At 70.8% G+C, this 55865-nt stretch carries 56 protein-coding genes (2 of these 56 cut by a window edge); 18 read left to right on the forward strand and 38 right to left on the reverse strand.

Features of this window, described 5'->3' with window-relative positions; translation table 11 throughout:
- The 3 genes in view from BLS43_RS17255 to BLS43_RS17265 are tightly spaced (at most 29 nt apart) and all read right to left on the reverse strand, a layout consistent with a single transcriptional unit that may run on beyond the window.
- Positions 1-195: the beginning of a nuclear transport factor 2 family protein gene (locus BLS43_RS17255; RefSeq protein WP_093085871.1), read on the reverse strand. Its footprint begins 249 nt before the window's first position; only the first 195 of its 444 coding nucleotides appear in the window; its start codon is at positions 193-195; the stop codon falls past the left edge of the window.
- A 29-nt stretch (positions 196-224) separates the two neighbouring features.
- On the reverse strand, positions 225-512 hold the full coding sequence (locus BLS43_RS17260; protein ID WP_093085874.1) for a hypothetical protein: 288 nt from the start codon (positions 510-512) through the stop codon (positions 225-227).
- The gene (locus tag BLS43_RS17265) at positions 509-1444 is read right to left on the reverse strand and encodes a TIGR03619 family F420-dependent LLM class oxidoreductase (protein WP_093085877.1); all 936 of its coding nucleotides are present in this window, start codon (positions 1442-1444) and stop codon (positions 509-511) included. Before BLS43_RS17265 ends, BLS43_RS17260 begins: the two co-directional genes overlap by 4 nt.
- 295 nt (positions 1445-1739) lie before the next feature.
- Here BLS43_RS17265 and BLS43_RS17270 point away from each other — a divergent pair, with 295 nt between their 5' ends.
- Complete coding sequence (locus tag BLS43_RS17270; RefSeq protein ID WP_176921385.1) at positions 1740-2396, forward strand: response regulator transcription factor; 657 nt, start codon at positions 1740-1742, stop codon at positions 2394-2396.
- Between the two features lie 37 nt (positions 2397-2433).
- Here BLS43_RS17270 and BLS43_RS17275 read toward each other — a convergent pair whose 3' ends face one another.
- Positions 2434-3273, reverse strand: a complete 840-nt coding sequence (locus BLS43_RS17275) for an enoyl-CoA hydratase/isomerase family protein (RefSeq protein WP_176921386.1) — start codon at positions 3271-3273, stop codon at positions 2434-2436.
- Positions 3274-3547: 274 nt separating this feature from the next.
- On the opposite strand from BLS43_RS17275, the gene BLS43_RS17280 reads away from it, so the two are divergent.
- The 3 genes from BLS43_RS17280 to BLS43_RS17290 all read left to right on the forward strand — a co-directional run bounded on the left by BLS43_RS17280 (position 3548) and on the right by BLS43_RS17290 (position 7742).
- Complete coding sequence (locus BLS43_RS17280; RefSeq protein WP_093085886.1) at positions 3548-4387, forward strand: mycofactocin-coupled SDR family oxidoreductase; 840 nt, start codon at positions 3548-3550, stop codon at positions 4385-4387.
- A gap of 103 nt (positions 4388-4490) precedes the next feature.
- Positions 4491-6086 (forward strand): class I adenylate-forming enzyme family protein, encoded by a 1596-nt coding sequence (locus BLS43_RS17285; RefSeq protein WP_093085890.1) that lies wholly within the window; start codon positions 4491-4493, stop codon positions 6084-6086.
- A 96-nt stretch (positions 6087-6182) separates the two neighbouring features.
- Positions 6183-7742 (forward strand): AMP-binding protein, encoded by a 1560-nt coding sequence (locus BLS43_RS17290; RefSeq protein WP_093085893.1) that lies wholly within the window; start codon positions 6183-6185, stop codon positions 7740-7742.
- On the opposite strand, the gene BLS43_RS17295 is transcribed toward BLS43_RS17290, so the two are convergent.
- On the reverse strand, positions 7721-8410 hold the full coding sequence (locus tag BLS43_RS17295; RefSeq protein WP_176921387.1) for a crotonase/enoyl-CoA hydratase family protein: 690 nt from the start codon (positions 8408-8410) through the stop codon (positions 7721-7723). The genes BLS43_RS17290 and BLS43_RS17295 overlap by 22 nt on opposite strands.
- A 65-nt stretch (positions 8411-8475) precedes the next feature.
- Between BLS43_RS17295 and BLS43_RS17300 the strand changes: the two genes are divergently transcribed.
- Complete coding sequence (locus tag BLS43_RS17300) at positions 8476-9147, forward strand: alpha/beta fold hydrolase (protein WP_093085899.1); 672 nt, start codon at positions 8476-8478, stop codon at positions 9145-9147.
- A gap of 16 nt (positions 9148-9163) precedes the next feature.
- Here the strand turns inward: BLS43_RS17300 and BLS43_RS17305 are convergent, their stop codons facing one another.
- On the reverse strand, positions 9164-9724 hold the full coding sequence (locus BLS43_RS17305) for a nuclear transport factor 2 family protein (protein WP_176921388.1): 561 nt from the start codon (positions 9722-9724) through the stop codon (positions 9164-9166).
- 159 nt (positions 9725-9883) lie between these two features.
- Between BLS43_RS17305 and BLS43_RS17310 the strand changes: the two genes are divergently transcribed.
- Positions 9884-10705 carry an SDR family NAD(P)-dependent oxidoreductase gene (locus BLS43_RS17310; protein ID WP_093085905.1) on the forward strand — a complete coding sequence of 274 codons (822 nt, stop codon included), beginning with the start codon at positions 9884-9886 and terminating at the stop codon, positions 10703-10705.
- 32 nt (positions 10706-10737) lie between these two features.
- Entirely contained in the window at positions 10738-11190 is a 453-nt protein-coding gene (locus BLS43_RS17315; protein WP_093085908.1) for a nuclear transport factor 2 family protein, read from the forward strand.
- A 22-nt stretch (positions 11191-11212) separates the two neighbouring features.
- On the opposite strand, the gene BLS43_RS17320 is transcribed toward BLS43_RS17315, so the two are convergent.
- The 11 genes from BLS43_RS17320 to BLS43_RS17370 form a co-directional block, all read right to left on the reverse strand.
- A complete protein-coding gene (locus tag BLS43_RS17320; protein ID WP_143030089.1) occupies positions 11213-12586 on the reverse strand; it encodes an FAD-dependent oxidoreductase in 1374 nt (457 codons plus the stop codon).
- Positions 12576-13757: an epoxide hydrolase family protein gene (locus tag BLS43_RS17325; protein WP_093085915.1), complete on the reverse strand. Its 1182-nt coding sequence runs from the start codon at positions 13755-13757 to the stop codon at positions 12576-12578. The genes BLS43_RS17320 and BLS43_RS17325 overlap by 11 nt, the downstream gene beginning before the upstream one ends.
- A gap of 10 nt (positions 13758-13767) precedes the next feature.
- Complete coding sequence (locus BLS43_RS17330) at positions 13768-14796, reverse strand: VOC family protein (RefSeq protein ID WP_143030090.1); 1029 nt, start codon at positions 14794-14796, stop codon at positions 13768-13770.
- Positions 14797-15241: 445 nt separating this feature from the next.
- The gene (locus BLS43_RS17335) at positions 15242-16261 is read right to left on the reverse strand and encodes an acyl-CoA dehydrogenase family protein (RefSeq protein ID WP_093085921.1); all 1020 of its coding nucleotides are present in this window, start codon (positions 16259-16261) and stop codon (positions 15242-15244) included.
- The gene (locus BLS43_RS17340) at positions 16258-17406 is read right to left on the reverse strand and encodes an acyl-CoA dehydrogenase family protein (RefSeq protein ID WP_093086282.1); all 1149 of its coding nucleotides are present in this window, start codon (positions 17404-17406) and stop codon (positions 16258-16260) included. The genes BLS43_RS17335 and BLS43_RS17340 overlap by 4 nt, the downstream gene beginning before the upstream one ends.
- Positions 17407-17478: 72 nt before the next feature.
- Positions 17479-18387 (reverse strand): TIGR03619 family F420-dependent LLM class oxidoreductase, encoded by a 909-nt coding sequence (locus BLS43_RS17345; RefSeq protein ID WP_143030091.1) that lies wholly within the window; start codon positions 18385-18387, stop codon positions 17479-17481.
- Between the two features lie 4 nt (positions 18388-18391).
- Positions 18392-19228, reverse strand: coding sequence for a mycofactocin-coupled SDR family oxidoreductase (locus BLS43_RS17350; protein WP_093085926.1), 837 nt, complete (start codon positions 19226-19228; stop codon positions 18392-18394).
- A 53-nt stretch (positions 19229-19281) separates the two neighbouring features.
- Positions 19282-19749 (reverse strand): hypothetical protein, encoded by a 468-nt coding sequence (locus BLS43_RS17355; protein ID WP_093085928.1) that lies wholly within the window; start codon positions 19747-19749, stop codon positions 19282-19284.
- Positions 19750-19898: 149 nt separating this feature from the next.
- Entirely contained in the window at positions 19899-20414 is a 516-nt protein-coding gene (locus BLS43_RS17360) for a nuclear transport factor 2 family protein (RefSeq protein ID WP_143030092.1), read from the reverse strand.
- A gap of 125 nt (positions 20415-20539) precedes the next feature.
- Positions 20540-21391, reverse strand: coding sequence for a MaoC family dehydratase (locus BLS43_RS17365; protein WP_093085935.1), 852 nt, complete (start codon positions 21389-21391; stop codon positions 20540-20542).
- Positions 21392-21402: 11 nt separating this feature from the next.
- Positions 21403-22299, reverse strand: coding sequence for an SDR family oxidoreductase (locus tag BLS43_RS17370; RefSeq protein WP_093085939.1), 897 nt, complete (start codon positions 22297-22299; stop codon positions 21403-21405).
- A gap of 159 nt (positions 22300-22458) precedes the next feature.
- On the opposite strand from BLS43_RS17370, the gene BLS43_RS17375 reads away from it, so the two are divergent.
- Together BLS43_RS17375 and BLS43_RS17380 are read left to right on the forward strand one after the other, a co-directional pair.
- Entirely contained in the window at positions 22459-23586 is a 1128-nt protein-coding gene (locus BLS43_RS17375; protein ID WP_093085943.1) for an acyl-CoA dehydrogenase family protein, read from the forward strand.
- A 19-nt stretch (positions 23587-23605) separates the two neighbouring features.
- Positions 23606-24526 carry a cyclase family protein gene (locus BLS43_RS17380; protein WP_093085946.1) on the forward strand — a complete coding sequence of 307 codons (921 nt, stop codon included), beginning with the start codon at positions 23606-23608 and terminating at the stop codon, positions 24524-24526.
- 98 nt (positions 24527-24624) lie between these two features.
- Here BLS43_RS17380 and BLS43_RS17385 read toward each other — a convergent pair whose 3' ends face one another.
- From BLS43_RS17385 to BLS43_RS17460, 16 genes are all read right to left on the reverse strand, one after another.
- Positions 24625-25050, reverse strand: a complete 426-nt coding sequence (locus tag BLS43_RS17385) for a hotdog family protein (RefSeq protein WP_093085950.1) — start codon at positions 25048-25050, stop codon at positions 24625-24627.
- A 26-nt stretch (positions 25051-25076) separates the two neighbouring features.
- Positions 25077-25601: an FAS1-like dehydratase domain-containing protein gene (locus BLS43_RS17390; protein ID WP_218129877.1), complete on the reverse strand. Its 525-nt coding sequence runs from the start codon at positions 25599-25601 to the stop codon at positions 25077-25079.
- Positions 25598-26572, reverse strand: a complete 975-nt coding sequence (locus BLS43_RS17395; protein WP_093085953.1) for an acyl-CoA dehydrogenase family protein — start codon at positions 26570-26572, stop codon at positions 25598-25600. The genes BLS43_RS17390 and BLS43_RS17395 overlap by 4 nt, the downstream gene beginning before the upstream one ends.
- A gap of 25 nt (positions 26573-26597) precedes the next feature.
- Positions 26598-27722, reverse strand: a complete 1125-nt coding sequence (locus tag BLS43_RS17400) for an acyl-CoA dehydrogenase family protein (protein ID WP_093085956.1) — start codon at positions 27720-27722, stop codon at positions 26598-26600.
- A gap of 2 nt (positions 27723-27724) precedes the next feature.
- Positions 27725-28171, reverse strand: a complete 447-nt coding sequence (locus tag BLS43_RS17405) for a Zn-ribbon domain-containing OB-fold protein (protein WP_176921389.1) — start codon at positions 28169-28171, stop codon at positions 27725-27727.
- A gap of 28 nt (positions 28172-28199) precedes the next feature.
- The gene (locus BLS43_RS17410) at positions 28200-29360 is read right to left on the reverse strand and encodes a thiolase family protein (protein WP_093085962.1); all 1161 of its coding nucleotides are present in this window, start codon (positions 29358-29360) and stop codon (positions 28200-28202) included.
- Positions 29361-29412: 52 nt separating this feature from the next.
- Positions 29413-30186, reverse strand: a complete 774-nt coding sequence (locus BLS43_RS17415) for an enoyl-CoA hydratase/isomerase family protein (protein ID WP_245707548.1) — start codon at positions 30184-30186, stop codon at positions 29413-29415.
- Positions 30183-32378, reverse strand: coding sequence for an acetate--CoA ligase family protein (locus tag BLS43_RS17420; protein ID WP_093085965.1), 2196 nt, complete (start codon positions 32376-32378; stop codon positions 30183-30185). The genes BLS43_RS17415 and BLS43_RS17420 overlap by 4 nt, the downstream gene beginning before the upstream one ends.
- The gene (locus BLS43_RS17425) at positions 32375-33577 is read right to left on the reverse strand and encodes an acyl-CoA dehydrogenase family protein (RefSeq protein ID WP_093085968.1); all 1203 of its coding nucleotides are present in this window, start codon (positions 33575-33577) and stop codon (positions 32375-32377) included. The genes BLS43_RS17420 and BLS43_RS17425 overlap by 4 nt, the downstream gene beginning before the upstream one ends.
- The gene (locus BLS43_RS17430) at positions 33574-34368 is read right to left on the reverse strand and encodes an enoyl-CoA hydratase/isomerase family protein (RefSeq protein ID WP_093085970.1); all 795 of its coding nucleotides are present in this window, start codon (positions 34366-34368) and stop codon (positions 33574-33576) included. The genes BLS43_RS17425 and BLS43_RS17430 overlap by 4 nt, the downstream gene beginning before the upstream one ends.
- A 122-nt stretch (positions 34369-34490) precedes the next feature.
- Positions 34491-36128: a flavin-containing monooxygenase gene (locus tag BLS43_RS17435; protein ID WP_093085972.1), complete on the reverse strand. Its 1638-nt coding sequence runs from the start codon at positions 36126-36128 to the stop codon at positions 34491-34493.
- A 94-nt stretch (positions 36129-36222) separates the two neighbouring features.
- Positions 36223-37308: a phosphotransferase family protein gene (locus BLS43_RS17440; protein WP_176921390.1), complete on the reverse strand. Its 1086-nt coding sequence runs from the start codon at positions 37306-37308 to the stop codon at positions 36223-36225.
- A complete protein-coding gene (locus BLS43_RS17445) occupies positions 37305-38063 on the reverse strand; it encodes an SDR family NAD(P)-dependent oxidoreductase (protein ID WP_093085975.1) in 759 nt (252 codons plus the stop codon). The genes BLS43_RS17440 and BLS43_RS17445 overlap by 4 nt, the downstream gene beginning before the upstream one ends.
- On the reverse strand, positions 38056-39357 hold the full coding sequence (locus BLS43_RS17450; RefSeq protein ID WP_093085978.1) for an acyl-CoA dehydrogenase family protein: 1302 nt from the start codon (positions 39355-39357) through the stop codon (positions 38056-38058). Before BLS43_RS17450 ends, BLS43_RS17445 begins: the two co-directional genes overlap by 8 nt.
- A 61-nt stretch (positions 39358-39418) precedes the next feature.
- Complete coding sequence (locus tag BLS43_RS17455) at positions 39419-40543, reverse strand: acyl-CoA dehydrogenase family protein (RefSeq protein WP_093085981.1); 1125 nt, start codon at positions 40541-40543, stop codon at positions 39419-39421.
- Positions 40530-41573, reverse strand: coding sequence for an acyl-CoA dehydrogenase family protein (locus BLS43_RS17460; protein WP_093085984.1), 1044 nt, complete (start codon positions 41571-41573; stop codon positions 40530-40532). The genes BLS43_RS17455 and BLS43_RS17460 overlap by 14 nt, the downstream gene beginning before the upstream one ends.
- 170 nt (positions 41574-41743) lie before the next feature.
- Here BLS43_RS17460 and BLS43_RS17465 point away from each other — a divergent pair, with 170 nt between their 5' ends.
- Both BLS43_RS17465 and BLS43_RS17470 read left to right on the forward strand, forming a co-directional pair.
- Positions 41744-42649 carry an LLM class F420-dependent oxidoreductase gene (locus BLS43_RS17465; protein WP_176921391.1) on the forward strand — a complete coding sequence of 302 codons (906 nt, stop codon included), beginning with the start codon at positions 41744-41746 and terminating at the stop codon, positions 42647-42649.
- Positions 42646-43443 (forward strand): SDR family NAD(P)-dependent oxidoreductase, encoded by a 798-nt coding sequence (locus tag BLS43_RS17470; RefSeq protein ID WP_093085987.1) that lies wholly within the window; start codon positions 42646-42648, stop codon positions 43441-43443. Before BLS43_RS17465 ends, BLS43_RS17470 begins: the two co-directional genes overlap by 4 nt.
- 81 nt (positions 43444-43524) lie before the next feature.
- Here the strand turns inward: BLS43_RS17470 and BLS43_RS17475 are convergent, their stop codons facing one another.
- The 3 genes from BLS43_RS17475 to BLS43_RS17485 are packed head-to-tail and all read right to left on the reverse strand — an operon-like array spanning position 43525 to position 46342.
- Positions 43525-44694, reverse strand: a complete 1170-nt coding sequence (locus tag BLS43_RS17475) for a thiolase family protein (protein WP_093085990.1) — start codon at positions 44692-44694, stop codon at positions 43525-43527.
- Entirely contained in the window at positions 44691-45113 is a 423-nt protein-coding gene (locus BLS43_RS17480) for a Zn-ribbon domain-containing OB-fold protein (protein ID WP_093085992.1), read from the reverse strand. Before BLS43_RS17480 ends, BLS43_RS17475 begins: the two co-directional genes overlap by 4 nt.
- A 32-nt stretch (positions 45114-45145) precedes the next feature.
- Positions 45146-46342, reverse strand: a complete 1197-nt coding sequence (locus BLS43_RS17485) for an acetyl-CoA C-acyltransferase (RefSeq protein ID WP_093085995.1) — start codon at positions 46340-46342, stop codon at positions 45146-45148.
- 153 nt (positions 46343-46495) lie between these two features.
- Here BLS43_RS17485 and BLS43_RS17490 point away from each other — a divergent pair, with 153 nt between their 5' ends.
- From BLS43_RS17490 to BLS43_RS17500, 3 genes are all read left to right on the forward strand, one after another.
- Positions 46496-47338 (forward strand): mycofactocin-coupled SDR family oxidoreductase, encoded by an 843-nt coding sequence (locus BLS43_RS17490; protein WP_093085998.1) that lies wholly within the window; start codon positions 46496-46498, stop codon positions 47336-47338.
- 70 nt (positions 47339-47408) lie between these two features.
- Entirely contained in the window at positions 47409-48563 is a 1155-nt protein-coding gene (locus tag BLS43_RS17495) for an amidohydrolase family protein (protein ID WP_093086001.1), read from the forward strand.
- Between the two features lie 18 nt (positions 48564-48581).
- On the forward strand, positions 48582-48977 hold the full coding sequence (locus BLS43_RS17500) for a carboxymuconolactone decarboxylase family protein (protein WP_218129878.1): 396 nt from the start codon (positions 48582-48584) through the stop codon (positions 48975-48977).
- 71 nt (positions 48978-49048) lie between these two features.
- On the opposite strand, the gene BLS43_RS17505 is transcribed toward BLS43_RS17500, so the two are convergent.
- On the reverse strand, positions 49049-50080 hold the full coding sequence (locus tag BLS43_RS17505; protein WP_093086003.1) for an aldo/keto reductase: 1032 nt from the start codon (positions 50078-50080) through the stop codon (positions 49049-49051).
- A 669-nt stretch (positions 50081-50749) separates the two neighbouring features.
- On the opposite strand from BLS43_RS17505, the gene BLS43_RS17510 reads away from it, so the two are divergent.
- Positions 50750-52105 carry an MFS transporter gene (locus tag BLS43_RS17510; RefSeq protein WP_093086005.1) on the forward strand — a complete coding sequence of 452 codons (1356 nt, stop codon included), beginning with the start codon at positions 50750-50752 and terminating at the stop codon, positions 52103-52105.
- A gap of 134 nt (positions 52106-52239) precedes the next feature.
- Complete coding sequence (locus BLS43_RS17515; protein WP_093086007.1) at positions 52240-53061, forward strand: metal-dependent hydrolase; 822 nt, start codon at positions 52240-52242, stop codon at positions 53059-53061.
- Positions 53062-53149: 88 nt separating this feature from the next.
- On the opposite strand, the gene BLS43_RS17520 is transcribed toward BLS43_RS17515, so the two are convergent.
- Complete coding sequence (locus BLS43_RS17520) at positions 53150-54097, reverse strand: PDR/VanB family oxidoreductase (RefSeq protein WP_245707549.1); 948 nt, start codon at positions 54095-54097, stop codon at positions 53150-53152.
- A 191-nt stretch (positions 54098-54288) separates the two neighbouring features.
- Between BLS43_RS17520 and BLS43_RS17525 the strand changes: the two genes are divergently transcribed.
- On the forward strand, positions 54289-55137 hold the full coding sequence (locus BLS43_RS17525; protein WP_218129879.1) for an alpha/beta fold hydrolase: 849 nt from the start codon (positions 54289-54291) through the stop codon (positions 55135-55137).
- A gap of 26 nt (positions 55138-55163) precedes the next feature.
- Positions 55164-55865, forward strand: the 5' portion of a protein-coding gene (locus BLS43_RS17530) for a mycofactocin-coupled SDR family oxidoreductase (RefSeq protein ID WP_093086015.1). The gene runs 156 nt beyond the window's last position; only the first 702 of its 858 coding nucleotides appear in the window; it begins with the start codon at positions 55164-55166; its stop codon lies beyond the right edge, outside the window.

A 55865-nucleotide genomic window follows, 5' to 3' on the forward strand; every position in this document is an offset into this window, starting at 1 on the left:
GGGGACCGGATCGGCCACGCCGTCGAACGCCGCGCCGACCGCGTCCCGGCCTGCCAGCACGAGGGGGACGTCCCGCCCAGGACCGAAGATCCGCACCTCGGCGTCGGGCAGGAAGCAGCTCTCCCAGCCCTCGGCCTCCGGTGCCCGGTCGGCACAGGCGCTGTAGCGGGCGAGCATCCGCTCGAGGGCGTCCATGGGAAACCTCGGGACCGCCACCGGCCCGCTCACGATGTCGCCGGCGGGTTCCGTCGCACCACGGTCCAGGAGCCGTCTGCGGCGCGGACCAGCTCGTCGACGACCCGCTCCCCCGACACGATGTGCGGATCGCGCGGGACGCCCCCGAGGACGAGGCGGATGCTGGTGACCCGGGCCGAGCCCTCGGTGATCTCGACCTCCGCGTTCGTGGTCAGCTCCAGCGCGTTCGACTCCTCGGTGTCCCCCCGCTCGCGGACCGCGCGATAGAGGGCCAGCCGAACCTCGTCGACCTCGGAGAGCGGCGGGAACGCGCTCATGCGGTCACCGGGTCCGGGCTGCCCAGTACTCCGGCGTGGTCGGCCCGCTCGCGCCAGGCGTCGAGCGACCTCTCGAACAGGTCACCGGGACCGGCCGGGATCGAGCAGACGACGCGTGCGACCCCGAGCTCGCGCAGGCTCTGCAGCTCGTCCACAGGGGGCAGTCGACGGGTGAACTTCTCCAGGTCGGCGCGCCCCCACGAGGTCCCCGAATACGCGATACCGATCTCGACGGAGCCGGGGTCCCGCCCGGCGGCCGCCACCGTGTCACGTACCCGGGCGATGTCGGCCGTACAGTCCGACGAGAGCAGGCCGCGGTGAGGGAAGAAGCCGTCTGCCGTCGCCACCAGGTCCGCGAGGTTCCGCTCGCTCGGCGAGCAGCCCAGGTGGATCTTCGGTCCCCCTGGCTGCACCGGCGCGGGGAGCGACCAGCTCTCGGTGAACCGCACCACCTCCCCGTCGAAGGCCGCCGCGTCGCCGGTCCAGAGCTTCTGCATCGCGGCGATGTTCTCTCGCAGGTGCACCCGCCTGCGCCGCGGCTCGATGCCGTTGTTGACCATCTCCAAAGGGTTCCACCCGTAGCCCACCCCGAGCTCGACCCGGCCTCCGGAGAGCCGGTCCACGGTGGCGATCGCCTTGGCCAGGGCGAGCGGCATGTGCTCGGCGACGAGCGCGATCAGGGTGCCGAGCCGGATACGGCGGGTGAGTGGCGCAGAGGCTGCCAGCACCGCCCAGGGGTCGGGAAAGCGCCGGTAGCGCTCCGGGAGGGCCTTGTCCCCCGCGTCCGGGTACCGAGTGTCGACCGGGAGGTGGGTGTGTTCACCGAGCCAGAGCGATCCGAAGCCCCGCTCCTCCACACCGGTGGCGACGCGAGGGACGAAGCGGGCGAGATCGGCGCTGTCGCCGAAGGGAACCAGGCAACCGACGTCCACGAGCGACTCCTATGTCGATGCGTCTACGCGATGCGACGAATTTACCTTATCATATTAAGACCGCGGCGGATCATCTCACGCGTCCCGCAGGCCGGTGCCGGACCGTGCCGCGCTCGCCGGGATGCGGTGCCTCCGGCCTCCAGCAGGTCGATCCGAGAAGAGACAGGGCGGCTCGTCGGCGACGTCGGCCGGCCGCGAGAGAACAGGAGACCCCGTCGTGCCGGACCTGGTGAACGCCAGCGCTCTCGATCTCGAGCCCGCGCGACGTGCCGACGAGACGCGACCGAGCAGCGGGATGACCCTCGCTCCCGCGGTCGCCTGCATCCAGGTGCTGGCGATCTCACCCCAGCCCCTGATGCGCCAGGGCCTCTCGCAGCTGGGCCGCAACTCCTACTCGATCGAGGTCGTCAGGACCGCGGCGACGGTCGACGACGCACTGCACCTCGTCGCGGCGAACCGCCCGGACGTCGTCGTGGTCGACCTCCCGCACCGAGCTGTGACCGTGACGGAGCGGGACGAGCTCGACCAACTCATCAGTCGAGCCCTGAGCGTGGTCGTGCTCGCCGTGCCGCTCCCGAAGGTGCAGATCGCACAGCTGCTCCGCCTGGGCCTGTCCGGGATCCTGTCCCGCAACGCCGAGCTCCACGACATCCAGGCTGCCATCTCGGCCGTCTCCCACGGGTCGACGGTCTGCAACATCGACCGGGTTCGCGGCGACGTGGAGATGGTCCCTCCCCTGCCCCGGCTGACCGCCCGGGAGAGCCAGGTGCTCCGGCTCGCCGTGCTCGGGCGCACCAACAAGGAGATCGCCCTCGAGCTCCACATCGGAGAGACCACGGCGAAGTTCCACGTGGCCAACCTGATCAAGAAGTGTGGCGTCACCCGACGGATCGAGCTCGCTTACTGGGCGGGCACCCGGCGCTTCCTGCTCGGCGGGCCCCCGAGCAGCTGAGTCGGCGAGACCGGGGCCGCCGCCCGGCCCGGGGGACTCAGCGTCGCGTCCAGTTCGGACGCCGCTTCTCCACGAACGCCCTGGGTCCTTCCCGGGCGTCGTCCATCGTGCTCAGCGTGTAGAGGAACATCTCGGCGAAACGCCAGTGCTGGTCCACCGTCATGTCCCGCCCCTCGCGCACCACCCGCTTGAGGAACTGCACGGCGACCGGGGAGTTCTCCCGCAGCTCGGCCACTGCCGAACCGACCGCGGCGTCCATCTCGGACCGATCGGCGAACAGGCCTTGGACGAGACCGATCGCGTGCGCCCGCTCGGCCGGCATCCGGGCCCCGGTCAGCTCCATGAACATGGCCTCGCCCAGAGGAACCATCCGGGAGAGGTGGATGAGCGCCGGCCCCGCCAGTAGGTTGCGCTTCGGCTCCGGGAGGGCGAAGACGGACTGCCGGGTGGCGAATCGGAAGTCGCAGTACAGGGCGAGTTCGAGACCGCCCCCCATGGCGTAGCCGTCGATGGCGGCGATGGTCGGCTTGGAGCAGGCGTAGATCTCGTCCATGCCCGGCAACGCACCCGGCTTGGCCACCGACTGGTGGGCCCGCATACCCGCCGATGCCGGCGCGCTCCCGACGAGCTGCCCCCCGGAGTCCAGGCGGGAGGCCATCGCCTTCAGATCACCACCGACCGAGAACGCCCGCCCTCCGGCGCCCTGTAGCACGACGGCGAGCACGTCGTCGTCGCGGTCGACGGCCGAGAACGCCTCGGCGAGCGCCCCCTGCAGGTCGCGGTTCAAGGCGTTGAGCGCCTCGGGCCGGTTCATGGTCACGTACGCGACCCCGTCACGGACGGAGTAGTCGAGGGGGCTGGACAGCGTGTCGGACATCGACGGCCTCTCGCCTCGGGGCCCCGGCACCCCGGGACTCGACTTCGCTCGGCTCGGACCTGCCCAAGAGCGCGGCGAATAGTATAACATTCAGCGGTCACCCTGGATCAGCGCAGACAAGGGAGGAGCATGGCCGAGAGACCCACTCCCCCGTTACCGCCGTCGCGATCCGAGGGGACCGCTCGGGGGATGCCGGCGGCCGACGGCCGCCCGCACACGCCACGATAGGAACCGAGCCGCGGGGGCTTCCCCCGTCAGCCGCGAAGGAGCCGGAGTGAACGAGTTGTCGGGCAAGGTCGCCCTGGTGACCGGAGGAGCTCGCGGACAGGGTCGGGCGCACGCGCTGGCCCTGGCGCAGGCCGGGGCCGATGTCGCCGTCTGCGACATCGCCACGGACATCGGCACCGTCAGGTACGCGTTGGGCACACCCGACGAGCTGGCCGAAACCGCCGCGGGGGTGGAGAAGCTCGATCGGCGGGCCCTGTCCTTCGTTGCGGACGTCCGCGACGCCGACGCGATGCAGCGCGTGGTCGAGGAGACGATCCAGGAGCTGGACCGGATCGACATCCTGGTCGCCAACGCCGGGATCTTCTCGCGCGGGCCCCTCACGGAGCTGACCCCACAGGCCTGGCAGGACATGATCGATGTGAACCTGACCGGTGTCTTCAACGCCATCAGGGCCGTCGTGCCCACCATGGTGGCGCAGGGATCGGGACGGATCGTGGCGACGGCGTCGATGGCGGCGAAGATGGGCGCCCCCATGATGGCCCACTACGCCGCCGCCAAGTGGGGTGTCATCGGCCTGGTGAAGTCCGCGGCCCTGGAGCTGGCCAAGTCCGGCGTCACCGTCAACGCGATCTGCCCGACGAACGTCCGGACCCCGATGATGACCAACGACGACATGCTGGCCCTGTTCCGGCCGGACCTGGCGAAGCCCACGCTCGACCAGAGCATGCTCGACGCGTTCGCCGGCACCATCCCGGTCGGCATCCCGTGGGTCGAGCCCGAGGACATCAGCGGGGCGATGCTCTTCCTGGTCAGCGACGCCGCGCGGTACATCACCGGGGAGACGGTGTCCGTCTCCGGCGGACAGAGCGCGATGAACGTCGGATGACACGAGTCGGACACCTCCCCGAGGGAGCGAAGCTGTGAGCGAGGCAGGCAGGGCGGTAGCGGGGCGGGTCGGTCCGTCCGCGTACTGGCCGACGGACGAGAGCATGGAGCTCCAGGAGACCACCGTCGGGGCGGTGCTGCGTGAACGCGCCGCCACGGTGCCGGACACGACTGCGGTGTTCTGGCTCGCGGGAGACACCCTCGAGTCGATGACCTATGCCCGGCTGCTGGAGCTGTCCCTGGAGTGCGCTGCTCGCATCATGGCGGTCACCCGCGCCGTGGGCGACCGGCTGGCCGTCTGGACACCGAACACGGTCGAGTGGATCATCGTGTACTACGGGTGCGCGCTGAGCGGCCGGGTGATCGTCCCGCTCAACCCCATGCTGAGCGACGGCGAGTTCGTCCACTCGCTGCAGCACTGCGGTGCGCCCGTCGTCCTCGCCGCGGCCGACTTCCGGGACCGCGACCTGCTGGGCCGGGCACAGAAGCTCGCGCCGGAACTCGGCGTCCGGGCGCACGATCTGCGGCTGTGGGCCGACCTGCCCGTCTCGTTCGATCCCCTGCCGGAGGTCAGCCCGGCTGATCCCCTGCTGATCCAGTACACCTCGGGCACCACCGGCAAGCCCAAGGGTGCCGTTCTCTCCCACTCCTGCGCCTACAACAACGCTCAGCTGCGCGGACGTCTGATGAAGCCCGGCGACGCCGAGGTCTGGTGCTCGCCCGCAGGCTTCCACCACGTCGGGGGGTCCGTCTCCCGGGTGCTGGGGGCGCTCGCGCTGTCCGGCGCGGTCGTGGTCGTCACCGATCCCAAGGGCTCCATCGTCGTCGACCTGCTCGAGCGCACGCGGGTGACCCACGCCGGCCTCATCGGCAAACTCGCCCTCGACTTCCTCGACGCAGTGGGCGCGGGCCGCGCCTTCCCGGCCCTGACCAGCGTCGCCCTCGGTGGCACGACCGTGACCCCGGACGTGGTGCAGCGGATCATCGACGCCGTCGGCGTCGCCGTGGTCAACGGCTACGGGCAGTCCGAGACCCCGCACATCACCGGCACCCGGTCGGACGACAGCCCCGAGGACCGGCTCCACACCATCGGGCGTCCGCTCCCCCAGCGCGAGCTCTGCATCATGCGGCCCGGGACCACCGAGTACGCCGACCTCGATGAGACGGGTGAGATCTGCACCCGCGGCCCGCTGATCATGGACGGGTACTTCGAGGACCCGGTGGCCACCGCGGCCACGATCGACGAGAACGGCTGGTTGCACACCGGCGACCTGGGCTCCATGGACGAGCGCGGCTTCCTCACCTTTCGCGGGCGCCTGCGGGAGGTCGTGATCCGCGGCGGCGAGAACGTGTATCCGGTCGAGGTGGAGAGCGCGCTGGCCCTCTGCGACGGGGTGGAGGAGGTCGCCGTCGTCGGCGTACCGGACGCCCGCTGGGGCGAGCAGCTGATGGCCGTCGTCCGGACCCGGCCGGGGTCCGCGCTCGATGCCGAGGCACTCCGTGCGCACGCCATGGGCCACCTGGCCCCCTTCAAGATTCCCCGGTACTGGCGGTTCACCTCCGACATGCCGAGAACCGCGTCCGGCAAGATCCGCAAGAACGTGCTGGTCGACACCTTCGCGGTGGAGCAGGCCGACTCGGCGGGCAACACGGGGGCCCGCTCGGCCGCGGACGCAGCGGTGGACGCGACCCACGCCTGAGGGCCGCCCGGCTGTGTCCGGACGACAACCGACCGCGAGTCCGGTGCTCCGACGCCGACGGGGACCGGACCCCGAGCAGACTCATCGAGGAGTTCCATGACGACGCGCCCCGACACCACCCTGTGCCTGCACGACGTGCAGGAGGAGCAGGCTCGCTCCAGCCCGGCCGTCTGGGCCGTCGTCGAGGACGATCTCCGGTTCGACTACCGGACCGCACAGCGACGGGTGCTGCAGCTGGCGTCCGTGCTCCGGTCCCGTGGCGTGGGTCCCGGTGATCGGGTCGCCTGGCTGGGTCTGAACTCGTTCCGAGTCGTCGAGCTGATGATCGCCGCCGGCCGTCTCGGGGCGATGATCTGCCCGCTGAACTGGCGCCAGACGGTCGACGAACTCGAGTTCGTCCTCGCCGACCTCGCCCCGACCGTCGTGGTCGCCTACCCCGACCCGACGCAGGGGGACGAGGGAGTCCATCCGCGGCTGCGCGCTGCTGCGGAGGAGGCGACGTGGTACATCGTCGACGGATCCGCCGAGGGCTACGAGTCCGTGCTCACGGCCGCCGATCCCGACGTGACCCCGGCCCGGAGCGACCCGACCGCACCGGTGCTGATCATGTACACCGCGGCCCACGAGGGCCGCCCCAACGGTGCGATGATGACCCACCAGGGCCTGATCGCCGCCGGCGTGGTGCACGCCGTCATGCACGGGGCCTTCGACGGCGGCCAGCCGGTCTTCCTCGCCGCCCTGCCGCTCTACCACATCGCGACGTTCATGGGGTGTCTGTCGACGCTGCTGCTCGGCGGGACCGTGGTGTACCTCCCGCGCGCCTCCCCCGAGGGCATCAGCGGCCTGCTGGCCTCGGAGAGGTGCACCTGGGCCTACCTGACCGGGCCGATCATCGGGCAGGTCGCCGAGGCGGTCGAGGCGGCGGGTAGCAGCCTCCCGGACTTCCGGACCCCGGAGGCGTACGTCTCCGCCGACCCGCGCTGGGCCTCGCTGGGGACCCCCTCACCGGCCCCGTGGTCGCGGTACCCCGGTGCCTTCGGGCAGACCGAGCTGACCGGCATCGTCACCTACACCGCGCTCGCCGTCGGGGCCGAGGGGGCCGCCGGTCGTCCTTCGCCGTGGTGCCTGGTCCGGGTCGTCGACGGCGAGGACGAGGACGTCCCGCAGGGCGAGCCGGGCGAGATCGTCGTCCGGGGCCTGACCGCGGGTGCGGGCTACTGGAACCGCGACGAGGTCAACGCCCAGCGCAGCCGGGGCGGCTGGTGGCACACCGGGGACCTGGGCCGGCGTGAGTCCGACGGCTCGCTGAGCTTCGTCGGCCCGAAGACGCGGATGGTCAAGTCCGGCAAGGAGAACATCTACCCGGTCGAGGTCGAGCGCTGTCTGCGCGAGCACCCCGCCATCGCCGACGTCGCGGTGCTCGGTGTGCCCGACCCGGTGTGGGAGCAGTCCGTGAAGGCGGTCGTCGTCCCGGTCGCGGGCGAGACACTCACCGAGGACGAGGTCGTGGCGCACTGCCGGGAGCGCATCGCGTCCTACAAGAAGCCGCGCCACGTCGTGTTCGCGGCCGACCTCCCCCGCAAGGCCGGGCGGGTCGACCGCGACGAGCTCGACCGTCTCTACGACGGCGGCGGCTACCCCGGCGTCGGGGCCTGATCGCGGCGGCGGCTCGTCGCCCGCTCCACCTCGTCGAGGATCGGGGCGACGACGAGCCGCCGGGTCCGCAGGTAGGACCTGCGGTCCAGGCCGCCCAGGACGGCCGCACGTTCGGTCGCCACCTCGAGGAGTGCGTCGGGCTCCACCACCTCGTCGAGGTAGCCTGCCTCGAGTGCACCGGCGCTGTCGTAGAGGGTGGCCCCGGTGGTCGCCGGGAAGAGGACCCGCGGCGTGAGCCGGGCCCGGGCTGCGGCGACGGCGAGGGGGAACAGGGGGAGGCCGATCTGGACCTCGTTGAGCCCGATGCGGCTCGGCACCCGGGCTCCGATACGGGCGTCGGCGACCAGGAGCAGCAGGGCTCCCGCGGCCACCGCGTGCCCCGGACTCGCGACGACGAGCGGGACGGGCAGGGTCAGCATCGCGTTGTACAGGTCTGTCACGCGGCGCAGGTTGCCGGTCACCACGCTCCGGTCCGCCCCGAGCATCACGCTGCGGTCGAGCCCGGCGGTGAGACATCCCGGCCGGCCGGTGAGCACCACCGCATCGGCGGTGGCCGAGGCGGACAGCAGAGCGTCCTGGATCCCGTCGATCATCTCCAGGGTGAGTGCGTTGACCTTGCCGTCGTCGATCCGGACGACCGCCACGGCCTCGTCGATCTCCACGCTCACCGCATCGCTCACCATAGTCGCCCTCTCCATGGAACACTGCCCGATAATTCTGATAAGAATACAGGGTGACCGCAGACGACCGCCTCTCGGACGACAGTGACTCTCACGGCCCGGGCGCAGGGTCGCCGGTCCTGGTGCTGGTGCACGGGTTCGCCGACACCACCGCGACCTGGGACCCGCTCGTCACCGCTCTCGGCGACGCCGCGACCGCGCACCGGTGGGACCTACCCGGCCACGGGTCGCGGGCCGCCGACCCCACCGGGCTCGACCGCGACGACGCGGTGGCCGAGATCGCCGAGCGGCTGCGCGCGATCGGCACCCCGGTGCACCTGGTCGGCCACTCCCTCGGCGGCTACCTCGCCATGACGCTGGTGATCCGCCACCCCGAACTGGTCACGTCGCTCTCGCTCATCTCCTCAGGTCCGGGGTTTCGCGACCCCGGGGCCAGGATGGACTGGAACCGCTACATGGACCGGATCGCCGAGAAGGCCGCCATGCCGCCCGCCACGGCCGGGCTCGGCCACCAGCCGGACTCCTTCGTGATGGACCACGTCCGCGAGATCGACCGTCCCGTTCTGCAGGTCCTCGGCTCCGAGGACCGGCGCTACTCCGCGGGTGCGGCCTACCTGCAGCGCGTCCTGCCGGACAGCCGGATGGTGACCGTGGCGGGCGCCGGGCACCATCCGCAGGCCACCCACCCCACCGTCGTGGCGGACGCGCTGCTCACGCAGGTGTAGGAGAGCCGTCGGCCCGTCAGAGCCGCACGGGGCCCTCCCGGTGGAAACCGGGCCGGTAGGTCGGGTCCGAGCGGTCCCTCGCGCCCTGCGGTGACCGCTCCCATCCCGGGAAGCGAGTCTCGACCAGGGTGACGGAGTCCCAGTCGCGCACCGAGAACCGCTCCGCGATGCGCCAGCCCACCTCACGGCGCTCGTAGCGCTCGACGTAACGGCCGCCGACCGAGGTCAGGAAGCGCTCGGCACCCCGCATGGTCAGCGTGTACTCCAGGAAGTACGCCTCGGAATAGGCCACGTCGCCTTCGAGGTCGATCAGCTGGTTGGTCAGATGGTGCTGCTGGCTCTCGACGACGTCGAGCGCCGGGTCGGCGTCGCCGATGCCCACCCGGTCGGTCGGCGGCTCCGCGAACAGCCAGTCCACCCAGTCCGGTCCGGTGCCTGCGAAGTGGCCGTGCACGATGTGGGAGTCGGCGTGGAACGCCGATACCGCCACCGGCCGGTCGCGCCGGTCGAGCCCCCGACAGTAGCGCTGAAGCGCGTCGCGGATCTCCAGCCTGCTGATGACCTCGTCGCTGTTCATCGGTCTCCTCCCGCAGCAGCCGAGCCGCGGCCGTCGTCGTTGACACATCGAGTGCAGCGAATCTTATACTGTTTTTTCCCTCCTTCCTGCCACCGACCGCCGCCACCTCGGGGCCTCGTGTGGTGACGAGAGTCCTCGACGACGAGAACGGACACCACCATGACTCCGGCCGAGCTCTTCTCCATCCCCCACGACCGTGTCGTGGTGACCGGCGCGGGCTCCGGGATCGGGAGGGCGGTGACCTGTGTCCTCGCCGAGGCCGGGGTCTCGGTGTACGCGTTCGGGAGGCGGGTCGAGGCCCTCGACGAGACCGTGGCGCTGACCTCGCAGGCGCCCGGAAGGGTCACGGCCGTCCGGTGCGACGTGACCGATCCCGACGAGGTCGCCGCCGCCTTCGAGTGCGTGGAGCGCGACGGGGTGGCCACCGGGCTGGTCAACGCGGCCGCCCAGATGGTGAAGTCGCCGGCCCGGAGTATGACGGCGGAGATGTTCCAGCAGGTCGTGGCCTCCACTCTGTTCGGCGGGTTCAACGTCGTTCACCGATGGGCGCAGCCGCTCCTCGACGACGACCGCTCCGGCGCCGCGGTGATGATCACCAGCAACTCCGCGTCCCGCGGGACGCCCGGGGTCTCGCACTCGTCCGCGGGGAAGGCCGGGATCGAGTCGCTGACCCAGTCACTCGCCCGCGAATGGGGCCCCCACGGCATCCGGATCAACGCCGTCGGTCCGGGCGCCTTCCCGGTGGAGAAGTCCCGGGACGCCTGGAGCAACCCCGGGGTCGCCGCGCGCATGCAGGAGGCCATCGCACTGGGTCGCTTCGGCGAGCTCCACGAGATCGTGGGGCCCATCGTGTTCTTCCTGACCCGCGGCGCGGGCTACGCCACGGGGCAGCGCCTGCGAGTCGACGGTGGGCTCGGCCTGACCCGGTGGAGCCTGACCGAGAGCGACATCGAGTCGGGGATCAACAACTCCTACTCCTGAGCTGCGCCCCACCCGACCGGAGGTCCTCGACGATGACCGACCCCGCCGGAGCACCCGACCGGCTCGCCGACCGCGAGCGGATCCGGGACCTGGCCGTCACCTACTGCTTCGCCCTCGACGACGAGGACCCGGAGCTCATGAAGTCCGTGTTCTGGCCCGACGCCCACGACGACCACGAGCCGATGTTCAGCGGTCTGGCCTGGGACTTCGCGGACCGGTTCGTCACCTTCCGCGACCGGGTGCGTCCCACCCTGCACTTCGTCCTGAACCATCTGATCCGCTTCGGCGACGACCCCGACGAGGCCACCGGTCGGCTGTACGGCGGCGGGTTCCAGTTCGTCGGGGCCGAGCCGGCCCGGGGACCGCGCACCGTCGTCGGCACCTACACCGACCGCTACCAGCGGCGGGAGGGTGAGTGGCGCATCCTCGAGCGCCGGTTCGTGTACTCCGGAACCCTCCGCGGCACGGCCCCGCCCCAGGGCTGAGGCGGGGCGCCGCCGGTACCCGTCAGGACACGGGTACCGGTGGGCGGGCGGGATCGGACACGGCCGGGGACCGCTCCTCCGCGACCCAGCGCTCCACCGCGGCCAGCAGCTCGGGGGTCCGGAGCAGGGAGGGGTCGAACGACTGGTTGGCGAACAGCACCGCACCGGCGACCTCGTGGTCCACGGTGCTCATCTGGGCGAGGACGTCGGCGTGCCGCGCGGCCGCCCGCCGCTCGGGCGTCGGGTCCGGCCGGGGCCCGGTGGTGGTCGAGAAGGCCAGGTCGAAGCCGATCGCCTGGTTCCACGGGGTGTCCAGCCAGGCCGTGAAGTCGCGGTAGAAGCGCGCGGGCACGGCCGCGTCGTCGCCGTCGGCCGCGCGCAGGGTCTCGGCCAGGACCGTCGCCCCCTTCAGCCCGCTCGAGATGCCCTGCCCGAAGATCGGGTTGAACGACGCGAGCGCGTCGCCCACCGCGACGAACCCGGCGGGCACCGCGTCGAGCCGTTCGTAGTGCCGGCGCCGGTTGGCGGTGGAGCGCGACCGCGAGATGCCACTCACCGGCTTCGCCCGCGACACCACATGGTGCATGAGCGGGGTGGCGCACCCGGTCAGGAAGTCCACGAACTCGCCGTCCTCGCCGGGCGGGTAGTGGTGGGCGTGGCCGAAGAGCGACATGACATAGAGGCCGTTGTCCTGCGGGTAGAGGATGCCTCCGCGCGGCCACTGCGGCCGGGGCAGCTGGCTGATGAAGCGGTAGTCCCCGGGCCAGGCGTCCTCCGGGATCTCGAGCCAGCGGCTGGCGTAGCCGACGAACCCGTTCACCGTGGTCTCCTGCGGTATCGCGAAACCCTCGCGTTCCAACCATCCCGGCGCGGCGGTGCCCTTGCCGCTGGCGTCCACGACCAGATCGGCGGCGAGGTCGACCAGGTGGTCGTCGGTCGTCCGCACCCGCACACCCGTGACCGTGTCCCCCGAGGCCAGGAGGTGTTCGGCCCGCCCGTGCAGCACGCTCACCGCAGGCAGCTCCAGCACCATCTCCCGCGCGACGTGCTCCAGCAGCGCCCGGCGGACCCCGAAGCCGACCGCCCGGGACCGGCCCCGGGCCGACCATCCGTAGAGGCCCCAGGAGGCGCCGTCGTGGAGCTGGTCGAACATGACCGCGCCATGCTCCTTCGCCCGGTCGACGAAGCCGGGCAGGATCTCGGCCAGCAACGTCCGTCCGAGCTGTGGGATCCCGTGGACGTGGGGAGACTGCGGCACACCGCGCCGCGGGGACCAGGTCTGCGTGAGCTCGTCGCGCTCGACGACGGTGACGTGGGTGTAGAGCTCGCTGAGCATCCGGGCGGCACCGAGGCCGGCGAAGCTGCAGCCGACCACGACGGCATGATCACGACTCATCGGAGGCCATTCCTCGTTTCCGGATCTGTCGGAAGCACGTCCACAACTCGTCGACGAACGTGGTGGGCTGCTCGAACGCCGCGAAGTGGCCGCCCCGGTCGACCTCGTTCCAGTACACGAGATCGCGGTACACCCGCTCAGCCCAGCTCCGCGGGGGGCGGCGAATCTCCTTGGGGAAGATCGTCGCCCCGGCGGGCACGTCCACCGGTGTGCCGAACCCGGCGGGCTGGCATTCCCAGTAGAAGCGCGCCGAGGAGGTCGCCGTGCCGGTCAGCCAGTACAGCGAGATGTTGTCGAGCAGCCGGTCGATCCCGAAGCCCGCCACGGGGTCGTCGCCGCAGTCCGACCAGGACCGGAACTTCTCGAGGATCCAGGCACACTGCCCGGCGGGCGAGTCGGTCAGTCCGTAGCCGAGCGTCTGCGGGCGGGTTCGCTGCTGGTGCATGTAGCCGACCTCCCACCGCGACTGGTGGTCGTCGACCCGCCGCCAGGCGGCCAGGTCGGCCTCCTCCTCGGCCGTCACCGGTTCTCCCGGCGGTGGCCCGACCGTCACGAGGTTCAGATGGATCCCGACCAGACGCTCCGGATGCCGCAGCCCGAGCTGGTTCGTGACACTCGCCCCCCAGTCGCCGCCCTGCGCGGCGAACCGCTCGTACCCCAGCGCCGCCATCAGCCCGACCCACGCATCCGCGACGCGTTCCCGGTTCCAGCCGGTGACGGTCGGCCTGCCGCTGAGGCCGAACCCCGGCAGCGACGGGACCACGAGGTGGAACGCGTCGGCCGCGTCCCCGCCGTGGGCGACGGGGTCGACGAGCGGGTCGATCACGTCGAGGAACTCGAGCACGCTGCCCGGCCAGCCGTGGGTCAGCACCAACGGGGTCGCGTCCGCCTCCGGCGACCGGACGTGCAGCACGTGGATGGGCACGCCGTCGATGTCGACCAGGAACTGGGCCCGGGCGTTCACCCGGTCCTCGCAGGCGCGCCAGTCGTACTCGTGCTGCCAGTAGTGACACACCGAGCGCAGGTAGTCCAGCGGTACGCCCTGGGACCAGTCCATGACCGTCTCGGAGTCCGGCCAGCGGGTGTTGGCCAGCCGGGCCCGGAGGTCGTCGAGGGCGCTGTCGTCGACGCGGAGGTGGAACGGACGCGGCGACCCCACCGGCAGCCTCATCGCCCGTCCCTCACGGACGTCCCTCCCGAGCCGCCCGTGCCTGCGCGAACGCCTCGTCCGGCCACGGGCTGTCCCGGGCACCGGAGTACGGGTCCTGCTCGATCAGCTCGTACGCGATGCCGTCGGGTCCGCGGAACTGCACGCACGTCCGGGTCCGCCCGTCCCCGAGGTCCCAGGCCTCGGGGTCGTGGACCTGCGCCCGGAGATCCTCGGGCAGCTGCTCGCGCAGCGCGGCCACTCCCGCTGCGATGTCGTCGACCTCGAAGCCGAGCCGCTGGATCCCGACGTTGAACGGTGAGACGTACGGCTCGCCCACCACTCCCGGCTCGAACCAGTTGACGATGTCGATCGAGAACCGCTGGTCTCCACGGTGCCACAGGAACGCGGCATCGAACCGACCGCTGTCGGCGCCGAGCCCGAACCCGATCGGCGAGATCGTCTTCTCCGACGTCAGACGCTTGACGTAGTCGAGACCCACGACATCCTGGAGGAAGCGGCGCGAGCCGTCGACGTCCCGGCTGACGACGTTGACGTGGTAGAGCTGGTCGGGCAGGTCCGGCCTGCGGGGCGAGGGCCGCGCCGTGGTCTGCACCGCGGTCCCGTCGGGGTCCGGGCAGATGAAGCTGCGCCCCTCGGTGCCCCCGGGCACACTGATCCCGTGTCCACGCGGTGGCAGGAAGGAGCGGTGCCCCGCCGCGACGGCCTTCTCGTACCGGCCGTCGACGTCGTTGGTCAGCACACACATCCGGTACAGGCCCTGGTGGAAGAACGACGGGTAGGCCCGACCGGAAGGCGCCGGTGACGTCCACTGGACCAGGTGCACACTCACCCCCGGCTGCGAGGACGAGGAGTCGGCGAGCAGGGCGCCGTCGAAGCTACCCTCCTCGACCCCGAACGCCCGGAAGGGCTGCGTCGGGGCGTGAGTGCGCGCGTACACCCGAAGCGGGGTCAACGACTCGTAGAAACCGATCGACGCGCCCAGGTCGGACACGTTGACCGTGATCTCCCGGACCCGGTTGACATGAGGGCGAAGAACCACACCGTTGCTCCGTTCTCGCGGCGACCGGGCGGGGGCACGTTCGGCCGCGATCCCTCCGCACCCTTCCGTGCGGTGCGGCAGGGTCGTCGCCGACCCGAGGAGCGTGTCCGAGCCCGGGAGGGGCCGCTCGTGCGAGCGACCGCGATCTGAATCTGACAAGGAATGCTAGTCACGATTCCGGTGCCGTCAAGAAGGCCGACGGGCCCGCCCGCGCCGACCGACCTCGGCGAGAGTGGTCGTGCCGACATCCTGTGTCCTGGGTCGGCCCCGCGAGAACACCCGGCCCGAGCCGAACGGGCGGGATCCGCGCGAATCCGCGGCTGGAACGCATGACCACGGCTCACCTCCCCTGTGGCTCCGCCACCGACGACGATCTACCGGCGACGCGGGTCGTCCCGCACGGGTCGGGCGGACCGTCGGGGCGACGGCGGGCCGGACACCGCGATCAGTCGCGACCGACCAGCAGTGGCCAGATCCCGGCCGCGCCTGCGGCGAGCGCCAGATCACCGAGCTGCTCGTTCCAGACCGCCTCGGCGTCGTCCTCGTCCCGCCACGCCCAGAGCCGGGTGGTGGCCACCCGGAGATCGTGCTCACGCGTGAAGCCCAGGGCTCCGTGGACCTGGTGGGTGATCCGGGCGATCTCCCCCGCCGCCTCACCCGCCCGGGCCTTCGCGGCGGCGATCGCGACCGAGGCACCCGCGATCCCGTCCCGGTCTGCCTCCAACGCGGCGGCCGACGCGCTCGCCTCGGCTGCGGCGACCTCCGCCGCGGCCAGGGCCAGCATCTGCTGGACGGCCTGCAGCTTCGCGATGGGCCTGCCGAACTGCACCCGCTCGGTGGCGTAGCGGGCCGCCATCTCCAGCGCGCACCGGCCTGCCCCCGCGAGCAGCAGGGAGCGGCCCAGTGCCGCACGCAGACGGAGCTGCTCCAGGGCACCGGCAGGCAGGGGCGCGGTCCGGACCGGCACGTCCTGCAGCTCCAGATCGTCTCGGGGCTCCTCGGCGAGGTTCATCCCCTCCACGACACGGATCCCGGCCGCACCGCTGGTGACGAGCACGACCTGCCCATCGACCGGGGCGACGACCGCGGACACCGCCCGGCCCCACGGGACCCGCCGAAGCGTCCCGCTCGCCCGGCCGTCCACGACGGACACCCCGGCCGCCGCGGCCGGGCCGACCGCGGACAGCGGTCCGCCGGGGAGCTCCAGGCCGGCCGCGTGGGCGAGCCAGCCCGCCATCAGGTCCGTCTCGACCAGGGGCACCCGGGCCGCGAACCGCCCCGCCGAACGGAGCACCGCCGTGGCGTCGGCGAACGAGCCCTCCGACCCGCCCGCGGACTCCGGCAGGGTGAGCCGTGCGAGCCCGGTCTCCTCGCAGGTCCGCCACAGCTCGGCGTCCAGTCCGGCGGCGGCGGAGTCCCAGGCGTCGCCGAAGACCGACTCCGCCATCTCCAGCAGCTCGTTCATCGCAGTCCCAGCCCTCGTGCCACGATCCCGCGCAGGATCTCGTTGGTACCGCCCCGCAGGGTGAAGCCCGGGCTGTGCCGTACGGCGTCCGCCATCATCCGGGACAGCCCGCCCTCGGCGGCGGGATCGGGAACCACCGGGACGAGCCAGCGCGCGACGTCGATCACCTCGGACTCGAACCGGGTGCCGAGGTCCTTCACCACCGCCGCCGCGGTCTCGGGAGCCGCGCCCGCGTCGAGCGCCCCCGCGACGGCCACCGACATCCGGCGCAGGGTCCGGTAGTGCGCCACCAGGCGGCCGAGGTCGCGACGGCGCCCCCGGTCCGGATCGCCCTCGGCGAGCGCCCCCACGACCGCCGCGAACAGCGGGAAGGTCGAGAGGTAGCGCTCCGGGCCGGAGCGCTCGAAGGCCAGCTCAGAGGTGACCTGGTGCCAGCCCTGCCCCAGCTCGCCGAGCACCATCGAGTCCGGCACGAACACCCTGTCGAACACCACCTCGTTGAAGTGGTGGGCCCCGGTGAGCAGGGGGATCGGGCGCACGGTGACCCCGGGCGAGTGCAGGTCGACGATCAGCTGCGACAGTCCGGAGTGCCGGTTGCCGTCCTCGGCCGGAGCCGTGCGGACCAGGGCGAAGAAGGCGTGCGCGTGGTGCGCCCCGGAGGTCCAGACCTTCGTGCCCGTCAGCTCCCAGCCGCCGTCGACCCGGACCGCCCGCGAGCGGACGGAGGCCAGGTCGGAGCCGGAGTCCGGCTCGGACATCCCGATCCCGAAGTAGATCTCGCCGGAGGCGATGCCGGGCAGGTAGCGCTCCCGCTGCTCCTGGGTGCCGAACCGCAGCAGCGACGGCGCGATCTGCCGGTCCGCGATCCAGTGGGCCGCGACGGGCGCACCGGCGGCCAGCAGCTCCTCGGTCACGACGTACCGGTCGAGCGCACCCCGGCCGTGGCCGCCGTACTCGGTGGGGATCGTCATCCCGAGCCACCCGCGGCGACCGAGCTCCTTGCTGAACCGCTCGTCCCAGCCCGAGAGCCAGGAGTCGACCCGCGGCCGCCAGTGACCGTGGGCCTGTTCCTCGGCCAGAAAGGACCGGACCTCGACCCGCAGGGCGGCGGCCCCCGGGGGGAGCCCGACGGGCGGCGGCGTCATCTCCGAGTGTGTGACCACGTGCTCATTCGCCTTCTCTTCGTCGCGGACAGGACCGGGTGGCGCGGCGGCGCATCACGCCGCGCGGAAGGCGGGAGCCAGTCGGGCCGCGAACGACTCGACGGCGGAGATCATCGTCGACAGGTCGAGCGCCGCCCCGCTCCCGACGTGGCGCTCGGTGGAGTCCCCCCGTGCCGAGACCGCCCAAGGCTGGACGATGACGTCCGTGACGCCGAGCTGCGCCCACTCCTCGACGGCCTCGACCGACCCGAGTGCGGGCACGCTCGCCACGATCCGGAACCCCGCGGGGTCGCGGTCGAGCTCCTCGAGCTGCTTCCGCAGCGCAGCGATGATGCCGCGCCCGCGGTCGGCGTCGGAGAACACCCCGATCCAGCCGTCGCACAGGGCGGCCGCGCGGTGCAGGGCCCGCTCCGAGTACCCCCCGCACCACAGCGGCACGGGCGCGGACGGCGCCGGCAGCATCCGCACACCGGCGAAGTCGTAGTGGCGCCCGTGGTACTCGGTCCAGTCGCCCGCCCAGAGCGCCCGCATCACGTCGATCATCTCGTCGAGGCGCCGGCCGCGGGTGCCGAACGCCTGGCCGGTCAGATCGAACTCCTCGCGCATCCAGCCCACTCCGACCCCCAGCGCCACCCGGTCGGGGGCCAGGGCCGCCAGCGTGCCGACCTGTTTGGCCAGGCCGAACACGTCCCGGGCCGGGGCGATGTACACCGAGGACCCGAACCGGAGCCTGCGGGTGCGCGCGGCGAGGGCGGCCGCGGTCACCCAGACGTCCGGGAACGGAACGGCACCGGGCCACGGCGGAGTGCCGTCCTCGGAGTACGGGTAGCGGGACGCGGTGTCCCGGACGGAGAAGAGATGGTCCGCGAGGAGAACCCCCTCGTAGCCCAGCTCGTCGAGGACCTCGGCGACGGGGAGGTAGTGCTCCACCGGCGCGTAGACCATCGACGTCCAGAATCTCACCCCCTCACCCGGCCTTGCGAGCGCCCTGGCCCCCGCACACGGCGAGCGTCTCGCCCGTCACGTACCGGGCCCCGTCTCCCACGAGGTAGAGCAGCGCGGCGGTGATGTCCTCGGGCTCCACCCAGGGCACGTCCATGGGGATGGTCGACCGGAACCGCTCGACGGCCTGCTCGACCGTCGGCCGCTCGACATCGGGCAGCCACATCCGCAGCATGTCGTCGTTCGTGAGCATGTCGGTGTTCACGTTCGTCGGGCAGATCGCGTTCACGGTCACCCCCGAACCCGCCAGCTCGAGGGCCGCCGACTTGACCAGACCGATCACCGCCCACTTCGACGCGGCGTAGTGGGCCATGTTCGGAGACCCGGTCCGGCCCGCGCCGGACGCCGTCACCACGATCCGTCCCGATCCCTGCTCGCGCATGGTCGGAACAACGGCACGCAGGGTGTGGAACACCCCGGTGAGGTTGACATCGAGCATCGTCTGCCAGGACTCCGTCGTCAGCTCGTGCACCAGGCCCCGTGAGTAGATCCCGGCATTGCTGACGAGGATGTCGATCCGACCGAGCTCCCGGAGCGTGGTGGCGACGGCGGCGTCGACCGCCTCGTGGTCGCGCACGTCCGCTCGGAGGGCGAGTGCCCTCCGGTCCAGTGCCTCGACCATGTCGACGGTCTCGGCCAGCTGGTCGGCGGTGCCCATCGCGTACTTCACCGTCGGGACGCCCTCGAGGACATCGCACACCGCGATGTCGGCTCCCAGCCGCGCGAGGGCGACGGCGTGCGAGCGGCCCTGCCCCCGGGCGCCCCCACTGATGAACGCGACCTTGCCTGTCAGAGTGCCCACGTATCTCCTTCACGACCGGACGTGACCGAGGCCGGGGTGTCGGCCTCGGGAGGTCAGACCTTCGCCAGGTCCAACGGAACATAACCGGGCGCACTCTGGCCGAGCCTGCTGTCGGTCTCGACCATCCGACCGTTCTCGTCCTCGTGCAGGAGCCGGAACATGCCCTCGACGGCGCTGAAGATCTCGATCGTGGTGCAGCCCTGCGGTCCCGCAGTGTGCGGACCGTACAGTGTGTTCGGGTCGGCGGTGAAGGTGTCGCCCACCGACGCCACCCGGCCGTCGCCGAGCTCGAGGCTGCCCTGGATGACGATCTCGAACCGCTGGCACGGGTGGCCGTGCCGGAACAGCGTGTAATCCGCGGGCATGGTGAGGAGCAGGGCCGCGGGGCACTTCCAGCCCAGCTCGTCCGACCCCAGGAACCACAACGGAATCGTCTCCGGGTTCATGTGGGTCGAGGCGAGCGCCTCCACGAACCACTGCGGAGTCTCAGTCGGGGTGGAGCCGAACGGGAAGTACTTCATGGTGATCGCCTCTGATCCCGCGCGACGCGGCCTGCACCCGTGACACTGCATGTCAGACCGGGAGCTCGCGCATGTGTGCCAACGTAGAGAACCATAATCTTATCATGTTCGATCCCGGCTATCGAGGAAGCCCGTCCTGCCCCCTCGCCTCACCAGTCCTCGCTGATCGGGTCCGCGGGCGCGAACCCCCCGCGCAGCCACCCCGGTGGGAAGTCCCAACCCGGGCCGACGGGGTCGGTCCGGGTCCACTCGCACACGCACCGCCGAACCTGGATACGCCACTCACCACCGCGTCGGGTGAAGAGGTCGAGGTACCTCAGGGCGACGACGCGGTCGCGGGCCGGGCGCTCCCCGCCGGCGGGCAGCCGGTGGAACGCCAGCGCATAGGACTCGCACCGAGCCCGTTCACCCTCGACCTCCACCAGCACGTTGCCGATGAGATGCATCGTCCGCTCGCACCGGCTCAGCCCCGCGAGGGCGTGCTGGAGGAACTCCTCGACCCCGCCGGAGAAGTCACCGTGCTCGTCCTGAGCGTCGGCGTGGTAGCAGGACCTCACGAGCTCGAGATCCCTGCGGTCGATGCCCCGGCTGTAGCGGTGCACCACGTCGCGGATCTCCGAGGTCGCCAGCAGCCGCACCAGGGCCGCCTCCGTCTGCACGTCCATCGCCCACCTGTCGTCGTGGCGCGTACCGGCCGTCTGCTGCGGAAAGCGCACCGCGTCCACGACCAGCCGCGCCGAAGAGTCCGGAGGAGAGGTCGGGAGGGGCGCAGGGGCCCCTCCCCCGGGCCTCAGCCCTGTCCGGCGGTCAGGAACCGTCCGGCGATGACGAGCTGGTCCTCATCGCGGCGGCCCTCGAACACCGCCACCCCGGGTTCGGTCGTCCAAATCGAGATGACCAGGTCGTCCCCCGGGAACACCGGAGCGACGAAGCGGGCGGACAGCTCACCGAACGCGTCGGCGTCCCCTCCGCACACCTGCGCCAGCAGCGCCCGGCCGACCATCCCGTAGGTGCACAGACCGTGCAGGATCGGCCGGTCGAACCCGGCGGCCCGGGCGAACTCCGGGTTCGAGTGCAGCGGGTTGCGGTCACCCGACAGGCGGTAGATCAGCGCCTGGTTGTCGGCCACGTGCTGCGTCACGACGTGGTCCGGCTTGCGCTCGGGCGGCGTGGCCTTGGGCTGCGACGGCCCCCGGTCACCGCCCCAACCGCCGTCCCCGCGGATGAAGGCCACCGACCGGTTCGTGAACACGGACCGGCCGGTGGCCGGGTCGGTCGCCCGGATCTCGGTCTCGACGGCCGCTCCGGACCCCTTGTCGTACACACCCAGGATGGTCGAGCTGTACTCGACCGAGCCCGCCGCCGGGATCGCGGAGTGGACGATGGTCGTCTGCGAGCCGTGGACGAGCTTGCGCCGGTCGTAGTCGCCCATCGCGGCGGCGATCTCGGGCCCCGGCACGGCGAGGACGACGCCCATGGTCGGCACGGCCCGCGGCTCCATCCCCCGCGTGTCGTCGGTGGAGAACGCGAGCTCGTCGACGCCGCAGCCGATGCCGAGGGCGTAGACGACGGAGTCGGTGGTGCTCCAGGTACGCGTGGTGGCCGACGACGTGAAGCCGGCGGCGTCGCGGTTCACCCCCATGGCTCGACCCCTCAGCCCGCCTGACCGGCGGGGCCGCCGGCCAGGCGCTCGATCTCCTTCGTCAGAGCGGACGGCTCCCAGCGCGAGTCCGACTCGACCCGCGACTCGACCGACCACGACTTGTACAGCTTGACCGTCCCGCCCGCCACCCAGAAGGTGCGGCCGGTGACGCTCGACTCCGGGGAGGCCAGGGCCACCACGAGCGGTGAGATGTTCGCGGGGTCCCACGGGTCGAACTCACCCTCGGCGGCCGCGGGCATGAGCGCGTCGACCGTGGGGGTCTGCGCGATCAGCCGGGTCCGGGCGGCGGGCGCGATCGCGTTGACCCGCACCCCGTAGCGGCTCAGCTCCTTGGCAGCGATCTCGGTGAGGGTGGCGATGCCGGACTTCGCCGCGCCGTAGTTCGCCTGACCGGGGTTGGAATGCAGACCGGACGTCGAGCTGGTGTTGATCACCGAGGCCCGCACCTGCTCGCCCGCCTTGCTGCGCTCCCGCCAGTGGCCCGCCGCGAAGTGCAGCGGCGCGAAGTGGCCCTTGAGGTGGACCCGGATGACCGAGTCCCAGTCGCTCTCCGACATCTGGGCGATGACCTTGTCGCGCAGGATGCCTGCGTTGTTCACCAGGACGTCCACCCGGCCGAACGCCTCCACGGCCTGGGCGATCATCCGCTCGGCCCCGGCCCAGTCGGCGACGTCGTCGCCGTTGACCACCGCCTCGCCCCCCAGCGCACGGATCTCCTCCACGACCTGCTCGGCGGCCGTCGGGTCACCGCCGGAGCCGTCGCTGGCGCCACCGAGGTCGTTCACCACGACCTTGGCGCCCTCCTTCGCGAAGAGCAACGCGTGCTCGCGCCCGATGCCGCGGCCGGCACCCGTGATCACTGCGACCTGGCCGTCCAGATTCCCCATTGCCGTCCACTCGTCAGGGCGGCGCGCACTCCGGCGTGCCGCGGGATCGATCACCCGAACCCGGACCTTGCGGGCACGAGCTCCGCCTGAATATTATCAGATTAGAACAGCCTGTGGTAGCACCGGCGCCGCCACCGTCACCCCACACGTGAGGTCGTCATGGAGTTCGTCTACACCCAGGAGCAGGACGATCTGCGGACGTCGCTGCGCAAGTTCCTCGCGGCCAAATCCTCCGAGGCCGACGTGCGGCGGGTGATGGAGACCGAGCTGGGCTACGACCCTGATGTGTGGGCGACCCTGACGTCGGAGCTCGGGCTGACCGCCCTCGCCGTGCCGGAGGAGTTCGGCGGGCTCGGTTTCACCTTCCTGGAGCTGTCCATCGCCTTCGAGGAGATGGGGCGGGCCCTGCTGTGCGCACCGTTCCTCTCCGCGTGCGTCGCCTCGGCAACCCTCCTCGCGTCCGGCGACCCGGCCGCCCAGACGGACCTGCTTCCCGGGATCGCGGAAGGCACCACCCTGGCGACACTGGCGCACATGGAGTCCCCCCAGGACTGGGCGGGCACGACCGTGACATGCCGGGCGACCGCCGCCTCCAACGGCTACCGGATCACCGGTACCAAGCGGTTCGTCCTCGACGGCGGGGCCGCCGATCTCGTCCTCGTCGTCGCCGACACCGACGGCGGACCGGCACTGTTCGCCGTCGACGCCGCGGCCGACGGTGTCGACCGGACCCCGATCGAGACGCTGGACCCGACCCGGCGGTTCGCCGACATCACTCTCGACAGAGTGGCCGGACGCCTGGTCGGCGAGCCGGGACGGGCTCAGGCGATCGTGTCGGCCGCGCTCGACGTCGGTGCGGCCGCGTTGGCCGCCGAGCAGGTCGGCGGGGCCCAGCGGGTCCTGGACATGAGCGTCGAGTACGCCGGGATGCGCGTGCAGTTCGGCCGCCCGATCGGCAGCTTCCAGGCGATCAAGCACAAGTGCGCCGACATGTTCCTCGCGGTCGAGGGCGCGCGGGCCGCCGCTCAGCACGCCGCCTGGGTCGCCACCGACGACCCGGGGTCGCTCCCGGTCGCTGCCAGCCTCGCCCAGGCCGACTGCTCGCAGACCTACTCGACCGCCGCCGCCGAGAACATCCAGATCCACGGCGGCATCGGGTTCACCTGGGAGCATCCGGCGCACCTGTACTTCCGGCGGGCGAAGAGCAGCGAGATCCTCTTCGGCGACAGCGTCTACCACCGCGGGCTGCTGGCCCGACGGCTCGCCGTCATTCCCACCCCGGCCTGAGTCGGCAGGGCTTGCAGGCATGACCGAGAGCACACCGCCGACCGCCGACTCCCACGAACTGTTCGTCCACTGGATCCGCAGCCTCGCGGCAGAGCGCCGGTACGGCCCCGACGACCGGATCGGCAGCCTCAACCTCATCGACGCCGCTGCCCGCCTCCGCGCCGTGGAGGTCCTGCGGACCGGCGAGAGCGTGGGGCTGTGCCGTCCGTTCCCGCTCGCCCCGGAGAGCTCGCCGACCGGGGGCCGGGCCTATGCGCTCGACCTCTACCGGCACGAGCTCGGCCCGACCACCGTGATGGCGGGCGACCATGTGGAGTTCGACTGTCACGGAGTCGGCTACACCCACGTCGACGCGCTGAACCATCTCGCCTTCGACGGCACGTGGTACGGCGGCCGGAGCGTGGCCGACGAGGTGTACCTGACCAGCCCGTCGGTGCTGGACCTCGCGGGCCGGGGAATCTTCGTCAGGGCGATCCACGTGGACGTTCCCCGACTGCGGGGCGTCGACTGGGTCGAGGCCGACGAGCCGGTCACCGCGGAGGACATCGAGCGGGGCATCGCCGCCGCCGGCGTCACCTTCGAGCGTGGCGACGCGCTCCTGCTGGACTGTGGACGTGATCGTTTCGAGGAGGTGCACGGACCCTTCGGCGCGGTCGAGAAGCGAGGCGGCGCCGGACCGAGCGCCGCCGAGTGGTTGGCCGACGCAGGCCCGTCCCTGCTGTGCTGGGACATGATCGACGTCATGAACCCGGCCTTCCCAGCGGCGGCGGTGCACCAGCTGCACTGGGCGATCGGGCTGGTCCTGGTGGACAACTGCGACTTCACCGCCGCGCGCGCCGCCCTCGCCCGTCACGACACCCACGTCGGTGCCCTCGTCGTCGCGCCGCTGCCCCTGCCGGGCGGCACAGGCTGCAACGTCAACCCGCAGCTGCTGATGTGAGAACGAGCCTCGGCTCCCGGAACGACAACGGCCCGTCACGACCCCCTGGAGCACCGGGAGAACGTGACGGGCCGTTGTCGAGTGCGTCGGGCGGCGCCTCAGTCCGTGCCGGGGAACGAGATCGTGGCCGATCCGGGGAGCAGCGGCGAGCCGTCCGCCGCCCGGGTCCAGATCTCCAGCTCGCAGACGAGCCGACCCGTGGCGTCGTCCCGGGAGACCTCGGTGACCCGGCCCCCCGCGGTGACCTCGACCCCCTTGAGACTCGGCGCGCGGAAGCTGCCCTGGACCTTGTCGATCCGGCCGTCCTCGCCCGCGAACTCACGAAGCAGGTTGTGCGCCCAGGACCACTGCAGATAACCCATCCCGAACGCCGCGGGGTAGCCGGCCGCCCGACCGGCCTCGTCGTCCATGTGGATCGGAACGAACTCGTCGTTCACGGCCGCGAAGCGGTTCCAGACGTCGAACCCGGGCGTCCATCTGAGGGGGTCCAGCTCCTGCCCCGCCTCGGGCGTCGGTCCGTTCATCCTGCCTCCGTCCTTCTGTCCCGGCATCAGTAACGGATCCCGGTCTGCCGCCGCACCTGGACGATCTCGTCACGCTGGTTCGTCCAGGTCTCGAGGTTCGTGGTGAACAGCATCTGGCCGAGGCGACCGGATCGCTCGGTGTAACCGTCGAGCACCCGCACCGCCGTGATGACGTCCCCGGCCACGATGTCGCCGCGGTACTCCACATCGAGCCCGCCGTTGAGCTGGAACCTCAGCCCCGGACCATCGATGCCGAGAGTCTTCTCCAGTAGGTCCGGGTCGAGACGGTCCACCTCGGGAAACCCGGACGGGTCGGCCGTCATCCACGCGAACGGGTTGAACTCGTGCGGCGCCACCCAGCGCCCGCCGAGCTCGCGCTCGATGTGCTCCGCGTCCCAGTAGCGGCGCGGCGGATGCTTCGGGTAGTAGACGGCCATCGCCCACTTGCGGATGTCGGAAGCCGACACGGGGAAGCTGACCCGACGGCTCACCTCCGCACCGATCTTCCCCGCCATGGCCTCGCTGATCAGCGTGGACGCCGGTGCACTCATGCGAACTCCATCCGGGTCGGCTCCTGAAGGGCCGCCTGCCACTGCGTGGCGGGCCCGAGGGAGGCCTCCACAGAGACGGCCCGTTTGAGGTACAGGCCTGCGTCGTGCTCTGCCGTGAACCCGATGCCACCGTGGTTCTGGATGTTGACTGCGGTGTTCTGGCGCGCGGCGTCGACCGCGAGCTGCAGCGCCGCCGCGGCCTGGACGCGGGCGTCCCCCGCCCCCGCGCGGACCCGCAGCGCCGCGAAGTGCAGCTGAGACTCGGCGACGTGGCAGCGGGTCAACATGTCGGCACACCGGTGCTTCACGGCCTGGAAGGACCCGATCGGCTTGCCGAACTGCTTGCGCACCTGCGCGTAGGCGGTGGACTGGCGCGTGGTGGCCTGGGCGAGTCCGAGCAGAACGGCCGCCCCGAGGATCCACTGGCGCGTCTGCAGCGCGTCGCCGTCGACGTGCGCGACCTGCTCGCCCACCTCGACCTCCGCGAGAGCGACGGTCGGGTCGACCGACGGCACGGGGGTGAGACCGCGGACGCGCTCGAGGAACGCGCCCTTCTCGGACACCGACAGCACCAGCTCACCGGGCCCGGCGTCGAAGGCAATGCGACCGGTCCGCAACCCGACCCGCTCCTCGCCAGCGAGCAGGCGACCGATGAGGTCGTCCTCGCCGCCGCCGTCGATGGCCAGGTGCGTGGCCAGCACGGTCGACAGCAGCGGCCCGGGGGTCAGGTGGCTACCGAACTGGCCGAACATCAGGAACTCCTCGATGAGCCCGAGACCGAGTCCCCCCTTCGACTCGGGCACGCCCAGGGAGAAGAACCCCATCGACGCCCACTGAGTCCACATGCCGTCGTCGACCATCGTGTCGCCACCCATCGCGAGCCGCAGACGCTCGATGGGCAGCTCCGCGGCGAGGTACTCGGCGACGGAGTCCGCGATGTCCTTCTGTGCGTTCGACGGAGTCAGATCCATGATCGCTCCTCTCCCGGTCGATCCGTCATCGGGGCAGCCCGAGCACGCGCTCGCCGATGATGTTGCGCTGGATGTCCGACGTGCCGCCACCGATGGTCGCGCAGAAGTCGTTGAGCCACTTGAACGTCCACTGGTCGACCCGCGCCGCCTCCGTGCCCAGCAGCCGAAGGGCGAAGGCGGAGATCCGCTGCCGCAGCTCGTTGCAGTAGACGTTGTACGACAGCGAGCCCCGGTCCGCGCCGTCGGTCGAAGGGGAGACCACCCGGTAGGCCATGGCCCGGACGGCGAAAGCCTCGGCCCGGAGCCTGGCGAAGTCCGCGGCCAGCGACAGGTCCGTGAACGCGCCGGACCGCTCCGCGAGTGTCCGGAGCTTCTCAAGGTCCGTGAGCACCGACAGCTTGGTGTCCAGGAACGCAGGTCCGCGCTCGAGCTCGAGCGTCGAGAGCGCCACCGTCCAGCCGCGGCCGATCTCGCCCACGACGTTCGTCAGCGGCACGTGCACCTTGTCGTAGAAGACCTCGGCGAACTCGGCGTGCCCGTCGATCGTCGGAATGGGGCGGACGACCACACCGGGCGTCTCCAGGTCCACGATGACCCACGTGAGTCCACGGTGGCGTGACTCGGGGGGCCCGGTGCGCACCAGCAGACCCTGCATCCTGGCGTACGGACCGAAGCTGCACCACACCTTCGACCCGTCGATGACGAGCTCGTCACCGACGATCCGGGCGCGGGTCCGCAGAGAGGCGAGGTCGGAGCCGGCCTCGGGTTCTGAGAAGCCCTGGCACCAGATCGTCGAGCCGTCGAGGATGCCCGGCAGGTACTGCTTCTTCTGCTCGTCGCTCGCGCTGAGCATGAACGTGTGCCCGATCTGGTTCAGGCCTGCCGCCAGGACGGACTTGCGTGGCGCCCCCGCGTTGACGAGCTCCTCGTACCAGATGACCTGCTGCAGGCTCGAGAGCCCGCGCCCGCCGTACTCGGTGGGCCAGTCGATGCCTGCCCAGCCCCCCTCGAACTGGCGGCGCTGCCAGGCGATGTCGAACTCCCGCATGGCGTCGCCGTCGGTCGGCCGGGGCTGCGACGGGACGTTCGCGGCGAGCCACTCCCGCGCCGTACGCCGGAACTCGCGGGCTTCCTCGGAGAAGTCCTCCACCGTCAGCCACCTCCAGTCGAGCCGACCGGGGCCGACGGCGAGAACCGGTAGAGGGTCACGTCCTCCCCGGGGATGTCGTGGAAGGTGACCGACACCGGCAGACCGACCCGGACCTGGTCGAGAGGACAGTCGTCGAGCTGGCCCAGCACGATCATGGGCTGCGGCTGCTCATCCAGCTCGACCATGACGACCACGTAGGGCACGTCGCCTGCGAAGGCGGCGGGCCCGCGGTGCACGATCGAGTAGCTGTAGATCACGCCTCGCCCGCTGAGCGGCACCCACTCGATGTCCGTGCTGAAACAGTTGCGGCAGGCCGGGTACGGGACCCAGCCGAACTGTCCGCAGCTGCGGCACCGCGGGCCGCGGAACTCCCGCGCGCTCAGCCCGTCCCAAAAGGGCCGGTTCTCCTCGCTGATCTGCGGCAGGGGCTTGAGATATGGGGCAGTCATCGCCCTGGCCTCCTCGTTCTCGCCGATGCTAGTCGTGCGCCAGTACCACGGTGGATGCGAGCCCGTGGACCGAGCCGCCCTGCCCGAGCGCGAGGCCGATCCGCGCATCGGCCACCTGCCGCTCACCACACTCGCCCCGCAGCTGGCGGACGACCTCGATGACGTTCATCCCGGACGGGTTGCCGTTGTGGCTGTTGGACAGAAGCCCGCCGTCGGTGTTGCACGGCATGGAACCGCCGAGCCTGGTGTGCCCCTCGCGTACGTACTCCGCCCCTTCACCGATCTTGCAGAACCCCATCTCCTCGAGGTTGCGCAGCATCGTGATGGTGAAGCAGTCGTAGAGGTTGGCCACGTCGATCTCGGAGCGGCTGACCCCGGCGATGTCGAAGGCCATGTCCGTGCAGCGGCGCACGGACTTCCCCTCCTCTGGGAACCAGGGGTTGTTGAAGGTCTGGTAGACGTCGGTCGCCGTCGCCTCGGCGCCGCCGAGCACCCACACCGGCGTCTTCCGGCAGTCCTTGGCGATGTCCTCGGCCGCCAGCACGAGGGCGTAGCCGCCGTCGTTCTCGATGCTGCAGTCCAACAGGTGCAGCGGGTCCGCCACCATCCGCGAGTTCACCACGTCCTCGATGGTGACGGGGCCCTTGCGGCCCATCACCGAGTCGGGGTTGAGCACCGCGTGGTCGCGGTGGATGACCGCGACCTGGGCCAGGTCCTCGCTCGACGCACCGAACTCGTGCATGTAGCGCTGCGCCCACAGGGCGTACAGCGGCGTCATGTAGGCCCCCTGGATCTCCCAGTGGAAGTCCGGCAGGCGCGGGGCCGCCGTGGGGACAGCCTTCGAGCCGGGCGCGTTGCCGCCCCCGGCATTGGCCACCCAGGCCAGGGCCACGTTGCACGTTCCCGCGCTGATCGCCGCCGCGGCCTTGGCCACGGCCCCCTCCCCCTGGCCGGTGCCGATGTAGGTGATGGGACGCTCACCGAGCTGCTCGGCCCAGTACATGTGGGTCTTGCTCCACGGCTCGGCCAACAGCGGCGACAGACCGTCGACGTCGGTGTGGGCGAGACCGGCGTCCGCCAGCGCCCCCTTGATGGCCTCGAGCTCCAGCGACACCTTCGTGCGACCGAGCCGCTTGCCCTGCTCGGTCGTGTAGACCCCGACGACCGCCGCTCTGCGTGTCGTGCTCATCCGAACTTCTCCCCTCGCCCGCCCTGGGCACGGTTGTCGCGTGTCATCCTGGTCAGCGCCCTGTGAACTCGGGAGCACGGCGCTGGCGACCGGCACGCACTCCCTCGAGGAAGTCCGCGGTCTCGCGCAGCCGGGTCTGCTCGCTCAGCTCGCGCGGCAGGACCTCGCGGATGCGCCGAACGAGATCTCCACGCAGGGTCTCCTTGATCGAGCGCACCGCGAGCGGCGCGGACCCCACGAACCGGCCCGCGAACTCGACCGCGGCCGAGCGGACGTCTGCATCGTCGACGACGACCTCGCACAGTCCGATCGCGGCCGCCTCCTCACCGCTCACCGAGCCTCCCGAGTACAGGAGTCGAGCCGCCTGGGACTCCCCCACCAGCGCGGGGAGCGTCACCGAGAGACCGAAACCCTGATGGAACCCGAGCCGGGAGAAGTTGAGCGTGAACTTGCTGCTCTGCGCGGCGACCCGGAAGTCCGCGGCGAGTGCCAGACCGACGCCGCCGCCGATGGCGCGGCCCTGGACGGCGGCCACGACCGGGGTGCCGATGGCGAACAGCCGCACGGCCTCCTCGTAGACCCGTCCCGCCGCACCCGGCTCGGCCATCTCCCCGGTGAAGTCCGCCCCTGCACAGAAGTGCTTACCCGCCGAGCACAACACGATGGCGCGGCACGCCGGATCAGCGTCCAGCCGCTCGAACTCGTCGGCGATGGTGCGGATGACCGTCGGGTTGAAGTAGTTGTTCGGACCCCGGCGAATTTCGACGGTGGCCACTCCGCCGTCCAGACCGGTGACCACCTCCGGGCTCTGCTCCATCGTCGTCATCGGGCGACCTCCGCTCGAGCCGGCTCGCTGACGCGGCCGACCGGCCGCTCGATCGGCGCGGCGGCCGTGGGGTCCAGATGGGCGACGAAATCGACCGCTGTCGCCCCGTGACCCTTCTCGTGCACGATCAAGGGGTTGATCTCGAACTCGACGAGCTCCGGGCCGAGGGCGGTCGCCACCTCCGACGTGGCGACGATCGCCGCGGCAGCCGCGTCGACGTCGTGCACCTGGCCGCCGCGGAAACCGTCGAGCAGCGGCCATCCCCGCAGCCGACGCAGCATCTGCAGTGCGGTGTCCTGGTCGACGGGCAGCAGACCGGTCTCGACATCGGCGTACAGCTCGACCGCCGTCCCGCCGAGGCCGACGGTCAGGACCGGCGGGTAGCCCTTGTCCTGCACCTGCACGTCGATCAGGACCTCGACCCCACTGCGCACCCTCCGCTGCACCAGCACGCCCTCGACGACGGCATGCGGGGCGTGCTGCCTGGCCCGCGCCGTCATCTCGTCGTAGAGCGCACCGACCTCCGCCGCCGCCGCGCCGACGACGACGAGACCCATCTCGGTCTTGTGCAGGATCTGCGGCGACTGCAGCTTCACGACGAGGTCGTCGCCCAGCTCGGCAGCCGCACTCTCCGCCTCGGCCCGCGACGTCGTCAGCGTGCCGCCGGGCACCGTGATCCCCGCTGCGGCGAGCACCGGCGAACCCTCCGCCTCGGTGAGGACTCGGTAGACCGGCCCGTCGGACGTTGCGGACGAAGCGTGCCCCGACGACGAGTCCGGCCGGACCGGCCCGGCGCTCACGAGCCGGGCGGTGGCACGGAGCGCGGCGCCGATCGAGTCGAACACGGGGATCCCGCCCTCGGCGAAGATCCTCCTGACCTGCAACGTCCGGTCGTGCGAGCTGAGGTAGACGACGGAGAACGCCTTCTGCGACCGGCCGCGGGCCTCGACGATGCCCTTGGCGATCCGCTCGGCGATCTTGCCCACGACCGCTGACACCACCACCAGGACATGATCGACAGCGGGATCCTCGGCGACCAGCCGGCACACCTCGCCGAGGTCGTGGGGTCGGCCGGACACCAGGTCCGCCGTCACGTCCACGGGGTTGTGCGGCTGGGCGAAGTCCGAGAGCACCGGGACCAGCGCGGCGCCGGTCTCGGGAGCGAGCGTCGCCATCTCGAGACCGAGCTCGACCGACATGTCCGCGCACAGGCCTCCTGCGCCGCCGGAGGTCGTGACGACCCCGATCCGGCTCCCGGACGGGGTCGCGCCGCGGACGAGCGACATAGCGGCGTCGACCAGCTCGTTGATGTCAGACACCACCACGACCCCACTGGCGGCCGAAGCCAGCTTGAACGCTTCGTCCTGGCCGACCATCGACCCGGTGTGCGACGCCACCGCGCTGCGGCCGACCTCAGTGGTCCCCGACCGCAGGAGCACGATGTGTTTGCCGAGTTCGGTAGCGCGGCGGCAGAGCGGGATCCAGTCGTCGGCGTGCGGCACGCTCTCCAGGTAGAGCATCAGCACTCGCAGCCCGTCGTCGTCGAGAGCACGCTCGGCGAGCTCCACCACGGAGAGATCGGCCTGGTTCCCGGTGCTGATCCACAGCCCGGGAACGCACCCACGCTCACGTCCGAGATCGAACACCGCCCCGCCGATCGCACCGCTCTGGCCGATGTAGGCCACGGGAGAGGGCTGTCCGATCTCGTCGGTCCACAGTGCGTTGGAGAACGTCGCGGCGAGCCCGCTCGACAGCGACACGACGCCCTGGCAGTTCGGGCCGAGGACGCGAATCCCGTGCGCGCGCGCCAGCTCGATGATCTCTCGCTCGCGGGCGGCGCCGTCCGCTCCTCCCTCAGCGAACCCCGACGCGAAGATGACGATCGCACCGACACCCGCCGCGGCGGCGTCGAGAACGCTCTCTCGGATCCGGTCGCCTCCGGTGAAGAGCAGGGCGAGATCGACGTGGTGGGGCACCTCACGCAGGGTCGGGAAGCACGGGACGCCGGCGACCTCGGTCGCACGAGGGTTGATCGCGACCAGCGGACCGTCGAATCCGAAACGCTGGATCGTGCGCACGGTGGTGGCGCCGAGTCCACGCCCCGAGCTCGAGACCCCCACCACGGCGACGCTCTTGGGGCGGAGCAAGGCATCGAGGCCGTCGGTCGTCCGGCCCGTCTTGTGCGTACTCATGTGACTCCTCGCCGCGAGGTCGACCACGGCACGCCGCGGTCGAGTCTCGGCTCCGCCGGAAGGCCGAGGACGCGTTCGGCCACGATGTTGCGTTGGATCTCGTCCGTCCCCCCGCGCAGCGAGTGCGACGGAGCGGTCAACAGGTCGTAGTAGCTGCGGTGGCCGGTGCCGAGGCCTTCCGCGCCGAGCAACCGCGTCAGCACGTAGGCCCGGCGCTTGCGCGAGTCCGACACGCGGATCTTGTGTCCGGACGCTTCGGGCCCCGGCCGTCCCGCCGCCCGGGTCCGAGCCGCAGACCGGGCCCCGGCCAACCGGGTGACCTCGAGCTCCACGTAGAGGGACATCGCCTCGTCGCACCGCACCGGGTCGGCGAGCGTGCCCGACTTCGCCAACGCCTGCAGCCAACGCGGGACCACGTCCCGAGCGGCAGGTCTGGCCTTCCCGACGACCGCACCGATGGAGGAGCGCTCGTGGGACAGGACGCCGAGCGCGATCTTCCACCCCTGGCCGACCTCGCCGATCCGGTGTGAGTCCGGGATCTCGACGTCGTCGACGAACACCTCGCTGAAGTGCTCGTCGCCATTCATCTGGCGCAGCGGCCGCACGGTCACGCCCGGCGCATCCATCTTCACCGCGAACATGGTCAACCCGTCGTGCTTGGGCACCTCGGGATCTGTCCGGGCGAGGCAGATGGCCCAGTCGGCGTACGGGCCGCGGCTCGTCCAGACCTTCTGCCCACGCAGGCGCCACCCGTCCTCCGTGCGTTCCGCCCTGGTGGAGACGTTCGCGAGGTCGGAGCCCGCACCGGGCTCCGAGAACATCTGGCACCACACGTGCTGGCCGCGGATCAGCGGAGGGAGCCATCGCGCCCGCTGCGAGTCGTCGCCGTGGGCCAGCAGCGTCGGTCCGACCATGTAGACGCCCACGAAGAACGGGTAGATGTCCGGGGCCGGGCCCTTGCGCAACGCCGATCTGATCCGGGCCGCCGTGGCGCCGTTCGCGCCCCGGCCGCCCCATTCCGCCGGCCAACCCGGCACGAGCCAGCCGCCGGGTGCCAGTGCCTGCAGGTAGGAACGTGACGCCTCGATCGACTCGGGGTCCTCCGGCGGGAGGTCGAGACCCGCGAGCAGCGCCCCGAGCTCGGCGAGGTCCTCGTCGGAGGTGCCTGCAGCGCGTGGCGGTGCGGTGTCCGCGCTCACGTCTGCTCCTGCTTCTTGGCGCGGATCTTCGCCACCGCCGCCGCGACCTCGGGGGTGCCGAACGACTCGGACTCCGTCGCCAGGCTGAAGTCGAGAACCGTGTTCATGGCCGTCTTGAGGTGGATGTTCAGCGAGCGCTTGGTGTCCTGGATCGCCTGCGGGGGCAGGGCGGCCAGCCGCTTCGCCAAGTCCATCGCCTCGGTCGTCAGCTCGTCGGCAGGAACGACGCGGTTGGCCAGCCCGAGGCTCTTCGCCTCGTCCGGGGAGATCCGGGACCCGAGCAGCAGCAGCTCCTTGGCCCGCAGCAGGCCGGTCAGCAGGGGCCAGAACGCCGCGCCGCCGTCACCGGCGACGAGGCCGACCAGCACATGGGTGTCGGCGAGGTAGGACTTCTCCGACATCACCACGATGTCGGAGAGGACCGCGAGCGTGGCTCCCAGGCCGACAGCCGGCCCGTTCACCGCTGCGACGACGGGCAGGTGGAAGCCGATGATCTCGTCCGCCAAACGCCGTGCGTTGCGCAGGCTGGCCCGACGGCGTTCGACGTCCTCCTGCTGCAGCAGGAAGTTGTCCAGGTCCCCACCCGCGCTGAACGCCTTGCCCGCCCCGGTCAGGACGACCGCGCGGGCCTCCCGGTCCGCGGCGATCTGCGACCACACCGAGATGAGGCTCCGCTGCAGCTCGGGGCTGATCGCGTTGAGGCTCTCCGGCCGGTTCAGCGTGACGATCCGGACAGGACCGTCGCTCGTGACGGTCAGCTGGTCCGAAAGGTGGTACTCCACGTCGCTCATCCTCGCCTCATCAGGTGGTGTCGCGCCGCCCGACGACGCGCCCTCGCCAATCCGATCCATCTAGTATCATATTCGTCTGAGAGTGTGCGACCGAGCAGCGCCCACGCACCGGTGCAAGGGCTTCAGCTCAGGGAGAAGCCCTCGTACCCGCTCTCCACGTTCTCCCTCAACCGGGTGATGAAGTCCGGCAGCGTCCCGCTGTAGGCGACGTAGACGTGCGGCTTGCCCGGGACGTTGTCGCCGAACGAGTAGGACTTCACCGTCGAGGACATCATGGTCGACGCCAGCTCGTTGACGTGCGCCGTCCACAGCTTCTCCGCCTCCGCGTCCGCCTCGACCCGGGTGAGGCCGTGCTCGCGCATGTATCCGAGGAGTTCACCGAGCCACCAGATGAGCGGCTCGGCGCAGCGCGGCGAGTTGCCGATGCCGCCCTTGCCGTGCGGGCCACCGTTGATGAGCAGGTTCGGGAAGCCTGCGACCTGGACACCCATGTACGTCTGGGGACCGTCTCGCCACTTGTCCTTCAGTGTTTGACCTCCGACCCCACGGATGTCGATGCGGCTCAACGCCCCGGTGAAGGCGTCGAAGCCGGTCGCCAACACGATGATGTCGAAGTCCATCTCGCCTTCGGCAGTGCGCAGCCCCGTCCTCGTGTACTCGACGAGCGGGTTCTTGGCGAGCGGCACGAGCGTGACGTTGTCCCGGTTGTAGGTCTCGTAGTAGTCGGTCTCGCACGGGACCCGCTTCGTGCCGAACGGGTGGTCCGTCGGCACCAGCTCGTCGGCGACCGACTGGTCGCGGACCCGCTCGCGGATCTTCCTCTCCACGAATGCGGAGTAGGTGCGGTTGGCCTCCCGGTCCGTCGCGATCTCCCGGTAGGTCCCGAACCACTTGGCGAAGCCCGGGCGGCTCCACAGCTCCTCGTACCGGGACTCCCGGTCCTCCGGGGAGACCTCCGCGTACGGCGTTGGGTCCCAATCGTGCACGAACCCGTTGGACGACCCGCGCAGCTTCTCGAACAACGCCGGGTAGCCCTGGCGGATCTCCGCCATCTCGCTCTCGTCGAGGGGCCGGTTGCGCAGCGGAACGGCCCAGTTGGGGGTGCGCTGGAACACGGTGAGGTGCGCGGCCGTCTCCGCGATGCGCGGGATGATCTGCACGCCGCTCGCCCCGGTGCCGATGACCGCGACCCGCTTGCCCGCGAAGTCCACCGGCTCGTGCGGCCACGTGGCCGTGTGGTGGATCTCGCCCTCGAAGTTCTCGAGGCCCGGGAGGGCCGGGTAGTTGGGGGCCGAGAGGATGCCGGTGGCCGCGACGACGAACCGGGAGGTGAAGTCCTCACCCTCGGTGGTGCGCAGCGTCCAGAGGTTGCGCGCCTCGTCGAACGTCATGGACTCCACACGGGTGTCCAGCTGGACGTCTCGCCGCAGGTCGAACCGGTCGGCGAAGCCGTTGATGTAGCGCTCGAGCTCGGGCTGGCCCGCGAAGAGCTCGCTCCACTCCGACTCAGCCAACAGCTCGTCGTGAAAGATGTACTGGTAGGTGTAGCTCTCCGAGTCGAGCCGGCAGCCCGGGTACCGGTTCCAGTACCACGTCCCGCCGATCCCGCCCCCCGCCTCCAGGACTCGGACGGACAGGCCCTGCTGCCGCAGCACATGCAGCTGGTAGAGCCCCGTGATCCCGGCGCCGACGATGAGGACGTCGTACACCTTCTGAGGGCTCCGGACGGCCTCGACCGAAGGGTTGCTGGTCTCCGTCATGCGAGCCTCCGCACTTCGACACTGTGTCGCGGGCGCGCCGACAGGGGCACTGCTCGTCTGGTGCCGCCCGTGGTACCCACGTGGATGAATCTGATCATATTACCCGACTCCTGGCAACATGCACGTCGTCTTCGAGGAGCGCGACACCTGCCCGAAGGAACGGGACGAGTGTTTCGGCGTACCTCTCGATGGCCGGGTCCGGCTCGGGGCGACGGCGGTTGTGCTTGACGTTCAACGCCATGGCGGCGGCGGCCCGGAAGCGGCTGAGAGACCCGAACCACGCCATGTCCGGCATCACGGCGCCGCGGGCCCGCTCGTACTCCGCGAGAGCGACCGCGGGGCCGGGTAGCCCCGGCGCCGCCGTTCGCACCGCACTGGGCAGTCCGTCGTGGGCCAGGGTCATGAGGAACCAGGCCAGGTCGATGCGGGGGTCCGTGATCGACCAGATCTCCCAGTCCAGGACGGCGCGCACCGCGGCGCCCGCACAGATCAGGTTGCCCAACCGGAAGTCGCCGTGCACCACGGCCGGGGCCAGCGCCTCGGGCAGCTGTCGCCGCAGCCGCTCCGCGCACTGCTCCCCCACCTCGGCCAGCTCGGGGTCCACAGTGGAGAACACCCGGGCCCACCGGTCTACCTCGCCGCCCAGGTCCACGCCGGCCGGACCGGCCGCAGGCAGACCCGCGACCCATTCGACATCGACCTCGTGTAGCCGGGCGAGGACCGCGCCCGCGGCGAGGGTCCGGCCGGTCAGAACGTCCGCCGCGGGAAAGGCGGGCTCGCGGTCGACCAGCGGCTCGAGGCTCTCGCCCTCGACGGCGCCGCTCACGTACAGCGGCGGGGAGTCGGGCGGGTCCCCCGCGTCGACGAGGAGGATCTCCGGCACCGGGATCCGGCCGTCCTCGGCGAGCAGAGCCTGCAGCGCCGCCTGCCGGACCACGTCCCGGTTGCGCACCGGCTCGAGGCCGGCAGGGGCGACCTTGACGAAACACGCCCTCGGTGAGGTGCCCACCCCCGTCAGCACCGCCGAGTACGTCAGGCTCGACGCTCCGCCCGACACCTGGCGCAGCTCGCGCACTTCGGCCCCCGGGAAGGCCTGGTCGACGGCCGCGGCCAACCGTGCCAGGAGGACCTCCGGCGCGAGGCGCCTGCTCGGCCTCGCCCGCGCGCCGTCAGGGGTCACAGCGGCCCGCCGTCGACCCGGACGATGCTCCCGGTCGTGTAGCTCGACATGTCGCTGGCGAGGAAGAGCGCCGCGCCCACGACCTCGTCGGGCTCGCCCGCCCGCTGCAATGCGTACGTCCGTCGGTGGCGCTCCGCGGTGTCCTCGGGCCAGTGCTCGGCCACGTCGGTCCGGAACGGGCCGGCCAGCAGGGTGTTCACCCGGACCGTCGGCGCGTAGGCACGCGCGAAGCCGACGGTCAGCGCGTTGAGCCCCGCCTTGGCCGCGGCGTACGGGAGGAAGTAGGGCTGGGGTGAGAGCGACGCGTAGCTGCTCACGTTGATGATCGACCCGCCGCCGCGTTCCATCATCTGCTGCCCGACCAGAGCACTGAGTCGGAAGGTCCCCTTGAGGTTGACGTCGAGCACCTTGTCGTAGAGGGCCTCGGGGACATCGGAGAGCTTGTCGAACAGCGGGGACATGCCGGCGTTGTTCACCAGGACGTCGATCGCGCCGAACTCGCGGTCGACCGCCTCGGCGAGCTCGTCCATCGAGCTCCACCTGCCCACGTGGCTGGCGACGGCGAAGGCCCGGCGGCCGGTCTCCTCCCGGACCCGCCGCGCGACCTCCTCGCACGCCTCGAGCTTGCGGCTGGTGACGACGACGTCGGCGCCTGCGCGCGCGAACGCGAACACCATCTGCTCGCCGAGGCCCCGGCTGCCACCCGTGACGAGCGCGACCTTGCCGGTGAGATCCGGTCCCGCGTGCTCAGACATCACGCACCGCCGATCCGCCCGTCGCAGCGGCGGCGTCGAGCGCCTCGGCCCGCGCCCGGACCGCCGGGATGTGCTCGCTGGGGAAGATGCCCTCCGCGGGGGTCACCCCGCGCAGGATCTGCCGGGCGAGGGTCGACTTGTGCACCTCCGTCGGGCCATCCGCCAGGCCCATCGTGAAGCCGTCCAGCAGGTAGGCGATCAGGGGCATCTCGTTCGTCGTCCCCAGCGAGCCGTGCAGCTGGACAGCGCGGCTCGTGACGTTCCGCAGCACGGTCGGCATCAGAGCCTTCACCGCGGCGATCTCCCCCCGCAGGGCACCGTAGCCGAACCGGTCCGCCTTCCAGGCGGTCTGCAGGACGAGCAGCCGGAACTGCTCGAGCTCCATCCAGGAGTCCGCGACCATGTCCTGGACGAGCTGCTTGTCCGCCAGCTTGGAGCCGCGGGTCTCGCGGGAGACCGCGCGCTCGCAGAGCATCTCGAAGACCCGCCGGGCCTTGCCGACGGTCCGCATCGCGTGGTGCATCCGGCCGCCGTTCAGCCGGGCCTGGGCCACCTGGAAGCCCTTGCCGCGCTCGCCCAGCAACGAGTCCATCGGCAGCCGCACCTGGTCGTAGTGGATGTAGCCGTGGGTGCCCTCGCCGCCGACGTGGTCGCCGCGGCCCACGTTGCGCAGGATCGTGACGCCGGGGGTGTCCGCCGGAACCACGAACAGCGACATGCGGTGCTGCACCGGCTGCTCGGGCTCCGTCACCGCGACGACGATGAAGAACGACGCGAACTTCGCGTTGCTCGAGAACCACTTGTGCCCCTCGAGCACCCACTCGTCGCCGTCGAGGACCGCCGTCGTGGTGAACACCGAGGGGTCGGCGCCGCCCTGCGGCTCGGTCATCGAGAAACAGGAGACGATCTGATTGTCCAGCAACGGGCGCAGGTAGCGGTCCTTCTGCTCCTGTGTGCCGTACTCGGCGAGGATCTCGCTGTTGCCGGAGTCCGGGGGCTGCGACCCGAAGACCGTAGGACCACAGTCGGAGCGTCCGACCTGCTCGGCGAGCAGCGCCAGCTTGAGCTGGCCGTACCCCTGGCCACCCAGCTCGGGGCGCAGGTGGCAGGCCCACAGGCCGTTGGCGCGCACCTTCTCCTGCAGTGGCGGGATGAGCCGCTGCCGGACCGGGTCTGTCAGGTCGTACGGACTCGAGATGACGGTGTCGAGCGGCTCGACCTCCGCGCGCATGAACGTCTCGGCCCAGTCGAGGCTGGCCTGGAAGTCCGGGTCGGTCTCGAAACTCCACGTCATCGTGAGTTCCTCCTCATCGCTGAACGGGGCTGCGGTGCGCTGGGGTGCGCGGCTGTGGCCGTCATTCCTTCAACCCCAGCAGTCGGCCGCTGATGATGTTGCGCTGGACCTGCGCGGTGCCACCGTAGATCGACGCCGCCCGGCTGTAGAGGTACTTCTTGAACCAGTCACCGCGACCCTGCACGGCCTCCGGGCCGAGGATGTCGAGCGCGGTGTGCAGGAGCAACTGCTCGGTCTGGGTCATCATGACCTTGTCGATGGAGGTCTCGGCGCCCACCGCCTTGCCCTGCGCCCGATCGCTGAGCCTGCGCATCGAGTGCAGGCGCAGCACCTCGAGGTGGCCGAGCACGCGGCCGACTGCCTCGACGTTGGACACGTCGTCGGAGACACCGCGCTCCTGGGCGATGCCGGCGAGCTGGGCCAGCATCCGCTCGTATTTCGCGAGGTACCCGAGGTCGGCGGCACCGCGCTCGTAGGCCAGCGTGGCCTGGGTGACCTTCCAGCCCTGGTCGAGCTCACCCAGCATGTTGGACGCGGGGACCCGCACGTCGTCGAAGTAGACCTCGGCGAACTCCTCGTCCCCGTTGGCCATGATCAGTGGCTTGCGGGTCATGCCGGGGGTGTCGGTGGGCACGACGAAGGCCGTGATGCCGCGGTGCCGGCTCTCCCTGGTCCCGGTGCGGGCCAGGACCAGGCAGAACTGGGCGAACGAGCCCCGGCTGGTCCACAGCTTCTGGCCGTTGATGACGAAGTCCTCGCCGTCACGGGTCGCGGTGGTCCGCAGCGACGCGAGGTCGGACCCGGCCTCGGGCTCGGAGAAGCCCTGGCACCAGATCTCCTCCGCGGACAGGAAGCCGGGCAGGTAACGGGCCTTCTGCTCCTCCGTGCCGAAGGTGAGGAAGGCACGGCCCAGGAAGGTGAACGAGGCGGCGGCGGGGGCACCCGCGCGGCCGAGCTCCTGGTTGAGGATCGACTCCTCGACCGGACCGAGGCCCTGGCCGCCGTACTCCTTCGGCCAGGACAGGGCGACCCAGCCACCGCTGTAGAGCCGCTTCTGCCAGGCGACGACGTAGTGGAACCGGGCGGGCATCGTCTGCGGCTCGGGCTCCGTCGGCACGTTGTCCGCCAGCCAGGCCCGCAGCTGCGCGCGGAACTCCGCCTGCTCCGGGGTGTCACGAAGATCCATCGCTGTGTCCCCCTCGCGCGGAGATGAAGTCGGCGCCGACCCGGCGCAGGAGCGACCGGGTGTCGCCGAAGGAGGCGGCCAGCTGGTGGGCCGTCCGCAGGTACAGGTGCGCGGTCGATTCCCAGGTCACCCCGATGCCGCCGAGCAGCTGGATCGAGGTCTCGATGGAGCGGACGGCGGCCTCGCCGCACCATGACTTGGCGACGGCCGCGACGCGCGCGGCGTCCTCGATCGGCTCGTTCTCCACCTGCCAGGCGGCGCCGAGGCTGACCGAGCGACAGGTCTCGAGGTCCACGAGCAGGTCTGCCGCCAGGTGCCGGACGGCCTGGAAGGCGGCGATCGGCTTGCCGTATTGCTCGCGGGTGGCGATGTAGTCCCAGGCCAGCTGGGCCGCGCCCGCCAGGCAGCCGGTGAGGGCGGCGGCCGCGGCGACGCGGACGCCCGCCAGCGCCCGGCTGCTCGCCTCCGGAAGCCCGGCGGCGGGCCACGACACGCTCCCGGCGCCGGTGCCCCTACCCAGCGGGTGCAGGGGGTCGACACCCGGACCGGCCTCGGCCGGGCCGAGCTCCAGGGTGTCCGGGCCGACGGCCAGGCCGTCTCGGCCCGGTGCCCAGTCGAGGCAGACCGCGTCCGGCCCGGTGGCCGGCCAGGAGAGGTCCGCCCCGACGAACAGCCCGTAGGTGGCCCCTTCCGCGAGTGCGGTCAGGACTGGCGTCCCCTGCTCGCCGGAGCCGGCCGCCAGCAGTGGGACCGCGACGGCCGAGGTGAGGTAGGGAACCGGCGCCAGGGCCGAGTAGAGCTCGGTGGTGACCACGCACGCGTCGAGCAGGGAGCCGCCGCCCCCTCCGTGCTCTTCGGCGACCAGGAGGCTCGCGAGCCCCGCTTCCTGCAGGTTCGACCAGCCCTTGTCCGCCCTCGCACGGTCGCCGTCGAGCACCTGGCGTGCCACCGACTCGCCGAACAGGTCGGCGGCCAGTGAGCGTGTGCTCGCGGCCAGGAGCTCTTGCTCCTCGGACAGGGAGAAGTCCATTCACGCCTCCATCGGACAGGTGGGCGTCGCGCCCGCTCGGGGCTCTGCCGTCCGCTCGGGTGCGGGAAGCGCAGCGAGCCTGTCCGGCGCTCCGCCTGCATCATTGCCAGATAATCTTATCAGGTTTAGGCTTCCGGGTCGAGTACCGGACTACCGAAAGTTGGCTTCCCGTGCACTTCGGATGTAGCACGCCCTTCGGCGACGTCACCGACCTCGCATCCTTCGTGCCGGAGTTCGCCCGGGCCGCGGAGGAGCGCGGGCTGGACTCGATCTGGCTGGGCGAACACACCCACCTGCCCGTCGACTCCAAGCACGCCTATGTCGAAGACGGCCGCGTCCCGGACCGGTACAAGAGCTTCCCCGATCCCTGGACCCTCCTCTCCGCCGCCGCCGCCGTCACGTCGACGCTGCGGCTCGGCACGGCGGTCTGCCTGGTCGCCGAGCACAACCCGCTGATCCTCGCCAAGCAGGTCGCCACCGTGGACCAGATCTCCGGAGGCCGGGTCGAGTTCGGCATCGGCTACGGCTGGAACAAGCTGGAGATGGTCAACAACGGTATCGACCCCGCCCGCAAGCGTGGGACGTTCCGGGAGAAGGTGAAGGCGATCATCGCTCTCTGGACGGAGGAGCAGGCGGAGTTCAAGGGGGAGTTCGTGAACTTCTCCCCGAGCTGGTCGCTGCCCGCGCCGGTCCAGAAGCCCCGGCCGCCGATCCTCATCGGCGGCAGTCCCACGCCGGGCACGTTCACCGACATCGCCGAGTTCGCCGACGGGTACATCCCCGTCCGCGACACACTCGGCGACGATCTCGACAACGCGATCGCCCGGCTGCGCTCGCGGATGACCGACGTCGGGCGGGACCCGGACTCGCTCCAGCTCACGCTGTCGCACCCCGAGACGTCGTTCGGCCGGATCACGATGGAGAAGTTCGCCGCGCGCCTGCCGGACGCGCGGCGTCTCGAGCACCTGGCCGGGCTGGGCTTCGGGCGGATCACCTGCTCGATCCCCAACCGGGACCGGGACCTGATGTACCGCACCATGGACCACTACGCAGAACTCGCGGAGGCTCATCGATGAGTGACACTCCCACGTCCGGACGCTTCGCCGACGCCGTCGCCGTGATCACCGGTGGCGCGTCGGGTATGGGGCTCGCCACGGCCCGACGCTGGGTCGCCGACGGTGGCAAGGTGGTGCTCGGCGACCTCGACACGGACTCGCTGGAGCGCCTCGCCGAGGAGTTCGGCAAGTCCGCCGTGACGATGCGCTGTGACGTCACCTCCGAGGAGGACCAGAAGACGCTGGTCGATGCCGCCTTGTCGACCTTCGGGAAGGTCGATGCCGCGGTGGCCTGCCCTGCCATCGGCGGCTTGTCCTCCATCGTCAACATGCCTGTCGACACCTGGCGCGCCACCCTCGACGTGACGCTCACGGGCGTGATGCTGACGCTCAAGCACGCGGGGAGGGTCATGCAGGAGGGCGGTGCGATGGCGACCATCGCCTCCGTCAACGCGACCATGCCGGGCCCGGGCTTCGCCGCCTACAACTCGGCCAAGGCGGGGGTCACCATGCTGACCCAGATCGCCGCCATGGAGCTTGCCCCGCGCAGGATCCGGGTGAACGGTGTGGCCCCGGGCCTCATCCAGACCCCGATGGGTCAGGGTGCCATCGACGACAAGGACACCCTGGCGGACTGGAAGGCCAACACCCCGCTCGGTCGCTTCGGCGATCCCGCGGAGGTGGCCGCGGTGATCTGCTGGCTGCTCTCGCGCGAGGCCTCATACATCACCGGGGAGACCGTGTTCGTCGACGGTGGAACCCACACCAGGCGGCTGCCGGACATGGGCCGCCACCTGGAGTACGACGTCGTCTGACCGCGCTCGTCGTCCGCCCCCCGTCCGACGCCCGGGGCAGCTCCCACGAGCTGCTCCGGGCGTCGGACGTGTCAGACCACGTCAGACGTGGAGCAGGGCGGCGCAGACCGTCGGGGAACCCCCGACGGTGACCAGGCCGGTCGTAGCCCCGTCGACCTGCCGCTCCCCCGCCTGGCCGCGGAGCTGTCGGACGGCCTCGACGACGGCACCCCCGCCCTGCAGCCGGCCCTCGCTGAGGTTGCCACCGTGGGTGTTGGTCGGCAGGCTCCCGCCCAGGGCGAGGTTGCCGTCGCCGATGTAGCCGCCTGCCTCTCCCCGTTTCACGATCCCCAGGGCCTCCAGCCACAGCGGCACGTACACGGAGAAGCCGTCCTGGATCTCGGCGAACGACAGGTCCGCCGGATCGATCTCCGCGCGGCGCCAGAAGTCGCGGCCGAGGTCCGCGGGGAACAGCTCGGCATAGTCGGCCTGGAAGACCCAGTCCGGCCGGGGCCCGAGGAAGGTGGACACGTGCCGGATGGTGACCGGGCGGCTGCGGCAGTCCCGCGCCCGGTCCGAACGCGTGATGACCACAGCGATCGCGGCGTCGACCGGCATGTCGGCGTCGTAGAGGGCGAGCGGCTCGGCCAGCCAGCGCGCGTCGAGGTACTGCTCGAGGGTGAGTGGGTCCTTCATCACCGCCAGCGGATTGCGCAACGCGTTGCTGCGCTGGTCGACGACGAGGCGGCCCAGCTGCTCGCGGGTCAGGCCGTTGGTGTCCAGGAGCCGCCGGGTCACGGTCGCCATCATCTGGACGAAGACGCTGTAGCCGTAGGGCGCGAGGTGAGCGTAGACCCCGGAGGCGGCCTGCGCGCCCCGGTAGTTGTAGGCGGTGGGCCCCTTCTTCTTCGGGCGCATCATGCAGTGCACCGCGAGCGCGGTGTCGCACTGGCCCGTGCTCACCGCCAGGGCGGCGGAAGCGACCGAGCCGAGGCTGTAGGCGCCACCGAGGGGCCCGGCATGCCAGCGCAGGCCCGGTAGGCCGAGGGACTCGGTCAGCGTGAACGGGGTCGGCACGGCCCCCATCGGCCAGGTGTCGGTGAAGGGGGTCGAGATGCCGTCGATGTCGGCCGGCCGCAGCCCCGCGTCGTCGAGGGCCTCGCGGACCGCGCGCATCCAGACGGCCTCGGGTGCCGCCCCCGCGTCCTTCGTGCAGCCCGTGTGCCCGACGCCGACGATCGCGCTCTTGTCCCGCATCGTGTAGTCGGTCATGCCTGCTCCCTGGACCACTGCGGCAGCGTCATGTCGCTTCCCGCGAGCTCTTCGAACGTCACTCGGACCGCCATCCCGGTCGCCATCTCCTCCGGCGGGCAGTCCAGGACGTTGCCCACCGCGAACAGGCCCGGCTGCTCCGCCAGCTCGACCACGGCCACGGCGTACGGCGGGGTGAAGCCGGGCACGCCGGGCAGGTGCATCACGTGGTACGAGTAGATCGTCCCCCGTCCCGACACCTCCTCGCCCACGAGGGTCTCCTGCTGGCAACGGGGGCACACCGCGCGAGGCGGGTGGACGTAGAACGCACAGTCGCCGCACCGCATGATCACGAGGCGGTGTTCTCGCGCGCCCGCCCAGTAGGCGGCCGACGCGTCGTCGGCGACGGGGACCGGGCGGCACAGCTCGGGCCGGGTCATCGTGGCATCCTCGGAGTTCCCTCGTCCCGTCGTCACGGCGCGGCGAGGATCGTGCCGGTCCCGAGACCGCCCCCGCAACACATCGTCACCAGGGCGTATCGCGACTCCCGCCGCTCCATCTCGCCGATCGCCTTCGTCACCAGGACACCACCGGTGGCGCCGAGCGGATGCCCGAGCGCGATCGCGCCGCCGTTCGGGTTCACGATCTCGTCCGGGGCCTTGAGCTCGCGCTGCCAGGCCAGGACGACGGAGGCGAACGCCTCGTTGATCTCGACGACGCCGATGTCGTCCATGCTCAGGCCGGTGCGGCCCAGCAGGCGGTGGGTGGCGTCGATGGGACCGGTGAGCATGAGGACCGGGTCGCTGCCGACCAGACAGCTGTCGACCACCCGGGCCCGCGGGGTGACCCCGAGCTTCTGGGCCGCGGCCTCGCTCATCAGCAGCACCGCGGAGGCACCGTCGGAGATCTGTGACGAGCTGCCGGCCGTGTGCAGGCCCGGCTCCGGCCCGATCAGCCGGTCGTCCGGCCCGACAACCGGCTTGAGCCCGGCCAGTGCCTCCCGCGTGGTCTCGCGCAGGCACTCGTCGCGCTCGACCCTGTGCGTGGTGCCGGTCGGCTTGCCATCCTCACCGAGATCGGGGGCGTCCACCGGCAGGATCTGGCCGTCGAAGCGGCCCTGTGCCCACGCCGCGGCCGCCCTCTCCTGCGATCGGAGACCGAAGGAGTCGAGGTCGTCTCGCGTCAGACCCCACTTGCGCGCGATGAGCTCGGCACCCTGGAACTGGGTGGTGAAGGTGAGCTTCTCGAAATACGACTTCGGGATGCCCTTGCCGAGCCCCTTTCCGAGGCTCGAGCCCATGGGCACGGCGCTCATGATCTCGACACCGCCTGCGATGGCCACGTCGACCGTGCCGGCCGCGATGAGTCCGGCAGCCAGTGTGAAGGCCTGCTGGGCCGAGCCACACTGTGCGTCGACGGTGGTGGCCCCGGTCGAGATCGACAATCCGCCGACCAGCGCGGCCGTCCGGGTCACGTTGAAGCCCTGCATCCCGACCTGCGAGACGCACCCGCCGACCACCTGCTCGACGACGTCCGGGTCGATCCCGGACCTCGCGACGACCTCGGCGAGGACCTGCCCGAACAGGTCGGCGGCATGCATGCTGGCCAGGCCACCCCTGCGCTTCCCCACGGGGGAACGGACTGCCTCGACCACGACGACGGATGGCATGGGACTCCTCGCTGAGCGGAGTAGGTGTTACTCGTCCGGCGCAGGGGGTTGCGCGCACCTCCGCCAGGGTTGATTCTTATCAGAATAGCGAACCGCGCAGACGTGTGACAGTCGTCGCGGTCGCAGCTCGGGGCACGGTGGAAGAGGAGCGGTATGCAGAGGCTCACAGGGAAGGTCGCGCTGGTCACCGGGGCGGCTCGGGGCCAGGGACGAGCGCACGCGCTCCGGCTCGCCCGCGAGGGAGCAGACATCCTGGCATTCGACGCCTGCACCGCGTTCGAGGGTGTGGAGTACGACCCGTCCACCGTCGAAGATCTCGAGGAGACCGGCCGGTTGGTCGAAGCGGAGGACCGACGGGCCATGGTTCGCCGGCTCGACGCGAGGGATCTCGCCGCCGTCGAGGCCTTCGTCGAGGAGGGCGTCGCCGAGCTCGGCGGTCTGGACGTCGTGGTGGTCAACCACGGGATCTGCAACTACGGCTTCACCTGGGAGCTGAGCGAGAGCCAGTGGGAGGAGATGATCTCGGTGAACCTCACCGGGGTCTGGAAGGTCCTTCGTGCGACCGTGCCGCACCTGATCGAGCAGGGCCGGGGTGGGTCGATCGTCATCACCAGCTCGGTGGCAGGGCTGCGCGGTCTGCCGTTCCTGGCGCACTACTCAGCGGCCAAGCACGGGGTCGTCGGCCTGGCGAAGACGCTGGCCAACGAGCTCGGCCGGCACGAGATCCGGGTCAACACCGTCCATCCCGGCGGGGTCCGCACGGTGATGGGCGGCGCCACCTTCAACGGCGAGCGGGGGCAGGCCGAGCCCTTCGGCGGGGCGCTCAACGACCTCCAGCTGGCCTCGACGCTCGGCCCCATCTTCATGAACACCCTGCCGCACACGCACATGGAGCCGGAGGACGTCGCCAACGCCGTCGCGTTCCTCGCGAGCGACGAGTCCCGCTACATGACCGGGACGCAGGTGACCGTCGACATCGGCACCCTCATCAGGTGAGCGGGCCCGACGGCCCGCCGACACACCCGACCGGCGGGAGCCGGTCACATTCGCGAACCAGGAGCACACGATGATCGTCGACGGAGACGGCCACCTCTTCGAGCCCGCCACCCTGTGGCGCGACTACTCCCCCAGCGCCGACCGGGACCGGGCGCTCTGCGTCGAGACCGATGAGCTCGGTTACCCGTGGTTGACCGTGGGCGGAGCGTCGACCGGCGTCTTCGCGCAAGTCACCACGCCAGGTGACTTCGCCACCCTCGGCGAGGTCCGGGTGGCCCAGCGAGCCGGACTCTCCAACCCGGGGATGCGGTACCACGAGATCCCCGACGCGTACTGGAACCCCACCGCCCGCAAGGACCTGATGCCAGGCTGGGGGATCGACAAGTCCGTGCTCTACCCGCAGTCCGGGTTCGTGTGGGAGTACCTGCTCGAGGACGACCTGGAGACCACCCGGGTCAACATGGCGGCGTGGAACCGGTGGGCCGTCGAGGTCTCCCAGGAGGGCGGCGGCGCGCTCGAACCCGTCGGTCACGTGTCCCTGCAGGGCGACCAGGGCTGGGTGCTGGACCAGCTGAAGATGCTCTCCGACGGCGGCGTGCGGATGGCCATGTGCGTGCCGGTGCAGATCAACGGCAAGCGGCTGTCCCACCCGGACAACGAAGCCATCTGGAAGGCGATGGTCGACCTGCGGATCACGCCCGCCTGGCACGTGAACTTCCACATGGTCTCGTTCCTGGAGAACTACGGTGCCTGGTGCGACAACGACACCGACAGCTTCCTCAAGGTGGTACCCGGCATCTTCCAGGGGACTGCGGCCCAGCTCGGGCTGGTCGACCTCGCGGTCAACGGAGTGTTCGAGCGCAACCCCGGCCTGACCGTCGTGCTCGCCGAGGTGGGCGCCGGCTGGCTGCCCACGCTGCTCAAGCGACTCGACGGGCTGTACTCGATGGCCGCCACGGTCCACGGGCGCGAGCTCAATCCCGAGCTGCGCAAGTCGCCCGCGGAGTACATCAAGGAGCAGGCCATCATCACCTGCAGCTTCCCCGCCGACACCGCGGACCCGAGCGTGCTCGCGCTCGCCCCGGGCAACTTCGCCTTCGGCGGCGACTACCCGCACCCCGAGGGCCTCGCTCGGCCGTTGGCCGACTACAAGGCGTTGGTCGAGTTCATGGACCCTGCCACGGAGGACGGCTTCTACGGCGACAACCTCGCCCGCGTCCTCTGACGCGGCATTCCCCTTTCGATGAGAGAGGACACCATGCACTCACCGGAGGACGTCGAGCGTGGCCGCGCCCGCTTCGTCGAGATCATGTCCTACGACGCCCCGACGTCGGAGGTCCCGTTCGTCCGCGACGGCGTCGTCGCCGCCGTGTTCGGAGACCTCTGGACGCGCGGCGGGTTGTCGGACCGGGACCGGCGGCTCATCTCGATCAGCTGCGTCGCCCAGGCCTCGATCCCCGCCGCGATCGAAGACCACCTGCGTGCTGCGCTGGTCAGCGGCGACCTCACGGTCGCTGAGCTCCAGGAGTTCGTGCTCCATTTCGCCTACTACGCGGGGTGGCCCCGGGCGTCGATGGTCCATCGGACCCTGTCCGCCCTGACCGCCGAGTTCGAGACTGTCGCCGACGCCCCTGCGTGACCGCACGTCGACCGACGATCGGTGTCCGCCGCGCACTCCCCGCAGGAGTGCGCGGCGGACCCACCGTCGCCTCACGACGAGGCGGCAGCCCGTCGGCGCAGTGCCGGGTCGGCGACCATCGGCGGTGCCCACACGTCTCCCCAGCTGAAGTTGGTCCCCGGTGTGACGATCTCGTCGATCCGGTCCAGCACGTCGTCGGACAGCGTCACCTCGAGGGCCCCCAGCTGGCCGGTCAGGTGCTCGACCGTCCGCGGACCGACGATGGCCGCGGTGACCGCCGGGTTGCGCAGGACGAAGGCCAGAGCCATGTGCAGCAGGCTGATGCCGGCGCTCTCGGCCAGCTTCGCCAGCTCCTCGACCGCCTCGAGCTTGCGCTGATTGTGCGGCAGCGTGATGTCGTAGCGCACCGGCACCCGATCGATGCGGGAGCTGCGCAGCTCACGCCCGTCGGCCCGCCATTTCCCGGAGAGCCAGCCGCCTGCCAGCGGGCTCCACACCAGAACCCCCATGTCATGGCGTTGACAGGTCGGCAGCACGTCTGCCTCGATGCCACGGGAGAGCAGGGAGTAGGGCGGCTGCTCGGTGACGACGCGGGGCAGATGACGAACCTCGGCGAGCCACTGGGCCTCGACCAGCGTCGACGCCGGAAAGGTGGACGTTCCGATGTAGCGGACCTTGCCCTGGTCGACAAGGCGGCCCAAGCCGGTGAGCGTCTCCTCGAGTGCAGTGCAGGGATCGGGCCGGTGGATCTGGTAAACGTCGATGTAGTCGGTTCGGAGCCGACGCAGGCTGTCCTCGCACGCCCGGATCAGCCAGCTCGCGGAGTTCCCGCGTTGGTTCGGCCCGGGGCCCATGGGGTTGTGGAACTTGGTCGCGAGCACGACGTCGGCGCGACGTCTGCCGAGGACCTCGCCCACGATCTCCTCCGACTCCCCCCGCGAGTACACGTCGGCGGTGTCGATCATGTTGATCCCGGCGTCGATCGCGACGTCGACTATTCGGCGGCTCTCGTCGAGATCCGCGCCCCACACGCCGAACATCATCGCTCCGAGGCAGAACGGGCTGACCCGCACCCCGGTCCGGCCCAGCACTCGGTACTCCACGTCCGCTCCTCCAGGGTCGGCGGCTCCCGACCGACATGGGCACCGCACTGGGTAGGTCCGGGAATTTCTTATCATGGATGGGCGACCATGCGTTCCGTCCGGCATCGCCCGGCCCCGTTCGCCGCCGACGAGACGGACGAGCTCGAAACCCCGAGGCAGCATCCGCGGAGCCGGTTCCGACGCCGAGCCTCGGAGCACTCAGAGTGATCGCGCCGAAGCTCCGTGTCGACCGTGCGCCAGAAGGCGTCAGGTCGGTGCGCCGTTGGGCTGCAGTCGGGTCACGAACCCTTGCGTGACGCACTGTTTGTGATAAGAATTACCGCGAGTCGCACGCCTGACTCGTTCGGGCCACGAGTCGACGAGGACCGGATCGCCACTGTGCCGTCCCCCCGAGACCCATGGCGAGGAGCGCATTCGGCGGAACCCGAGATGCGTGATCGGCCCCGTCCCGTCACGACCGGGGCGTGTGACATCGGAGGCGGAGGGTGACTCCGCTCCGGCCCCGCTTCGCACCCGGGCGAATGCGGGAACCGGATCAGCACGGCACCCGCACCCCCGTGTCCTCGTCGCACTGGCGGGACGGGCAGAGGTGCCACGGTCGCGACGCACCGCGCGTGCGGATCGACTGCCACCACGACCCCTCATGGGTACCGCGATCGGAGTCCTTTCATGACGAGCCAGTCCCTCACACCCAGCCAAGGAGAGGTCGGGCGTGAACGCCTCACTCCGGCCGCCCGCCGGGCACTGCTCGGTGCCTGTGTGGGCACGGTCATCGAGTGGTTCGACTACGCTCTGTTCGCCTCGTTCTCGGCGATCCTGGCGAGTGAGATCTTCTTCCCGAACCTGGCCCCGGGTATCGGTGTGCTGGCCGCGCTGTCCACCTTCGGGGTCGGCTTCTTCATCCGCCCGCTGGGCGGATTCGTCCTCGGTCGACTCGGGGACCGCTACGGGCGCAAGCCGGTCCTGGTGTTCACCCTGACGTTGATGGGAGTCGCCACGGTGGCGGTCGGGTTCCTCCCGACCTACGCCGCCGTCGGCATCCTGTCCCCCATCCTGCTGGTGCTGCTGCGTCTGATCCAGGGCTTCGGCGCGGGCGCTGAGTCGGCCGGAGCCATCGCCATCGTGGCCGAGTACGCGCCGTTGCGCAGGCGGGGCTTCTACACCAGCTTCGTCCAGACCTCGCAGATCGTCGGATCACTGATCGCGAGCCTCGTCTTCATCGGCGTCTCGTCGCTGCCGCAGGACGTCTTCCTCAGCTGGGGCTGGCGCATCCCGTTCTACGGGGCGGCCCTCCTGCTCGGTGTGGCGTTCTGGCTCCGGTCCCGGCTCGAGGAGTCGGATGAGTACGTCCAGGCAGTCGAGAAGGCCCGCGACCGGACCGGGCAGGACTTGCATCCGATGCGCACCCTGTTCACCACGATGAAGAAGCCACTCTTCCTCGGCTTGATCGTCATGTGCGCGCTCAACAACGCCTCGGCGACGCTGAGCGTGTTCACCCCGAGCTACCTGCGCAACACGTTGCACATGCCGGCGCAGTCGGTCTTCATCGTCACGTCGGTGGGCTTCTTCGTGGGCATCTTCGCCGGAACCCTGGCCGGTCATCTCTGCGACCGGTTCGGCTTCCGCAAGATCTGGACGGCTGGAGCCCTGATCACGGCGCCGGGGATCTTCCTCTACTTCATGCTGCTCGACACGGGGTCCTTCGCCTTGGTGCTCCTCGCAGCAGGCGCCTCGTACCTGCTGTCCTACGCGACGATGACCGGTCCGTCGCCGGGCCTGCTGTCCAACGTCTTCCCGACCGAGGTCCGCTACTCCGGCATCGCCGCGGTCAAGGAGACGAGCTCCGCCCTCGCGGTGGGCACGATGCCGATCATCGCCACGGCGCTCGTCCTCGCAACCGGGGGCTCACCCTGGTTGGTGGCGACCTACGTCGCCGTGTGGTGCCTGCTGGGCGTTCTGGCCCTGCGGGCCCTGGGCCGTTCGATCGAGACCCCGGCCCAACGGAACCTGACCGTGAACGACTGACTCCCGCCCTGCCTTTCGCCCCTGTTCGGGGGACCCCCGCACTGGTAATCTGATGACATTCAGCCGCTGTGCGTGGGCAGGTACGCCCCTTCGGCCCACGACGGCCGAGGCATTCTCACCGTGGAGGATGAACCATGCAGGTTCGTTACCCGACGTTCGACTTCTCTCACACCGAGCCCCACTGGAACACGAACAAGGAACTCTCGCAGTTCATCAACGCGGGGAACATCATCCCGACCTACATCGAGCCGTTCCTGATCAAGGTGATGCGCAAGGCCCGCGCCGAGCTCGACCCGGTGGCGGACGCGGAGCTGATCGCGGACATCGACACCTTCAACAAGCAGGAAGCGCAGCACATGAAGGTGCACCGCGAGATGCTGACGCTCGTCCGCGACAACGGTTACGAAGGAATGGTCCCGATCGAGAAGGCCTACGAGGCCGACTACGAGAGGTTCCTCAAGGAGAAGCCGCTGAACTGGCTGCTCGCCTACTGCGAGGGCTTCGAGGCGTTCGGCTCGACGGCTGCCGAGAAATGGGTCGACGGGCACATCGAGGACCGAATCGAGGGCGCCGACCCGGAGATCGTCAAGATGTTCCGCTGGCACCTCGCGGAGGAGTTCGAGCACCGCACGGTGGCACACCGGGTATACCAGCGGCTGGGCAGCCAGGGTGGACCGGTTCGCGCCTATCTCCGGCGCCTGCGCGGCCTCTACGACGCCGCGACCCACATGACCGGCTACTCGGTGAAGCTGTGCGACTTCCTGATCTCCGTCGACCAGCAGAACATGACCCCCGAGGAGAAGGCAGCCTCTGATGAGCGGCTCAAGCAGGCCAAGAAGCTCCGAGCCGCGCCGAGCATGAAGAACCTGGTCCGCATCTTGATGCCCTGGTACGACCCGGCGCACACGACGCCGCCGCGCCGATACGAGTCCGCGTTGGTGGAGTACGCGGCCTGACGGCACCGCCGTCTCGGACCAGAACGGACGGAGCCCGGGCCCATCGGCCCGGGCTCCGTCCGTTCCGCATCAGGTCGGTACCGCGCGGTCAGAGATCGAGCACCAGCCGGTCACTCAGCGCCCGGCCCACGCAGATCATCATGGTCGCGTTGGACGCCCGCTCCACGGCGCTCATAATCTGGTCGCGGTGGTCCGGTGCACCCTCGAGCACGGCCGTCTCGCAGGTCCCGCAGATCCCCTCCTCGCACGAGGAGGGGATCTGCGGGACCACCTCGCGGACGACCTCGAGAATGCTGCGGCCCGGCGGCACGGTCACCGTCATCCCGCTCCGCGCGAGGTGGACCTCGAACCCGGCCGATCCCGCGCCGTCGTCGACCGCGACGGCGGACGCCGCGAACCGCTCGACGTGCAACACGTCCGTGAGGCCGCGGACCGCACACCCCGACTCCACGGCGCCCAACAGGCCCTCGGGCCCGCAGCAGTACACCCGGCCACCCGTCGCCACCTCGCCGAGGACCACCGGCAGATCCGGACGTCCGACCTCGTCCTCGGCCAGCAGCTCCACCTTGCCGCCCGCCCGTGCGGTGATCTCGTCGACGAACGCCATCGACGAGGCCCGCCGCCCGCCGTAGACGAGCTTCCAGGGGACGCCGTCCGCCTCGGCCTGCGCGATCATCGGCAGGATCGGCGTGATCCCGATCCCGCCGGCGACGAAGAGGTAGGAGTCGGCGGGCTCAAGGCGAAAATGGTTGCGCGGACCCGTCACCTGCAGGCGCGTACCCACCACGACGTGGTCGTGGACCTCGCTCGAGCCGCCCCGGGAGTTCGCCTCTCTCAGGACGGCGATCCGGTACCGGTCACGCTGCTCCACGGGTCCGCACAACGAGTAGTGCCGGATGAGCCCACTGGGCAGGGCCACCTCGAGGTGCGCGCCGGGCTCCCAGGCCGGCAGCTCCCGGCCGTCCGCCTCGGCCCGCAACGTCAGGCTTACGACGCCGTCCGCTTCGTTGCGGCGGTCGCTGACGACGAGGGTCATCTCCACGCACATTCTCCCGTCACTGCGGAGCGCCCCGCGCTCGCGTCCACCCGGCTCGACCGCTCGCCAATCGAGGGCTGACAAGGCACGGGCAAGTGATTATGATAAGATTTTATGTCAGCCTGTCAAACACACACCTCCGACCTCCGATGAGCACCGTTGCCCCCGGCGCGGGGATCACGCAACGGCAAGTGCGCGCGGGTGAGATCGACTTCGGGATCCTCGAGGCCGGCGAGGGGCCGCTCGCGCTCTGCCTGCACGGGTTCCCCGACACCGCGCACACGTGGCGACACCTCCTCCCTCGCCTGGCAGAGGCGGGCTTCCACGCCGTCGCGCCGTTCACACGAGGCTATGCACCGACGTCGGTGCCTGCGGACGGCGCCTACCAGATCGGCGCCCTCGTCGCCGACGCGAACAACCTGCACACCGCCCTCGGCGCGGACTCCTCCGCCGTGATCATCGGCCACGACTGGGGTGCCGGTACCGCGTACGCGGCAGCGTCGACCTTTCCCGAGCTGTGGAGCAAGCTGGTCATCCTGGCGGTCCCCCCGGCCACGGCCGTACTCTCGCTCCTGGGCGGCTACGACCAGATGAAACGCTCCTGGTACATGAGCGTATGCGCCTCGCCGCAGGGCGAGGCGGTCGTCGCCGCCGACGACTTCGCCTTCCTCGAGCGGCTGTGGCGGGACTGGTCCCCCGGCTACGACCCCACCCCTGACATGCAGGACGTGCGGGCGAGCCTGGGCAAGGCCGAGGCGCTCACCGCGGCGCTGGGCTACTACCGCGCCCTCTTCGCTCCCCCGGCCGACGACACGTACGCGGCTGCTGCCGCAGGCGCCGGCGGGCTGGCACCACAGCCGACGCTCTACCTGCACGGAGCCCAGGACGGTTGCATGGGCAGTGAGCTCGCTGAGGCAGCCGAACCCTTCCTCACCTCGCCGGGCTCACGCACGGTCATCGTGCCCGATGCCGGCCACTTCCTGCAGGTGGAGCAGCCCGACACGGTCAACGGCCTGATCATCGACCACCTGCGCGGCTGAGCCGCCGCGATGAAGGAGCACGTGAAGTGACGGCGCCGGCGGGCAAGCTCGCCGGCAAGGTCGCGCTGATCACCGGCGCGGCCCGAGGCCAGGGCCGCAACCATGCGGTCCGCCTCGCCGCCGAGGGGGCGGACATCATCGCCGTCGACCTGTGCGAGCAGATCGACGAGGTGCGTTACCCCATGAGCACGGAGGAGGATCTCGCCGAGACCGTATCCGCCGTGGAGGCCCTCGACCGTCGGATCGTCGCCCGCAAGGCCGATGTCCGGGAGGCCGAGGCCCTCGCCTCGGTAGTCGAGGAGGGCGTCGCGGAGCTCGGTCGGCTCGACGTGGTCTGCGCCAACGCGGGCATCATCACGCCCCACGGCGGCGCGGACCGTCCGACAGCACTCGCCGCGAAGGTCGCCGCCTTCCGGCTCATGGTGGACGTGAACCTGACGGGCGTGTTCGCCACGATCGAGGCGGCCCGCCCAGCGTTGACCGCCTCCGGGGGCGGGTCCATTGTGATCACGAGTTCGCTGGCCGGCCTGCGGGCGCTGGGTGTGATGGGCGGGTACACCGAGTCGAAGCACGGACTGGTCGGGCTGATGCGCGCGGCAGCGATCGAGCTCGCGCCCGCCCGCATCCGCGTCAACTCGGTGCACCCGACCTCGGTCCGCACTCCGATGATCATGAATGACCAGTCGTACCGTTCCTTCCGGCCCGACCTCGACCACCCCACTGCGGAG

This window comes from Pseudonocardia oroxyli (assembly GCF_900102195.1).
In the GTDB taxonomy this organism is placed as follows: Bacteria; Actinomycetota; Actinomycetes; order Mycobacteriales; family Pseudonocardiaceae; genus Pseudonocardia; species Pseudonocardia oroxyli.

Coding starts and splice junctions, on each gene's coding strand:
- BLS43_RS17460 (WP_093085984.1), bottom strand. CDS start 41,573: ATGGACTTCTCCCTGTCCGAGGAGCAAGAGCTCCTGGCCGCGAGCACA.
- BLS43_RS17395 (WP_093085953.1), bottom strand. CDS start 26,572: ATGGATCTGACTCCGTCGAACGCACAGAAGGACATCGCGGACTCCGTC.
- BLS43_RS17410 (WP_093085962.1), bottom strand. CDS start 29,360: ATGAGCACGACACGCAGAGCGGCGGTCGTCGGGGTCTACACGACCGAG.
- BLS43_RS17520 (WP_245707549.1), bottom strand. CDS start 54,097: ATGACCCTCGTCGTCAGCGACCGCCGCAACGAAGCGGACGGCGTCGTA.
- BLS43_RS17430 (WP_093085970.1), bottom strand. CDS start 34,368: ATGAGCGACGTGGAGTACCACCTTTCGGACCAGCTGACCGTCACGAGC.
- BLS43_RS17445 (WP_093085975.1), bottom strand. CDS start 38,063: ATGTCTGAGCACGCGGGACCGGATCTCACCGGCAAGGTCGCGCTCGTC.
- BLS43_RS17270 (WP_176921385.1), top strand. CDS start 1,740: ATGACCCTCGCTCCCGCGGTCGCCTGCATCCAGGTGCTGGCGATCTCA.
- BLS43_RS17325 (WP_093085915.1), bottom strand. CDS start 13,757: ATGAGGCTGCCGGTGGGGTCGCCGCGTCCGTTCCACCTCCGCGTCGAC.
- BLS43_RS17470 (WP_093085987.1), top strand. CDS start 42,646: ATGAGTGACACTCCCACGTCCGGACGCTTCGCCGACGCCGTCGCCGTG.
- BLS43_RS17480 (WP_093085992.1), bottom strand. CDS start 45,113: ATGACCCGGCCCGAGCTGTGCCGCCCGGTCCCCGTCGCCGACGACGCG.
- BLS43_RS17285 (WP_093085890.1), top strand. CDS start 4,491: ATGGAGCTCCAGGAGACCACCGTCGGGGCGGTGCTGCGTGAACGCGCC.
- BLS43_RS17415 (WP_245707548.1), bottom strand. CDS start 30,186: ATGACGACGATGGAGCAGAGCCCGGAGGTGGTCACCGGTCTGGACGGC.
- BLS43_RS17495 (WP_093086001.1), top strand. CDS start 47,409: ATGATCGTCGACGGAGACGGCCACCTCTTCGAGCCCGCCACCCTGTGG.
- BLS43_RS17260 (WP_093085874.1), bottom strand. CDS start 512: ATGAGCGCGTTCCCGCCGCTCTCCGAGGTCGACGAGGTTCGGCTGGCC.
- BLS43_RS17340 (WP_093086282.1), bottom strand. CDS start 17,406: ATGACGCCGCCGCCCGTCGGGCTCCCCCCGGGGGCCGCCGCCCTGCGG.
- BLS43_RS17485 (WP_093085995.1), bottom strand. CDS start 46,342: ATGCCATCCGTCGTCGTGGTCGAGGCAGTCCGTTCCCCCGTGGGGAAG.
- BLS43_RS17510 (WP_093086005.1), top strand. CDS start 50,750: ATGACGAGCCAGTCCCTCACACCCAGCCAAGGAGAGGTCGGGCGTGAA.
- BLS43_RS17290 (WP_093085893.1), top strand. CDS start 6,183: ATGACGACGCGCCCCGACACCACCCTGTGCCTGCACGACGTGCAGGAG.
- BLS43_RS17315 (WP_093085908.1), top strand. CDS start 10,738: ATGACCGACCCCGCCGGAGCACCCGACCGGCTCGCCGACCGCGAGCGG.
- BLS43_RS17490 (WP_093085998.1), top strand. CDS start 46,496: ATGCAGAGGCTCACAGGGAAGGTCGCGCTGGTCACCGGGGCGGCTCGG.
- BLS43_RS17320 (WP_143030089.1), bottom strand. CDS start 12,586: ATGAGTCGTGATCATGCCGTCGTGGTCGGCTGCAGCTTCGCCGGCCTC.
- BLS43_RS17355 (WP_093085928.1), bottom strand. CDS start 19,749: ATGAAGTACTTCCCGTTCGGCTCCACCCCGACTGAGACTCCGCAGTGG.
- BLS43_RS17475 (WP_093085990.1), bottom strand. CDS start 44,694: ATGACCGACTACACGATGCGGGACAAGAGCGCGATCGTCGGCGTCGGG.
- BLS43_RS17380 (WP_093085946.1), top strand. CDS start 23,606: ATGACCGAGAGCACACCGCCGACCGCCGACTCCCACGAACTGTTCGTC.
- BLS43_RS17420 (WP_093085965.1), bottom strand. CDS start 32,378: ATGAGTACGCACAAGACGGGCCGGACGACCGACGGCCTCGATGCCTTG.
- BLS43_RS17375 (WP_093085943.1), top strand. CDS start 22,459: ATGGAGTTCGTCTACACCCAGGAGCAGGACGATCTGCGGACGTCGCTG.
- BLS43_RS17365 (WP_093085935.1), bottom strand. CDS start 21,391: ATGGGGGTGAACCGCGACGCCGCCGGCTTCACGTCGTCGGCCACCACG.
- BLS43_RS17450 (WP_093085978.1), bottom strand. CDS start 39,357: ATGACGTGGAGTTTCGAGACCGACCCGGACTTCCAGGCCAGCCTCGAC.
- BLS43_RS17370 (WP_093085939.1), bottom strand. CDS start 22,299: ATGGGGAATCTGGACGGCCAGGTCGCAGTGATCACGGGTGCCGGCCGC.
- BLS43_RS17275 (WP_176921386.1), bottom strand. CDS start 3,273: ATGTCCGACACGCTGTCCAGCCCCCTCGACTACTCCGTCCGTGACGGG.
- BLS43_RS17455 (WP_093085981.1), bottom strand. CDS start 40,543: ATGGATCTTCGTGACACCCCGGAGCAGGCGGAGTTCCGCGCGCAGCTG.
- BLS43_RS17310 (WP_093085905.1), top strand. CDS start 9,884: ATGACTCCGGCCGAGCTCTTCTCCATCCCCCACGACCGTGTCGTGGTG.
- BLS43_RS17385 (WP_093085950.1), bottom strand. CDS start 25,050: ATGAACGGACCGACGCCCGAGGCGGGGCAGGAGCTGGACCCCCTCAGA.
- BLS43_RS17405 (WP_176921389.1), bottom strand. CDS start 28,171: ATGACTGCCCCATATCTCAAGCCCCTGCCGCAGATCAGCGAGGAGAAC.
- BLS43_RS17360 (WP_143030092.1), bottom strand. CDS start 20,414: ATGGACGTGCAGACGGAGGCGGCCCTGGTGCGGCTGCTGGCGACCTCG.
- BLS43_RS17435 (WP_093085972.1), bottom strand. CDS start 36,128: ATGACGGAGACCAGCAACCCTTCGGTCGAGGCCGTCCGGAGCCCTCAG.
- BLS43_RS17515 (WP_093086007.1), top strand. CDS start 52,240: ATGCAGGTTCGTTACCCGACGTTCGACTTCTCTCACACCGAGCCCCAC.
- BLS43_RS17305 (WP_176921388.1), bottom strand. CDS start 9,724: ATGAACAGCGACGAGGTCATCAGCAGGCTGGAGATCCGCGACGCGCTT.
- BLS43_RS17390 (WP_218129877.1), bottom strand. CDS start 25,601: ATGAGTGCACCGGCGTCCACGCTGATCAGCGAGGCCATGGCGGGGAAG.
- BLS43_RS17335 (WP_093085921.1), bottom strand. CDS start 16,261: ATGAACGAGCTGCTGGAGATGGCGGAGTCGGTCTTCGGCGACGCCTGG.
- BLS43_RS17500 (WP_218129878.1), top strand. CDS start 48,582: ATGAGAGAGGACACCATGCACTCACCGGAGGACGTCGAGCGTGGCCGC.